58 protein-coding genes, 2 tRNA genes and 4 pseudogenes (1 of these 64 cut by a window edge) are annotated in these 57496 nt (G+C 65.6%); 36 read left to right on the top strand and 28 right to left on the bottom strand.

Features of this window, described 5'->3' with window-relative positions; genetic code table 11:
- On the bottom strand, window positions 1-113 hold the 5' end (the start) of the coding sequence (locus tag ON39_RS08075) for a ferredoxin reductase (protein ID WP_040732651.1). It extends 1003 nt beyond the left edge of the window; only the first 113 of its 1116 coding nucleotides appear in the window; its start codon is at window positions 111-113; the stop codon falls past the left edge of the window.
- 209 nt (window positions 114-322) lie between these two features.
- Here ON39_RS08075 and ON39_RS08070 point away from each other — a divergent pair, with 209 nt between their 5' ends.
- Window positions 323-943, top strand: a complete 621-nt coding sequence (locus ON39_RS08070; RefSeq protein WP_040732677.1) for a TetR family transcriptional regulator — start codon at window positions 323-325, stop codon at window positions 941-943.
- 4 nt (window positions 944-947) lie between these two features.
- Here the strand turns inward: ON39_RS08070 and ON39_RS08065 are convergent, their stop codons facing one another.
- Window positions 948-1706 (bottom strand): SDR family NAD(P)-dependent oxidoreductase, encoded by a 759-nt coding sequence (locus tag ON39_RS08065; RefSeq protein WP_040732650.1) that lies wholly within the window; start codon window positions 1704-1706, stop codon window positions 948-950.
- A 190-nt stretch (window positions 1707-1896) separates the two neighbouring features.
- Here ON39_RS08065 and ON39_RS08060 point away from each other — a divergent pair, with 190 nt between their 5' ends.
- On the top strand, window positions 1897-2868 hold the full coding sequence (locus ON39_RS08060) for a TolB family protein (RefSeq protein ID WP_083894312.1): 972 nt from the start codon (window positions 1897-1899) through the stop codon (window positions 2866-2868).
- An 83-nt stretch (window positions 2869-2951) separates the two neighbouring features.
- Here the strand turns inward: ON39_RS08060 and ON39_RS08055 are convergent, their stop codons facing one another.
- Together ON39_RS08055 and ON39_RS08050 are read right to left on the bottom strand one after the other, a co-directional pair.
- Window positions 2952-3935 (bottom strand): alpha/beta hydrolase, encoded by a 984-nt coding sequence (locus ON39_RS08055; protein WP_040732649.1) that lies wholly within the window; start codon window positions 3933-3935, stop codon window positions 2952-2954.
- Between the two features lie 143 nt (window positions 3936-4078).
- On the bottom strand, window positions 4079-5320 hold the full coding sequence (locus tag ON39_RS08050; protein WP_040732647.1) for an oxygenase MpaB family protein: 1242 nt from the start codon (window positions 5318-5320) through the stop codon (window positions 4079-4081).
- Between the two features lie 483 nt (window positions 5321-5803).
- Here ON39_RS08050 and ON39_RS08045 point away from each other — a divergent pair, with 483 nt between their 5' ends.
- Entirely contained in the window at window positions 5804-6229 is a 426-nt protein-coding gene (locus ON39_RS08045) for a pyridoxamine 5'-phosphate oxidase family protein (RefSeq protein ID WP_040732646.1), read from the top strand.
- A 49-nt stretch (window positions 6230-6278) separates the two neighbouring features.
- On the opposite strand, the gene ON39_RS08040 is transcribed toward ON39_RS08045, so the two are convergent.
- On the bottom strand, window positions 6279-8309 hold the full coding sequence (locus tag ON39_RS08040) for an NADPH-dependent 2,4-dienoyl-CoA reductase (protein WP_040732645.1): 2031 nt from the start codon (window positions 8307-8309) through the stop codon (window positions 6279-6281).
- A gap of 22 nt (window positions 8310-8331) precedes the next feature.
- Complete coding sequence (locus tag ON39_RS08035) at window positions 8332-8889, bottom strand: PadR family transcriptional regulator (RefSeq protein WP_040732644.1); 558 nt, start codon at window positions 8887-8889, stop codon at window positions 8332-8334.
- A gap of 111 nt (window positions 8890-9000) precedes the next feature.
- Between ON39_RS08035 and ON39_RS08030 the strand changes: the two genes are divergently transcribed.
- The 4 genes from ON39_RS08030 to ON39_RS08015 all read left to right on the top strand — a co-directional run bounded on the left by ON39_RS08030 (window position 9001) and on the right by ON39_RS08015 (window position 14130).
- On the top strand, window positions 9001-10371 hold the full coding sequence (locus tag ON39_RS08030) for an MFS transporter (protein WP_040732643.1): 1371 nt from the start codon (window positions 9001-9003) through the stop codon (window positions 10369-10371).
- 66 nt (window positions 10372-10437) lie between these two features.
- Window positions 10438-11241, top strand: coding sequence for a mycolate reductase (cmrA, locus tag ON39_RS08025; protein WP_040732642.1), 804 nt, complete (start codon window positions 10438-10440; stop codon window positions 11239-11241).
- A 151-nt stretch (window positions 11242-11392) separates the two neighbouring features.
- Window positions 11393-12736: a diaminopimelate decarboxylase gene (lysA, locus tag ON39_RS08020; protein ID WP_040732640.1), complete on the top strand. Its 1344-nt coding sequence runs from the start codon at window positions 11393-11395 to the stop codon at window positions 12734-12736.
- 137 nt (window positions 12737-12873) lie between these two features.
- The gene (locus ON39_RS08015) at window positions 12874-14130 is read left to right on the top strand and encodes a diaminopimelate decarboxylase family protein (RefSeq protein WP_051186396.1); all 1257 of its coding nucleotides are present in this window, start codon (window positions 12874-12876) and stop codon (window positions 14128-14130) included.
- A 60-nt stretch (window positions 14131-14190) separates the two neighbouring features.
- Here the strand turns inward: ON39_RS08015 and ON39_RS08010 are convergent, their stop codons facing one another.
- Window positions 14191-16029, bottom strand: a complete 1839-nt coding sequence (locus tag ON39_RS08010; protein WP_051186395.1) for a helicase HerA-like domain-containing protein — start codon at window positions 16027-16029, stop codon at window positions 14191-14193.
- 288 nt (window positions 16030-16317) lie between these two features.
- On the opposite strand from ON39_RS08010, the gene orn reads away from it, so the two are divergent.
- Both orn and ON39_RS08000 read left to right on the top strand, forming a co-directional pair.
- Window positions 16318-16968 carry an oligoribonuclease gene (gene orn, locus ON39_RS08005; RefSeq protein WP_040732637.1) on the top strand — a complete coding sequence of 217 codons (651 nt, stop codon included), beginning with the start codon at window positions 16318-16320 and terminating at the stop codon, window positions 16966-16968.
- Between the two features lie 55 nt (window positions 16969-17023).
- Window positions 17024-17099 (top strand) — tRNA-His (locus tag ON39_RS08000).
- Between the two features lie 386 nt (window positions 17100-17485).
- Here the strand turns inward: ON39_RS08000 and ON39_RS07995 are convergent.
- Entirely contained in the window at window positions 17486-18700 is a 1215-nt protein-coding gene (locus ON39_RS07995; protein WP_040732636.1) for a L,D-transpeptidase, read from the bottom strand.
- Window positions 18701-18994: 294 nt separating this feature from the next.
- On the opposite strand from ON39_RS07995, the gene ON39_RS07990 reads away from it, so the two are divergent.
- The 3 genes from ON39_RS07990 to ON39_RS07980 all read left to right on the top strand — a co-directional run bounded on the left by ON39_RS07990 (window position 18995) and on the right by ON39_RS07980 (window position 20645).
- Window positions 18995-19067: transfer RNA gene (locus ON39_RS07990), tRNA-Lys, on the top strand.
- Window positions 19060-19623 (top strand): hypothetical protein, encoded by a 564-nt coding sequence (locus ON39_RS07985; RefSeq protein WP_146251270.1) that lies wholly within the window; start codon window positions 19060-19062, stop codon window positions 19621-19623. Before ON39_RS07990 ends, ON39_RS07985 begins: the two co-directional genes overlap by 8 nt.
- Entirely contained in the window at window positions 19620-20645 is a 1026-nt protein-coding gene (locus ON39_RS07980) for a tyrosine-type recombinase/integrase (protein ID WP_040732633.1), read from the top strand. The genes ON39_RS07985 and ON39_RS07980 overlap by 4 nt, the downstream gene beginning before the upstream one ends.
- 684 nt (window positions 20646-21329) lie before the next feature.
- Here ON39_RS07980 and ON39_RS49625 read toward each other — a convergent pair.
- The 11 genes and pseudogenes from ON39_RS49625 to ON39_RS48545 all read right to left on the bottom strand — a co-directional run bounded on the left by ON39_RS49625 (window position 21330) and on the right by ON39_RS48545 (window position 29934).
- Complete coding sequence (locus tag ON39_RS49625) at window positions 21330-21614, bottom strand: hypothetical protein (RefSeq protein ID WP_040732632.1); 285 nt, start codon at window positions 21612-21614, stop codon at window positions 21330-21332.
- A 370-nt stretch (window positions 21615-21984) separates the two neighbouring features.
- Complete coding sequence (locus ON39_RS07970; protein WP_040732631.1) at window positions 21985-22191, bottom strand: hypothetical protein; 207 nt, start codon at window positions 22189-22191, stop codon at window positions 21985-21987.
- A gap of 125 nt (window positions 22192-22316) precedes the next feature.
- Window positions 22317-22578, bottom strand: a pseudogene (locus ON39_RS48550) (transposase); the annotation flags it as partial.
- A 498-nt stretch (window positions 22579-23076) separates the two neighbouring features.
- A complete protein-coding gene (locus ON39_RS07965; RefSeq protein WP_040732630.1) occupies window positions 23077-24690 on the bottom strand; it encodes an efflux permease Rv1217c-related protein in 1614 nt (537 codons plus the stop codon).
- A gap of 2 nt (window positions 24691-24692) precedes the next feature.
- The gene (locus ON39_RS07960; protein WP_051186394.1) at window positions 24693-25556 is read right to left on the bottom strand and encodes an ABC transporter ATP-binding protein; all 864 of its coding nucleotides are present in this window, start codon (window positions 25554-25556) and stop codon (window positions 24693-24695) included.
- A gap of 240 nt (window positions 25557-25796) precedes the next feature.
- Window positions 25797-27002 (bottom strand): cation:proton antiporter, encoded by a 1206-nt coding sequence (locus ON39_RS07955; protein ID WP_040732673.1) that lies wholly within the window; start codon window positions 27000-27002, stop codon window positions 25797-25799.
- A 272-nt stretch (window positions 27003-27274) separates the two neighbouring features.
- Window positions 27275-27766, bottom strand: coding sequence for a hypothetical protein (locus ON39_RS07950; protein WP_040732629.1), 492 nt, complete (start codon window positions 27764-27766; stop codon window positions 27275-27277).
- Window positions 27767-27924: 158 nt separating this feature from the next.
- Entirely contained in the window at window positions 27925-28707 is a 783-nt protein-coding gene (locus ON39_RS07945; protein ID WP_040732628.1) for a hypothetical protein, read from the bottom strand.
- Window positions 28708-28709: 2 nt separating this feature from the next.
- A complete protein-coding gene (locus ON39_RS07940; RefSeq protein WP_040732627.1) occupies window positions 28710-29033 on the bottom strand; it encodes a hypothetical protein in 324 nt (107 codons plus the stop codon).
- Complete coding sequence (locus ON39_RS07935; RefSeq protein ID WP_146251269.1) at window positions 29026-29355, bottom strand: hypothetical protein; 330 nt, start codon at window positions 29353-29355, stop codon at window positions 29026-29028. Before ON39_RS07935 ends, ON39_RS07940 begins: the two co-directional genes overlap by 8 nt.
- A 33-nt stretch (window positions 29356-29388) precedes the next feature.
- Window positions 29389-29934, bottom strand: a complete 546-nt coding sequence (locus ON39_RS48545; RefSeq protein ID WP_157195418.1) for a hypothetical protein — start codon at window positions 29932-29934, stop codon at window positions 29389-29391.
- Window positions 29935-30485: 551 nt separating this feature from the next.
- Between ON39_RS48545 and ON39_RS07925 the strand changes: the two genes are divergently transcribed.
- From ON39_RS07925 to ON39_RS48540, 5 genes are all read left to right on the top strand, one after another.
- Complete coding sequence (locus ON39_RS07925) at window positions 30486-31088, top strand: hypothetical protein (RefSeq protein WP_040732624.1); 603 nt, start codon at window positions 30486-30488, stop codon at window positions 31086-31088.
- Window positions 31089-31142: 54 nt separating this feature from the next.
- Window positions 31143-32750 carry a SulP family inorganic anion transporter gene (locus ON39_RS07920; RefSeq protein WP_246003081.1) on the top strand — a complete coding sequence of 536 codons (1608 nt, stop codon included), beginning with the start codon at window positions 31143-31145 and terminating at the stop codon, window positions 32748-32750.
- A gap of 276 nt (window positions 32751-33026) precedes the next feature.
- Window positions 33027-33404, top strand: a complete 378-nt coding sequence (locus tag ON39_RS07915) for a hypothetical protein (RefSeq protein WP_040732623.1) — start codon at window positions 33027-33029, stop codon at window positions 33402-33404.
- Between the two features lie 147 nt (window positions 33405-33551).
- Window positions 33552-34235: a potassium channel family protein gene (locus tag ON39_RS07910; RefSeq protein ID WP_157195417.1), complete on the top strand. Its 684-nt coding sequence runs from the start codon at window positions 33552-33554 to the stop codon at window positions 34233-34235.
- A 12-nt stretch (window positions 34236-34247) separates the two neighbouring features.
- The gene (locus ON39_RS48540; protein ID WP_157195416.1) at window positions 34248-34412 is read left to right on the top strand and encodes a hypothetical protein; all 165 of its coding nucleotides are present in this window, start codon (window positions 34248-34250) and stop codon (window positions 34410-34412) included.
- 134 nt (window positions 34413-34546) lie between these two features.
- On the opposite strand, the pseudogene ON39_RS47055 reads toward ON39_RS48540, so the two are convergent.
- Window positions 34547-34815 (bottom strand): annotated as a pseudogene (locus ON39_RS47055) (ArsR family transcriptional regulator).
- Window positions 34816-35728: 913 nt separating this feature from the next.
- On the opposite strand from ON39_RS47055, the gene ON39_RS07900 reads away from it, so the two are divergent.
- A complete protein-coding gene (locus ON39_RS07900; protein ID WP_040732618.1) occupies window positions 35729-36811 on the top strand; it encodes an IS630 family transposase in 1083 nt (360 codons plus the stop codon).
- Between the two features lie 741 nt (window positions 36812-37552).
- Here ON39_RS07900 and ON39_RS50010 read toward each other — a convergent pair.
- The 4 genes and pseudogenes from ON39_RS50010 to ON39_RS07880 form a co-directional block, all read right to left on the bottom strand.
- Window positions 37553-37874: pseudogene (locus ON39_RS50010) on the bottom strand (ATP-binding protein); the annotation flags it as partial.
- 131 nt (window positions 37875-38005) lie between these two features.
- Window positions 38006-38605, bottom strand: coding sequence for a TerD family protein (locus ON39_RS07890; RefSeq protein ID WP_246003080.1), 600 nt, complete (start codon window positions 38603-38605; stop codon window positions 38006-38008).
- Entirely contained in the window at window positions 38602-39891 is a 1290-nt protein-coding gene (locus tag ON39_RS07885; protein WP_040732615.1) for an ArsB/NhaD family transporter, read from the bottom strand. The genes ON39_RS07890 and ON39_RS07885 overlap by 4 nt, the downstream gene beginning before the upstream one ends.
- A 28-nt stretch (window positions 39892-39919) precedes the next feature.
- Entirely contained in the window at window positions 39920-40372 is a 453-nt protein-coding gene (locus ON39_RS07880; protein ID WP_040732614.1) for a CBS domain-containing protein, read from the bottom strand.
- Window positions 40373-40653: 281 nt separating this feature from the next.
- On the opposite strand from ON39_RS07880, the gene ON39_RS07875 reads away from it, so the two are divergent.
- Together ON39_RS07875 and ON39_RS07870 are read left to right on the top strand one after the other, a co-directional pair.
- A complete protein-coding gene (locus ON39_RS07875; RefSeq protein WP_040732613.1) occupies window positions 40654-41010 on the top strand; it encodes a hypothetical protein in 357 nt (118 codons plus the stop codon).
- Window positions 41011-41103: 93 nt separating this feature from the next.
- Window positions 41104-41904 (top strand): annotated as a pseudogene (locus tag ON39_RS07870) (IS481 family transposase); the annotation flags it as partial.
- 234 nt (window positions 41905-42138) lie between these two features.
- On the opposite strand, the gene ON39_RS07865 reads toward ON39_RS07870, so the two are convergent.
- Entirely contained in the window at window positions 42139-42930 is a 792-nt protein-coding gene (locus ON39_RS07865) for an efflux permease Rv1217c-related protein (RefSeq protein WP_040732612.1), read from the bottom strand.
- Window positions 42920-43819 carry an ABC transporter ATP-binding protein gene (locus tag ON39_RS07860; RefSeq protein WP_040732611.1) on the bottom strand — a complete coding sequence of 300 codons (900 nt, stop codon included), beginning with the start codon at window positions 43817-43819 and terminating at the stop codon, window positions 42920-42922. Before ON39_RS07860 ends, ON39_RS07865 begins: the two co-directional genes overlap by 11 nt.
- A gap of 140 nt (window positions 43820-43959) precedes the next feature.
- Here ON39_RS07860 and ON39_RS07855 point away from each other — a divergent pair, with 140 nt between their 5' ends.
- Together ON39_RS07855 and ON39_RS07850 are read left to right on the top strand one after the other, a co-directional pair.
- Window positions 43960-44364 carry a GbsR/MarR family transcriptional regulator gene (locus tag ON39_RS07855; protein WP_083894309.1) on the top strand — a complete coding sequence of 135 codons (405 nt, stop codon included), beginning with the start codon at window positions 43960-43962 and terminating at the stop codon, window positions 44362-44364.
- A gap of 293 nt (window positions 44365-44657) precedes the next feature.
- Window positions 44658-46202 (top strand): alanine/glycine:cation symporter family protein, encoded by a 1545-nt coding sequence (locus tag ON39_RS07850; protein ID WP_040732610.1) that lies wholly within the window; start codon window positions 44658-44660, stop codon window positions 46200-46202.
- A gap of 627 nt (window positions 46203-46829) precedes the next feature.
- On the opposite strand, the gene ON39_RS07845 is transcribed toward ON39_RS07850, so the two are convergent.
- Window positions 46830-48002: a helix-turn-helix domain-containing protein gene (locus ON39_RS07845; RefSeq protein WP_040732669.1), complete on the bottom strand. Its 1173-nt coding sequence runs from the start codon at window positions 48000-48002 to the stop codon at window positions 46830-46832.
- A 380-nt stretch (window positions 48003-48382) separates the two neighbouring features.
- Here ON39_RS07845 and ON39_RS48535 point away from each other — a divergent pair, with 380 nt between their 5' ends.
- The 12 genes from ON39_RS48535 to ON39_RS07790 all read left to right on the top strand — a co-directional run bounded on the left by ON39_RS48535 (window position 48383) and on the right by ON39_RS07790 (window position 55424).
- Complete coding sequence (locus ON39_RS48535) at window positions 48383-48568, top strand: hypothetical protein (RefSeq protein WP_110293790.1); 186 nt, start codon at window positions 48383-48385, stop codon at window positions 48566-48568.
- Between the two features lie 218 nt (window positions 48569-48786).
- The gene (locus ON39_RS07840; protein ID WP_040732609.1) at window positions 48787-49197 is read left to right on the top strand and encodes a hypothetical protein; all 411 of its coding nucleotides are present in this window, start codon (window positions 48787-48789) and stop codon (window positions 49195-49197) included.
- Between the two features lie 16 nt (window positions 49198-49213).
- Window positions 49214-49411: a hypothetical protein gene (locus tag ON39_RS07835; RefSeq protein WP_040732608.1), complete on the top strand. Its 198-nt coding sequence runs from the start codon at window positions 49214-49216 to the stop codon at window positions 49409-49411.
- Complete coding sequence (locus tag ON39_RS07830; RefSeq protein WP_040732607.1) at window positions 49408-49668, top strand: hypothetical protein; 261 nt, start codon at window positions 49408-49410, stop codon at window positions 49666-49668. Before ON39_RS07835 ends, ON39_RS07830 begins: the two co-directional genes overlap by 4 nt.
- Before the next feature lie 604 nt (window positions 49669-50272).
- A complete protein-coding gene (locus ON39_RS07820; protein WP_040732605.1) occupies window positions 50273-50512 on the top strand; it encodes a hypothetical protein in 240 nt (79 codons plus the stop codon).
- A gap of 311 nt (window positions 50513-50823) precedes the next feature.
- Window positions 50824-51039 (top strand): hypothetical protein, encoded by a 216-nt coding sequence (locus ON39_RS07815; protein WP_040732603.1) that lies wholly within the window; start codon window positions 50824-50826, stop codon window positions 51037-51039.
- 24 nt (window positions 51040-51063) lie between these two features.
- Window positions 51064-51351 (top strand): hypothetical protein, encoded by a 288-nt coding sequence (locus tag ON39_RS07810; protein WP_040732602.1) that lies wholly within the window; start codon window positions 51064-51066, stop codon window positions 51349-51351.
- Window positions 51352-51373: 22 nt separating this feature from the next.
- A complete protein-coding gene (locus tag ON39_RS45710) occupies window positions 51374-52369 on the top strand; it encodes a nucleoside hydrolase (protein WP_083894306.1) in 996 nt (331 codons plus the stop codon).
- A 181-nt stretch (window positions 52370-52550) separates the two neighbouring features.
- Window positions 52551-52814, top strand: coding sequence for a hypothetical protein (locus tag ON39_RS48530; protein WP_146251267.1), 264 nt, complete (start codon window positions 52551-52553; stop codon window positions 52812-52814).
- Window positions 52815-53191: 377 nt separating this feature from the next.
- Window positions 53192-53413 (top strand): hypothetical protein, encoded by a 222-nt coding sequence (locus ON39_RS45705; protein WP_051186392.1) that lies wholly within the window; start codon window positions 53192-53194, stop codon window positions 53411-53413.
- Window positions 53414-53769: 356 nt separating this feature from the next.
- Window positions 53770-54129: a hypothetical protein gene (locus tag ON39_RS07795; protein ID WP_040732601.1), complete on the top strand. Its 360-nt coding sequence runs from the start codon at window positions 53770-53772 to the stop codon at window positions 54127-54129.
- Between the two features lie 626 nt (window positions 54130-54755).
- Window positions 54756-55424, top strand: a complete 669-nt coding sequence (locus ON39_RS07790; protein WP_040732600.1) for a phosphoribosyltransferase — start codon at window positions 54756-54758, stop codon at window positions 55422-55424.
- A gap of 514 nt (window positions 55425-55938) precedes the next feature.
- On the opposite strand, the gene ON39_RS48525 is transcribed toward ON39_RS07790, so the two are convergent.
- Window positions 55939-56463 carry a hypothetical protein gene (locus ON39_RS48525; protein WP_146251266.1) on the bottom strand — a complete coding sequence of 175 codons (525 nt, stop codon included), beginning with the start codon at window positions 56461-56463 and terminating at the stop codon, window positions 55939-55941.
- A 352-nt stretch (window positions 56464-56815) separates the two neighbouring features.
- On the opposite strand from ON39_RS48525, the gene ON39_RS48520 reads away from it, so the two are divergent.
- Together ON39_RS48520 and ON39_RS07775 are read left to right on the top strand one after the other, a co-directional pair.
- Window positions 56816-56989 carry a hypothetical protein gene (locus ON39_RS48520; RefSeq protein ID WP_157195415.1) on the top strand — a complete coding sequence of 58 codons (174 nt, stop codon included), beginning with the start codon at window positions 56816-56818 and terminating at the stop codon, window positions 56987-56989.
- 144 nt (window positions 56990-57133) lie between these two features.
- On the top strand, window positions 57134-57496 hold a 363-nt coding region (locus ON39_RS07775), incomplete at its 3' end, for a hypothetical protein (RefSeq protein WP_373283672.1).

The raw sequence follows: 57496 nt of genomic DNA, 5'->3' as shown, positions 1-57496 counted from the left end.
ACGATCTCGGCGCGCAGCTCCCGCGCGGTGAGCGTGGGGCGCACGAGCTCCAGGTAGCGGTCCAGCGGGTGGGGCGAGGTCAGGGTCTGCACCAGGTTGATGAGATCCACCATTCGTTCTCCATGCCTCTGGGTGTCGCGGCCTCAGGCCGGGGCTGTTCGACCTGGATGAGGTCCCGCGACGCTGTGTTCTAATTTCAGTGCACGTCTGTACACTCAACTAGTGTGACCGATGACCCGGGTCCGGTGTCAACCGGCAAAACATGTGACACGAACTACATCTTGGGATTAATGGAATGGTGAACGGATGTATGCTCACCGTGATGAGCGAGCAGGCAGCAACTCGAGGCGAGCGCAAGGAGCGCACGCGACAGGCCCTACTGGACGGCACCCTGGCACTGGCGGCCGACCGAGGGTTCGCCGCGCTGAGCCTGCGTGAGATCGCCCGCTCCGCCGGCATCGTGCCGACCGCCTTCTACCGGCACTTCGCCTCGCTGGAAGACCTCGGCGCGACGCTCGTCGACGACGGCATCACCGCGCTGCGCCTCGCCCTGCGCGAGGTGCGCCGCAAGCCCGACGCGAGCCTGTCCGACACCGTGCGATTCGTGTTCGCCCAGGTCGAACCGAAACGCGAACTGTTCGGCTTCCTGACCAGGGAGCGCCACGGTGGCTCCGCGGCCCTGCGCAAGTCCATCGCGATGGAACTGCAGCTGATCGTCCGCGAGCTCGTGGCCGACCTCTCCCGCATCCCCGCCCTCGACTCCTGGTCCCCCGCCGACCTCGAGATCGCCGCCGACCTCCTGGTCGCCACCGTCACCGACGGCATCGTCGCCTACCTCTCCGCCCTCCCCCGCGAACAAGACAGCATCATCAACCGCACGGTCCAGCAAATGCGCCTGATCGCCCTCGGCATGGGCGCCTGGTGGCCCCCCAAGCAGCGCTGAGCCGTCAGCGCGCCTCGGGGTCGAGGGCCAGCGCCGAACGCCCGCCGTCCACCGGCAACACCGCACCATTGACGAAACCGGCGTCCGGAGAGAGCAGATAGGCCACCGCCGCGGCGACCTCGTCCGTCCGCGCCACCCGGCCGAGCGGATGCAGTTGCGCCATCTGCTCTTCCACGCGCGCAGCCACGGAAGGGTCGAGGCCCGAAAGGAATTCGGCATAGCGCTCGGTGGCGACGGACCCCGGTGCGACCGCGTTCACCCGAATCCCCTTCGGGCCGTACTCCACTGCCAGCGCACGTGTCAGCCCCTCGATCGCCGCCTTCGCCGTGCTGTACGGCAGCGCCCCCGGCACAGCCCGCTGCGCCTGGTGCGAAGTGACATTCACGATCGCACCGGGAACCCCGGCATCCAGAAACCGGCGCACCGCCGTCGTACATCCGACCACCGCCGGCGCCAAGTTCGCCGTGATCAACTCGACCACCCGCCCCGCCGAGTCCGCGTGCACCGACGCATCACGAAACACTGCCGCATTATTCACCCACCCCACCAACGTCCCCACCTCTTGCGCCAGATCCGCCGCCCGCTCAGCCACCTCCTCGGCCGAAGCATCCCCCACCACCGGAATCACCCGCCCCTCCGCCCACCCCAACGCCCCCGAATCCCGCTCCACCGCAATAACAAAATCCTCCCCACCCCCCAACCTCTCCACAATCCCCCGCCCAATCCCCCGCCCCCCACCAGTAACCACATAAGAACGAGCCATCCCCCGATGCTAGACAGCGGTCCCGAGGCCTGATGCCTCCTCGCCGGACCCAGCGGGACACGACTGATGGAGCCGTTGTGTGGTGAAACGGGGCTGCTCGGCGGCGAGTGGCTGGAAATGACGGGTGGTGGGCGGTCCGGTGAGCGAAATCTTTCGGGACGAGCGCGCGAATGCTGGTTACCGTGAATTCGTGATCAAAAAGACGTCTGCCGCGCTGCTTTTCGTGTCGGGAGTGCTGGTCGCCGCTACCGCGCAGGCGGGGGCCGCGCCGGCCGAGGCAAGGAGCGACGGGGCCGAGTTGTTGTATCGGGCGCCGGCGCCGGGGAGTGCGCAGAATGCGGCGTTCTCGCCGGATGGGTCGCAGGTGCTGTTCACGAACTTTTTCGGCGGGTACAACAAGGGTGGGGCGAGCTTGAATCGGATGCCGGTTGGGGGTGGGACACCGCAGGAGTTGGTGCGGGAGGGGGATCAGGCGGCGGTGAATCTGCCGGGCTCGGCTTGGAACGGGCGGACGGGGTTGATCACCTTCTCGTACGACATCACCGATCGGGACGAGATCTGGACTCTCGCGCCGGGCAGCGAACCGCGGCAGGTGACCTCGCATACCGGCACCCGCGGCTACACGGAGCCGAGTTTCTCGCCGAACGGCGACTGGATCGTCTTCCAGGAGAACGACAGTCAGACCGAGGCGAACGCCCAGGGCAGCATCTGGAAGGTGCGCACCGACGGCACGGAGCTGACCAAGCTGGTCGACGGGCCCGGCACGAATACCGATAACCGCCAACCGAACTGGTCACCGAGCGGCGACCGGATCGTGTTCCAGTCGCGCAGTGGAACATCCACCGACTGGGACCTCATCACGATCGCCCCCGACGCCACCGCCCGCAAGTCGCTGACCACCGGTCCGGACGAGGACACCGACCCGAGCTTCTCCCCGGACGGCAAGTGGGTCGTCTACTCCTCCGACCACGCCCACACCGCGCACGCACAGGTCTTCGCGACCCGATCCGACGGCACCGGCCAGCCCCTGCGAGTAACCACGTCGACCCAGTACGACGGCGCCCCGAGCTGGTCCCCCGACGGCAAGTGGATCGCCTTCGAGTCCAGTGCCGACGGCCGAGCGTCAACAGCACTGTGGCGCATACCGATCCAAGTTCCCTGACCTGCGCAGCAAGCCCTGGCGAGTCCGTAGAAGTCGCCGAGTTCCGCTGCCGCAGAGCCGAACCCCCGCGGCAGCGAAACCTTTCACCCAAGGCGGAGCGATTGGGACAGGAACGGCCACGACGTTCGAAGATCATCCTCCCAGTAACCCCACGAATGCGTGCCGACCGGACGATCATCGAACGTCACCGGAATGCTCAGCGCGCGACGCCGATTCGTCAGCTTGACCGTGCAGAAGTGGATGGCCGCCTCGATGGGCCCGCCGAAGGCGATCTGGACCGGCAGCGGAATCCGCCCCTCCTGCACCCGCCGATCGAACGGAGTGTCGTGCGGCGCGGCCGGAAGACCGCTGCCCGCGCTCAAATAGACGGCGGTGCCGCGCAACCGCTCCGCGTTGACGAGCGGATCATTGGCCCGCCACAGCGGCCCGTCGGCCGGCCCCCACATGTTCTCGACGCTTTGCCCACCGCCCCAGTTCTCCACCGTGATCCGGACGAACTCGTGCCCGATCGGGTCCGATGTCTGCGCGCAACCGCTGTAGGACGCCACACCGTTCCAGAAACCGGGCGCGGCGATGGCGAGGTTCAACACCGAGGTGCCGCTCATCGATACACCGGCCAGCGCGCGAGTTTTATTGGCCCCCAGGAACTCCTCGATGACCGGCGGCAGCTCCTCGTTGAGGAACGTCTGCCACTTGTTGTAGCCGAGCACGGCGTCCGCGCGCAGCCAGTCGGTGTAGTACGAGTTGGCGCCGCCGAACGGCGTCACCACGTTGATGTCCTTGCCGCGCAGGAAATTCACGGCATCGGTCTGTACGTCCCACCCGCTCTCGTTCGGGCCGCCCCCGGATCCGTTGAGCAGGTAGAGCGTCGGTCGCGCCGCACCCCGGTCCGCGGCGCGGATCACCTGTACCGGGATGGGCCGGTTCATCGCGGGCGAGAAGACCGTCACGGTCTGCTGCCGATCGTTCACCTCGTCCACCGACACGACGCCGGGCGCCGCGTTCACCGGCCCGGCCGTCCCCGCCAGCCCGGCGGCGGCCAGCGCACCGGCGACTACCCAATGCAACGCTCTCAACCGTGTTCTCACTGCCACGAGCCCCTCTCACTTGCGGTCGGCACGCCTGCCCGGGACACCTCCCGGGCAGGCCCTCGCAAGGAGATTCGCGTCGCCATCGTCGGCGGTTTGGTCGCACCGCCGATTGTTTTCGCTCAGCGTGGCGGCTGGCTCATGTCCCGATTCATCTGGGGCAGTTCGATGCTGATCGGCATGCGGAGTTCCGCCAGGTAGATGAGGGCGGCTTGGCGGAGGAACTCGTCGAAGAGCCAGTAGGCGTCGGGGGCGAGGGGTACGACGGGGAGCAGGCCCTCGCGCACGGCGATGAACGGCCCCCAGCTGACCCGCAGCAGCGGATCCCACACGGGCTCACGGGGAATCGCCAGTCCATCGGCGATCTTGTCGCCGAGCAGGAAGCGGGTGAACGCGCCGAGAATGGGCTTGCTGAGCACGGCGAGATCGAGGTTCACGCCGAGCCGCAGGAGCCGGTCGGCCAGCGCGACGCCCTCGGGGGTCGGCGCGAGAACGGGGTCGAGCACCTGCGCCGCTTGGGAATTCGCCTCGGCCCACGAGTTGGGAATGTACTCGTCGCGGACGCCGAGCATGTGCGCGCACACCTGCCACGAGTGCAGAAAGGCCTCGGACTCGTGCGCCGGGATGGGCACGCCCCACGCGGTGAGGTGCTTCATGACGGTCGTCGGCAGGCTGTGCCAGGTGACCATGATGTCGTTCTGGCTGATCGGGATCTCCTCGTCGGCCGAGTGCTTCCAGTGCGGCGACTGGGGCAACAGGTGCCGCACGGCGGCGTGCACCAGCCTGGTCTTGACGCACGTCACGACCATCTCACCGTCGGGCGCATAGGCGTTCGCGGTCCCGATGTCGTAGCCGAGCTTGGCGGTCTTGGAGATGCGATCCTTCAGATCCTGACCACCCTTGGAGTAGTAGACCGCCCGCGCCTCCTTCGGGATGACCGTGCTCATCATGCCGCTGGCCAAGCCGTACAGCACGCCGAGATACAGGCCCCGCTTCTTGTTGAACTCGACGGCGGTGCCCAGCTTGCCCCGGTCGGTCCACTGCGGGAGCTGCCGGGCGTACTCCATGAAATCCCTTAGCTCCGTAGGTAACCCGTCCGGTAACGGCTGACCGTTTCTGGTCCAGGTCCGCAACAGCTGGTTCACCCTGGGCACGTCGCCACGGTCGATCAGCGCGGCGACCAGCTGGTCCGCCTCGTCGTCCCACACTGTCAGCGGATCGACGCCGGACCCGCTGCCCGCCACCGAACCGCCCGGTGACCAACTCCACGGCTCCGCCCGGGCCGGCGACATCGCCGCCAGCGCGCCGAACGCGCCCAATGCTCCGCCCGCCCGCAAAACGTTGCGCCTGCTGAATCCGTCCATGTCGCTACTCCTCGCCGAGCCATGACGCCACCGGGTCGACGCGGTGCGGGGCGAGTAGCGCCTCATCGCGCCTTTCAGTGGAAGAATCATCAGTAACTTAACAAGGCCGACTGCGCGCTGTCTCGCGTTTGAGAAACTGACTTAGAATCTCTCTCATTGCCTGAATGTTAGCCCGGCGGCTGTCATTGGATAGCCAGATGATCAGCCGAATTTCCCGACACGCGAGGCATCTTCGTCCCGGTTACCGACGGACACGCCGCATCCCGATCGTCCAGTCGATGCTCGAACTCTGTGCCTTGGTACTCGATAACCAACAGTTACTTATCGAGCGAGATCCGTAGCAGCGCAACTCTCTGGCTCACGCAACGTCACAGGAGCAACTACGCCCGAGATACGCAGTGCCCCAAAGCATCCGCCTCGCCGGACAAACAACACGACGACAGCGTGCGGAATAACCTCCTAGCCGACAGCGTTCACCAACGCATGCCAAAACCGTTCTCGGAGGCCGAACGTCAGAAATTCCTCGCGGACAAGCACATCGCCGTGCTGTCGGTCGCGGCGACCGACGGGCGACCGCCCGTGGCCGTCCCGATCTGGTACGACTACACCCCCGGCGGCGACATCCTGATCAATACGGGTGCCGGGCGTCGCAAAGCCAGGCTCATCCAGGAGGCAGGCGCGGTGACCGTCACGGTCCAGCGCGAAGACCTGCCCTACCAGTACGTGATCGTCGAGGGCACCGTAATAGACGCGACCACGCCGGCGCCGCTGGACGTGCGCGAGCGAATCGCCGTCCGCTACCTCGGCCCGGAGGAGGGCCGCGCCTTCATCGACCGGATGCGCGAGGTCGACTCCATCCTGTTCACGATCCGTCCCGACCGCTGGATCAGCCAGGACTACTCGAGCTGATCCCGTCCGCGGTGTCGTCACTCGAAAGAGGACGACACCGCGGGCGAATTCAGAGCCGGGCGGCCAGCCGGGTGCCCTGATCGATGGCGCGCTTGGCGTCCAGCTCGGCGGCGAGCTCCGCACCGCCGATGAGATGCAGGCTCACGCCCGCGGCGCGCAGCTCGTCCTCGAGGTCGCGGACGGATTCCTGGCCCGCGCAGACGACCACGTTGTCGACCGGAATCAGTTGCGGCCGTTGCCTTTTCTCGCCGAAGCTGATGTGCAGGCCGTGGTCGTCGATGCGCTCGTAGTTGACGCCGCCGACGTGATCGACGCCCTTGGCCTTCAGCGCGGCCCGGTGCACCCAGCCGGTCGTCTTCCCGAGCCCCTTGCCGAACGAGGACGACTTGCGTTGCAGCAGAACGACTTCGCGCGCCGCGGGCGACGGCTTCGGCTGAGCGAGCTGACCGGGCACCTGCTCGTTATCGGCGTCGACGCCCCACTCCTCCTTCCACTCGTCCAGCTTCAGCGTGGGATGCCCCTCGACGGTGAGGAATTCGCTGACGTCGTAGCCGATGCCGCCCGCCCCGATCACCGCGACGCGCTTGCCGACCGGACGCTCCTCGCGCACCAGTTCGGCATAGGACAGCACCATCGGATGGTCGATACCCGGAATGTTCGGGATGCGCGGCTTCACGCCGGTGGCGAGCACCACCTCGTCGTAGCGGGCGTCGATGAGCTCCGCCGCGGTCACCCGCTTGTTCAAATGCACTGTGACGCCGGTGATCTCGAGCTTCCTGCGGTAGTACCGGATCGACTCGTTGAACTCTTCCTTGCCCGGAATGCGGCGGGCGATGTCGAACTGGCCGCCGATCTTGTCGTCGGCCTCGAACAGATCGACGCGATGACCGCGCTCGGCGAGGTTGACCGCCGCCGACAGCCCCGCCGGCCCCGCGCCGACGACCGCGACGCGCTTGGTACGCCGGGTAGGCAGCAGTTTCAGCTCGGTCTCGTGGCCCGCGCGGGGGTTCAGCAGGCAGGACACGGTCTTGTGCACGAACGCGTGGTCCAGGCACGCCTGGTTGCAGGCGATGCAGGTGTTGATCTCGTCGACGCGATCCTGCTTGGCCTTGTTCACCCACTCGGGGTCGGTCAGGAACGGGCGCGCGAGCGAAACCAGTTGCGCGTCACCGCGAGTGAGGATCTCCTCGGCGATCTCGGGCATGTTGATGCGGTTGGACGCGCAGACCGGGATCCGCACCTGCTTGCTGATCTTCGCGGTGAACTCCACGAACGCCGCGCGCGGCACCGAGGTCACGATGGTCGGCACCCGCGCCTCGTGCCAGCCGATGTCGGTGTTGAGGATGTCGGCCCCCGCGGCCTCCAATTCCTTTGCTAGCGCGACGATCTCGTCGAACGTCTGACCCTTCTCGACCAGCTCGGCCATGGACAGCCGGAACACGATGACGAACTCCGGCCCGACCGCGGCGCGGGTGCGGCGCACGATCTCCACCGCGAGCCTGCGCCGGTTCTCCGGCGAGCCGCCCCACTTGTCGGTGCGCTTGTTGGTGCGCGGCGCGAGGAACTGGTTGATGAAATACCCTTCACCGCCCATGATTTCGCAGCCGTCGTAGCCCGCGAACTCGGCGAGCTTCGCGCAACGCACGTAGTCGTCGATGGTCTGCTCGACGCCCTTGGCCGAGAGCGCGCGCGGCCGGAACGGGTTGATGGGCGCCTTGATCGACGACGCGGAGACGCTGCCGGGCATGTACGAGTAGCGCCCGGCGTGCAGGATCTGAATGGCGATCTTGCCGCCCTCGTTGTGCACGGCCTTGGTGATCGCCCGGTGCCGGTACGCCTCGGTCTTGTTGGTCAGCTTGGCGCCGAACGGCAGCAGCCAACCGGTGCGGTTGGGCGCGTAGCCGCCCGTGATGATCAGGCCCACGCCGCCGCGGGCCCGCTCGGCGAAGTACGCGGCCAGCCTGTTGGTGTCCCAGGCCCGATCCTCCAGGCCGGTGTGCATCGACCCCATCACCACGCGGTTGCGCAGGGTGGTGCGGCCGAGGTCGAGCGGCTCGAACAAATGGGGGAAGGAAGACATCCGGCGATCCTTTTCTGGCGATTCAGTCCGCCCGCGGGGCTGTCGCGGGCGGGTGCAGGGCGTGCAGGACTTCGTCGCACCACTCGACGAACCCCGTCTCGACGCGGACACCCGCGCGCAGAACGAGGTACTGGTGCAGGGCCGTACCGGAGAGCTCGTCCGGTGCCGGAAAATCGCGTTTCTCGATGAGGCGATACACCTCGAGCCGCTGGGCGTGCTCGTCGCGGTGCCGCGCGACCTCCGCGCGCAACGCGCCGATATCGCCGTACGCGGCCGCGCGGATCTTGACCGCGAGCTCGTTGCGCGGGGTGCCGGTGTCCGAGGGCTCGGCGATCCAGCGGGCCAGTTCGGCGCGGCCCGCCTCACTCACCGCGTAGACCTTCTTGTCCGGCCTGCCCTCCTGAGCCACCGACTCGCTGTCGAGCCAGCCGGACTCGGCCATGCGCTTGAGCACGCGATAGATCTGCTGATGCGTCGCGCTCCAGAAGTAGCCGATGGACTTGTCGAACCGGCGGGCCAGCTCATACCCCGAGCCGGCCCGCTCGGTCAGCGATACCAGCAGCGCGTGCTCGAGGGCCATGCGGAGAGAATAGCCGTGACAGCCAGTACTATGCAACTGGGTGCATACCCTGGGTTTGGTGTCGGGCGTTGAGCCGTACCGCGGGGGAAAACGGCACTAGGCTGCGCGGCAATGAGTGAGCGCAGTGAGCCCGCGAGGAACGCGGCCGAGGTGGACGCGCGAGCGACCGTGGGACAGGCCGCCGGGCGCGGACAGATCGTGGCGTGGGGATTCTGGGACTGGGGGTCGTCTGCGTTCAACGCGGTGATTCTCACCTTCGTGTTCTCGGTGTACCTGACCGACAAGGTCGGTGACGATCTGCCGGGCGGGGTCTCGTCGAGCGCGTGGCTCGGGTGGGCGCTCGGGCTCGCCGGCCTCGTGGTCGCGGTGACGGCGCCGGTCAGCGGCCAGCGGTTCGACGCGTCCGCGAAACGTAAACGCTCCCTTGCCGTGCTGACCGCGCTCTGCATCGTCTCGATGACGCTGATGTTCTTCGTGCACGACGACTACCACTACCTGTGGCTCGGGCTGGCGCTGCTCGCGTTCGGCTCGGCGTTCTTCGAACTGGCCAGCGTGCCCTACAACGCCATGCTGCGGCAGGTGTCGACGCCGGCGACCGTCGGCCGGGTGTCCGGATTCGGCTGGGCGATGGGCTATTTCGGCGGCATCTTCCTGCTGCTGATCTGCTACTTCGGGTTCATCTCCGGCAGCGGGGACAGCCGAGGGCTGCTCGGCATGCCCACCGACGACGGGCTCAATATCCGTCTGGTGGCCATCGTCGCCGCGGTCTGGTTCGCCGCGTTCGCGCTGCCGGTGCTGTTCTCGGTGCCCGAATTGCCGCGCACCGACGCCGATCCCGGCGCGGCGAGCGCGGGTTTCGTCGAGTCCTACCGAGTATTGGTGCGGGACCTGCGGGAACTGTGGGCGGCCGACCGGCGCACCGCCGGATTCCTCATCGCCAGCGCGGTTTTCCGGGACGGGCTCGCCGGCGTGTTCACCTTCGGCGCGGTGCTCGCGGTCCGGGTGTACGACATCGCCGACTCCGACGTCCTCCTGTTCGGCATCGCCGCCAATGTGGTTGCGGCACTGGGCGCGATCGTCGCGGGCCGGTTCGACGACCGCGGCGGGCCGAAGGTCGTCATCGTCGTCTCGCTCGTATCGATGATCGTCTGCGGCCTCGCCCTGCTCGTCGTCTCCGGCCCGCTGATGTTCTGGATCTTCGGGCTCCTGCTGACCGTCTTCGTCGGCCCCGCCCAGTCCGCCGCCCGCTCGTTCCTGGCCCGCCTCGCCCCGCCCGGTCGCGAAGGCCAGCTCTTCGGCCTCTACACCACCACCGGCCGGGCCGTATCCTTCCTCGCGCCAAGCTTTTTCGGCCTGTTCGTCTGGTTCTTCGACAACGACCGCGCGGGCATCGTCGGCATCGTCCTCGTGCTCGCCATCGGCTTGGCCGCTCTGCTCCCCGTCCGCTCCCCCACTCCCACCGAGGTCGCCGCCGCCGAGTAGTCGGCGCGGCGGGCCGGTCGTCCGGCGGAGTGCGGGCGGCGGGAACGGATCGCATAGGCTCCTGGCGTGAGCCTGCCCTCCCCTACTTCCGAGAATCGCGCGGTGGTCACCGGCGCCTCCTCCGGCATCGGCACCGCGCTGGCCGCCGAACTCGCCGCCCGCGGTTATTCGCTGATCCTGGTCGCGCGGCGCGGTGAGGTGCTCACCGAGCTGGCGCAGCGCTTGACGCTCGCGCACGGGATCGCCGCCGAGGTGCGGGCGGTCGACCTGTCCGATCGCACGCAACGCGGGGCGCTGGTCGAGGAGCTGTCGGCGCGCGATATCGCGATCCTGTGCAACAACGCCGGGATCGCGACGTTCGGGGCGGTCGCCGAGCTCGACCTCGGCTACGAGCGTGCCCAGATGGAGCTGAACGCCGTTGCGGTGCACGACCTTACGCTCGCCGTGCTGCCCGGCATGATCGCCCGCGGGGGCGGCGGCATCTTGATCAGCGGGTCGGCGGCGGGCAACATGCCGATCCCCAACAACGCGACCTACGCGGCCAGCAAGGCGTTCGCCAACACCTTCTCCGAGTCGCTGCGCGGCGAACTCAAGGGCTCCGGCGTCCACGTCACGCTGCTCGCGCCCGGCCCGGTGCGCACCGAGACGCCGGACCCGGCCGACGCCTCGATCGTGGACCGGCTGGTGCCCGACTTCATGTGGGTGTCCTCGGAGTACACCGCGAAGGTGTCCATCGACGCGCTGGCTCGCAACAAGATGCGTGTGGTCCCCGGCCTGATCAGCAAGGGTATGAGCGTGGCGGGGCAGTACGGCCCCCGCTCCGTCACCGCACCGATCGCGGGGGCGTTCTACAAGAAACTCGGCGGGTAGAGACGCCCGTCACGGCAGGGTCAGGGATCCGTCAAGATCGCGCGCCCGGTCGTCAAGCAGCCGTAAGCTGGACCGTTGCCCGAAGAGGAATCGGCGTAGTCCTGACAGCGGCCCCGCATACGGAATAGCGGGGACGCACACAGGAGACACCGTGACGCTGCTGGAAATCTTCCCGTCGCTGAAGTCGGGGATGCCCTCACGCCTCGACTCGGCCGTATGGCCGCGCGACACGCACTACGACGACGCGGGCCGGATCACGATCGGCGGGGTGGCCCTGGCCGACATCGCGGATCAGTACGGCACTCCGACCTACGTCCTGGACGAGCGCGAGGTGCGCGAGCGCTGCCGGGCCTACCGCAAGGCCTTCCCCGAGGCCGAGATCATCTACGCCGGAAAGGCTTTGATGATCCGCGCGGTCGCCAACTGGGTCTCCCAGGAGGGGCTCTCGGTGGACGTCTGCTCATCGGGCGAGCTCGCCATCGCGCTCGCCGCCGGGGTCGCACCGCGGCGAATCATCATGCACGGCAACGGGAAATCCTTCGATGAGCTGAGCGCCGCGATCAAGGCGGGCGTGGGCCGCATCGTGGTCGACTCGCTGGCCGAGATCACCCTGCTCTCCGCCCTGGTCACCGACTCGCAGAACGTGCTGCTGCGCTTGTCCCCCGGCATCGACGTGCACGGGCACCCCGCGGTCCGGACCGGCGTCACCGACCAGAAGTTCGGCTTCCCGCTCGGCGGCGACACGGCCGCCGAGGCGGTCGCACGGATCATGCGCCAGCCCAAGCTGAACCTGGTCGGCTTCCACTGCCACCTCGGCTCGCAGATCAGCGACCCGGACTACTACGGCGAGGCCGTGCGCCGGGTGATCGCCGAGATGGCGCGGGTCCGGCAGGACCACGGACACCTGCTCACCGAGCTGGACTTGGGCGGCGGGCACGCGGTCGCCTACCGCGCAGGCGACGCCGAGATGAACCTCGGCGAACTCGCCGCCATCATCGAGGACGCCCTCGACGCGGCCTGTGCGCGCCAGCACTTCCCGCGCCCGCACATCTCGCTGGAGCCCGGCCGGGCCATCGTGGCGCACGCCGGCGTGACGCTGTACCGGGTGCTCTCGGTCAAGCACATCGAGGGCGGGCACACCTACGTCACCGTCGACGGCGGGATGAGCGACAACCCGCGCGTCGCGCTGTACGGCGCGCGCTACAGCGTCGTCGTCGCGAACCGGCACCCCACCTGCGCGAGCATGACCGCGACGGTGGCCGGGCGCTTCTGCGAGGCGGGCGACATCCTCGCCACCGACGTGCGTTTGCCGGTCGACCTGCGGCCCGGCGAGGTGCTGGCGGTGCCGTGCACCGGCGCGTACCACCACAGCCTCGCCTCGTCCTACAACAGCGTCGGCAGGCCGCCGATCGTGGCGGTGCGGCAGGGGCAGTGCCGGGAGGTGGTGCGGCGGGAGACCATCGCGGATCTCCTGTGCCGGGACATGGGCTGCTGAGGGCATATCAGCGTTGCGTCAAGATCGGGTCCGGGGTGCTCAAGGTTGCGCTAAGCAGCCTGGTCACAGCCGGTTTCGCGGCGTTGATTCTTGGTAGGCCCGCAGGCAGAGAAAGCGGGCGGATCAGGAGAGCACCCGTGACGTTAGTGGACTTCTTCGGGCCGACGCGGTCGGGAACGGCCGCACGCCTGGATTCCGCGGTATGGCCCGCCGGCGCGCGGTACGACGCCGAGGGCAGGATCGTGCTCGGCGGCGTCGCGCTGAGCGACGTCGCCGAGGCCTTCGGCACCCCGGCGCGGGTGCTCGACGAACGGGAGGTCCGGCAGCGCTGCCGCGCGTATCGCCGGACCTTCGCCGAGGCCGAGATCGCCTACGCCGCAATGGCATTGCCAGTAGCCGCGGTGGCGAGCTGGATCACCGACGAGGGACTCTCGGTGGTCGCCCGTTCGTCCGGCGAGCTGACCGCGATGCTCGACGCCGGCGTCGACCCGAAGCGGATCATTCTGCACGCCAAGGACTTGCCGCGCGAGACGCTGGCGAACGCGGTGGCGCGGCAGGTGGGCCGGATCGTGGTCGGCTCGCCGGCGGAGATCGACCTGCTCGCCGCCGTGGCCACCCGGCCGCAGCGGGTTCTGCTGCGCGTCTCCCCCGGCATCGAACATGACTTGCCGCATGGTGTCCCGGTGGGCTTCCCACTCGGCGACGCCACCGCGACGGCCATCGCGCGGGTGCTCGGCGCGCCGATGCTCGAATTGACCGGCCTGCACTGCCATCTCGGATCCCAGATCTACAACCCCGACCACTACGGCGAAGCGATCCGCCGGATGGTCGCCGAGATGGCGCAGGCGCGGCACGATCACGATTGCCTGCTGACCGATCTCGACCTCGGCGGCGGGCACGCGATCGCCTATCGCACCGGTGACGCCGAGATGAACCTCGCCGAACTGTCCGCGATCATCGAGGACGCGCTCGACGCGGCATGCGCCCGTCAGCATTTCCCGCGGCCGAGGGTTGTGCTGGAACCGGGGCGGGGCATCGTGGCGCGGGCCGGGGTGACGCTGTATCGGGTGTTGTCGGTCAAGCACGGCGACGGCGGAAGCGTCTGCGTCGTCATCGACAGTGCCACAGGAACTTTCGCGGGCGCGGTGGTGGCGAACCGTCGGGCAGGCGGCCCACTGGTGACCGCGACCGTCGCGGGGCGCGCGGGCGATGTCATCCTCGCCACCGACGTCCGGTTACCCGCCGACCTGCGGCCCGGCGAACTGCTCGCTGTGCCGTGCTCCGGCGCGTACCAGCACGCATCGCCGCGCACGCGGGTCATCGCGGTACGCGAGGGCCACTACGCGCAACTCGTTCGCCGCGAGCCGGACCTGCTCGACCGCGACGCGAGCTGACGCGCCTGTTGATCTCCCGCACAAGCAGTCACGCGGTCGCAGGTGCGGGAAATCAGTCCGTCAGCGCTTCCGCGTTCCGAAAATGCTCCGGCTGATCTCCCGCCCGGCCGCGGTCGCCGCCGAGCGCAGAAAGCTCTTGACCGCAGGGTTTTTCATGATGCGTTCGGCGGTCGAGTCCTCGTCGCCCTTCGAACGCCCGGGCGCCGGGGCGGATTGCACCGTCTCATCCGCCGCCGCTACCTTCGCGGCCAGGATCTCGTAGGCCGATTCGCGGTCGATGGTCTGCCCGTACTTGCCGTGCAGCGAGCTGGACAGGGCGCGCGATCTGATCGCCTCGTCGCCGATGGTGTCCATGAGCGATCGCGGCGGCTGAATCCTGGTCCACGCCACCGGCGTCGGCGCGCCCCGCTCCGAAAGGACCGTCACCACAGCTTCTCCCGTGCCGAGCGAGGTGAGCGCCTTTTCGAGGTCGTAGGCGCTCGTCTTGGGATAGGTGCGCACCGTCTTCGACAGGGCCTTCTGATCGTCGGGCGTGAAGGCGCGCAGCGCGTGCTGGATCCGCGCACCCAGTTGGGACAGCACCGGATTCGGGATGTCGGTGGGCAGCTGGGTGCAGAAGAACACGCCGACGCCCTTCGAGCGGATCAGTTTGACGGTCTGCTCCACCTGATCGAGGAACGCCTTCGACGCGTCCGCGAACAGCAGGTGTGCCTCGTCGAAGATGAAGACCAACTTGGGTTTATCCACATCGCCCACCTCCGGCAGCGTCTGGAACAGGTCGGCGAGCACCCACATCAGGAAGGTCGAGAACATCACCGGCCGCGCCGCCTGCGCACCGAGCTCGAACAGCGTGATCACGCCCTGACCGCCCGCGACGCGTACCAGATCGCTCGGATCCAGCTCCGGCTCACCGAAGAACGTGTCGCCGCCGTCGGCCTCCAGGTTCACCAGCGCCCGCAGGATGACGCCCGCCGTGGCCGCGGAGACGCCGCCGATGCCCTTCAGATCCTCCTTGCCCTCCGGACTGGTCAGATGCGTGATGACGGCGCGCAGGTCCTTCAGGTCGAGGAGCGCCAGACCGTTCTTGTCCGCCCAGTGGAAGATCAAACCCAGCGTGGACTCCTGAGTCTCGTTGAGCCCCAGCATCTTACTGAGCAACACCGGACCGAACGAGGTGATCGTCGCGCGGATCGGGACGCCGACGCCGTCGGTGCCGAGCGAGACGAACTCGGTCGGGTAGCCGGCCGGCCGCCAGTCGTCGGCGCCCGTCTCGGCGGCGCGGGCGCTCAGCTTGTCGTTCGCCGCGCCCGGCTGGGACAGGCCGGACAGGTCGCCCTTGATATCGGCGAGCACCACGGGAACGCCTGCGCGCGAGAGCTGTTCGGCGATGCCCTGGAGCGTCTTCGTCTTCCCGGTGCCGGTCGCCCCCGCCACCAGGCCGTGGCGGTTCATGGTGCGCATCGGAATGCGCACGCGCGCAGCGGGATCCACCGTGCCGTCGACGACCACGGTGCCGAGTTCCAGTGCCGCACCGTCGAACGCGTACCCCGCGGCGATCTCCTCTGCGGCCGAACTCGCCGGTTCGGCGGCGGGTTGCTTTTCGCCGGCCTCCGCCGCCGCTTGTTCGGCCGCGGCTTGCGTCTTGCTGGCCTCCGCCTCCGCTTTTTCGGCCGCGGCCTGCGTCTTGCCGGCCTTCACCGCCGCTTCGTCGGCAACAGCGGCGGTCTCGCCGGCCTTGGCCGCCGCGCTCTCGACCTTCGCTCCGTCACCCGCCCCCGCCTGCTGCTCGGCGAGTTCGCGCTCCGCCTCCTCCGCCGCGGCGGCCGCCTCCGCCGCGACCCGAGCCGCCTCCTCGGCCGCCTTGCGCGCCGCCGCCGCCCGCTCCTGGGGGGTACTCATCGCCCGACCACCGTCCCCATCGAATGGCTCCGCGATCCCGCGTCCATAGCACGTCCTCCGTCTGGTCTGACCCGAACCGCTTACGCGATGTTTGCTGTCGTACCGAAAACGCCTGTGCCGATCTGGGGAAAACTGTATCGCCGAGCGCCACGCTTTCGGGAGACCGCGCACCGCCCCGATCCCCGCCGTGTTCCCGGCCCCCCGAACATGCCGGGTCGCGAACCGGGCGGGACGGCGCTGGCGCGGCGGCACAGGCGTCACAAATCAGACAGAGCTACTGTTGCTGCCGTGTCGGATAAATATGTGGTGTGGATGGATTGTGAGATGACGGGCCTGCGCCTGGACAGCGACAAGCTGATCGAGGTGGCCGCGCTGGTGACCGACAGCGATCTCAATATCCTCGGTGAGGGCGTGGACATCGTCATCCACGCCGACGACGCGGCGCTGGCCGCCATGCCGCAGGTCGTCGTCGACATGCACGCGCGCTCCGGGCTCACCGAGGAGGTGCGCCGCTCCACGGTCACCATGGCCGAGGCCGAGCAGCAGATCCTCGACTACATCCGGCAGTACGTGCCGACGCCGCGCACCGTGCCGCTGGCCGGTAACTCGATCGCCACCGACCGTGGCTTCATCGCCCGCGACATGCCCACCCTGGACGCTCATCTGCACTACCGGATGATCGACGTGAGCTCCATCAAGGAGCTCTGCCGTCGCTGGTACCCGCGGATCTACTTCGGCCAGCCGGAGAAGGGCCTCGCCCACCGCGCGCTGGCCGACATCAAGGAGTCCATCCGCGAGCTGGAGTACTACCGCCGCACCGCGTTCGTCCCCGCGCCCGGGCCGTCCACCGCAGAGATCGCCGCCGTCGCCGCGGAGATCGGCGCTGCCGCCGCACCCGCCGAATCGCCCCAGGTCAACGCCGTGCCGGAAACCGATTAGGGAGACGAAGGGGTAACACGCTAGTATCGACGGCGCCGGTGTTGCACCGGCGATGGTGACCGTAGTTCAGTTGGTAGAGCACCAGGTTGTGATCCTGGCTGTCGCGGGTTCGAGTCCCGTCGGTCACCCCAGCGGCCCGGGTCGAGGAGTAGTCCTCGGCTCGGGCTTTTTCGTGCGTCATGCGGAGTGCGACGCCGCTCAGGAATTGCACCCGCCGCAGAACTCCGCGGTCGGACTCAGGGCCCACACTCGGACTCGGGACCCGCACTCGAGGCCCGCACTCGCACTCGAGGCCCGCACTGCACTCGGGGGCGAGTCCCGCACTTGGGGGCGGAGTCCCGCACTCGGAATCAGGGCCCGCACTCGCACTCGGGACCCGCACTCGCTCTAGACCTCTAAAGCGAGTGCGGATCCCGATTGCGAGTGCGGAGTTGCGGCAGCGCCCATACCCGGGCCGGGACGTCGCGGCGAGTCTGCCTGTCCGCCAAGCCGAGTGGGCCGATTCGGATTCAGCCGCTCAGCGCGGGTCGGCGTTGCCCGCCTTCCACACCGGCCACGGAATGTTCCAGTCACCCAAACCGTCCACGCCGGAAAGCGTTCCGCCGACGGTGTTCTTGATGATGGTGATGTCGCCGCGCTTGGCGTTCTGATACACCCACTGCGCGTTCGCCGGGCTCAGGTTCAGGCAGCCGTGGCTGGTATTGCTGTAGCCCTGCTGCCCCACCGACCACGGTGCCGAGTGAAAGAAGATGCCGCTGTAGGAGATTCGGGTCGCGAAATCGATCGGCGTCTTGTAGCCGTCCGGTGAGTTCACCGGGACGCCGTACGTCGAGGAGTCCATGATGATCTTGTCGAACCGGTCGCTGACGATGTAGATGCCGTTGTCGGTCGGCGTGCTGTTCTTGCCCATCGAGGTCGGCATGGTCCGGATCACCTGACCGTTCTGCTCGACCGTCACCTGCTTGGTGTTGTCATCGGCGGTGAAGATCGTCGCGTCGCCGATCGTGAAGAACGACTGGATGTTGTCCTGGCCGAACAGTCCGTTGCCGAGATCACGGCCATACACATTCACATTCACCGTGACCTTCGTCCCAGGCGCCCAGAAATGCTCGGGCCGCCACCGGACCTCGCGGTTGTTCACCCAGTAGAACGCGCCCTCTACCGGCGGCTCAGTAGTGATCTTGATCGCATCCTGGGCCGCTTTGCGGTCCGGAATCGTCTCGTCGAACTGCACCGCCACCGGCTGACCGATGCCCACCACCTCGCCCTCGCCGGGCAGCAGATAAGGCTTGGTCTGGCTGTCCGGGGAACTCGTCGTGAAACTCAACATCGTCGAGTTCGCGCCGCCGAGCCCGATCGCGTCGGCCTTGAGCCGATAGACCTTGCCGTAGCCCAGCACCTCGGTCGTCTCCCACGACCTGCCGTCGGCCGCCAACCTGCCGTTCACCGGCTGGTTCTGTGCGTTCACCAGCGTCACGTTCGTGAACCGGCCGTCCTCCACATGGAACGCCAGCGGCACCCCCGGCGAAACCCCCATCTCGCCGTCCTTGACCGGCGACAACAGCTTCGGCTTGATCAGCTCGACCAGCGGATTACGGTCGATCGCGACCGTCGACGCGTCCGACTTCTCCGACGACGAACACCCCGATAACACCAGCGCGGCCACCGCCACCACCGCGGCAGGTGCGGTGATATGTCGTATCCACCGACGTCGACCTCGACCAACGCTCATCTCAACCCCGTTTCAAGTCCCGGCGCACCCGAAAGCCCACCGATGGCTTCGGATCCCGACCGCATACAGCTCCGCCCGCCGTGCCTGCGGAGCGGCCGAGACCACGTTCGGTCATTCTGCCAGTGCGAGCAGCTCGCACCAACGCGAAAACCGCGCCGACACAGGGGTGTCACAGGGATAGATCCCAACTGCCCGGTCCGGTGTTAACACGCCCCATCACCCCCGGTCAGGACGCGATTTCACATCTAGCGCCTCGGCCTGTTAAGGTTTGTCCCGCACCGGAACACGGAGCAAGCGCCATTAGCTCAATTGGCAGAGCAGCTGACTCTTAATCAGCGGGTTCGGGGTTCGAGTCCCTGATGGCGCACACTTTCTCTGTCCGCGAACAGAATTCACGTGCTACGTGCTCTAACACACTAGAGCACAGTCTTGATAGCCCCTCTACCAGCGGCTATCTCTTGTTTCCCCAGGTCACGCCGTCCGTGTCGGCCGCTCCCGATGTGTCGTCGTTCCCGGTGCCTGCCGGTCTGCGCGGCGGGCGGCTGGCGCCGATGCTCTCTCCCTTCGATAGTCGAATTCACACGGTTCTCGGCTCGGTACTGGTCAACCACAACGGGCGAATCGCGGAACGGTCGGTGCTCGGCGCACTGGGATGGACACCCCGCGCCCGGATCGGCATCCAGCCGGTGGTCGAGGGCGTGCTGAAGGTCACCGCAGATCCCGATGGCGCCTACGCGATCGCCGGCAACGGGCAACTCCAGATTCCCGCGGCGATCCGCCGCCGTGTCCGGCTCCGTATCGGCCACCGCGTGCTGCTGGCCGCCCATCCCGAGCACCACCGGCTGATCATCGTCGGCGAGTCCATCTTGCTGCAGGTCCTCAGCGACCTGGAAACCTTGATCGACGCGGGTGAGCAGCGGTGACGACATCACAGCCTGGCCTCACCGTCGCCGAACTCGACGCCGCCCGCACCCTGCTGGCCCGAATGGGCATCAGCCCCGCCGACCTGCTCGACATCCGCCCCACCGCACCGACATTCGCCCAATACATCCCCGTCGTACGCACCCGGGTGACAGCACCCGGCACCTTGAAAACCTACGACACCCATTGGAAGCGCCTCGAACTCGTATGGGGCACCCGCCGTATCGACGAACCCACCATCGGTGAAATCACCGACATCCGCGACGCCGCACGCCACCACGCCAAACGCGACCGCAACAGCCGCGACGGACGCGGCGCCGCCGAGGCCATGATCAGCGCGCTGCGCTTCCTCTACCGCCACGCCGAGAACGACGGACTCATCCGGCCCGCAGACAACCCCGCCCAACGAGTTGCCAAACCACGCCGGGTTCCCTCCACCCGGCGAGGACTGCCACTGACCCAGCTCGCCGAGATCACCCACGTGGCCGCCACCACCGGCAACGATCCCGAACTCGACACACTGTTACTGCGGTTGCATTCGGAAACCGCGTGCCGTCGCGGCGGTGCACTGGCACTACGACCCGAGGACCTGGACCCACAGCAATGCCTGATCTTCCTGCAGGAGAAGGGCAAGGTACCGCGCTGGCAGCCGGTGTCACCGACGCTGATCGCCGGCCTGCTCCACCACGGCCGAACCCGCGGCGCCCGCTCCGGCGAGCAGCTACTCCGCTACCGCAGCGGTAAACCGATCACCCGCCGCCGCTACGACGGACTGTGGACCCGCATCGGTTATGAATTGCCCTGGGTGGAAAAGCAGCAGATCACCACCCACTGGATCCGGCACACCACCCTGACCTGGGTGGAGCGAAACTTCGGGTTCGCCGTCGCCCGCGCCTACGCCGGACACGCCGAGGGCAAATCCGACGGCTCCACAACTACCTACGTACGCGCCAGCCTCGAGGAGGTAGCACTCGCACTGGCGACCCTGACCGGTGAACCACACCCGCTCGCAGCCGCAGCCTGAACTCCCTCGCCGCGCTGTCGCGCTCCGGCACCCTCCTTCTTCGAAAGTGCCGGAGCGTCAGAGCATTGGCCCCGAGGACGGGCCTCGTTATGGGATATTCCGAACTCGGCTATGGGATATTTCCAACCGGGTCGATTGGTGTTGTGATCGCGGGAACTTTTTGAGTACCATGGTTCTATCCCACGTGGAATTTTCCCGGCAACTGCGAGTGCGGACCCGGATGAATATTTGTCTATCGCTCTGGCTCCTGCAAATCAGGAGGTACGCAATGCATCCTCCGGTCCCACTCCCCCAGTCTTCGACCCCCGCTCCACCTAACGAGGTGAATCCCCTCCCTATCCCCGCATTGAGGGTGCTCACCCGAACCACCGAAAACTATCTGTACAGCGTCACCACGATCTGCTGCCACGGCCAACTCAGTGACCGTGCACCCGCCAAACACCTGCAGTGGCGACCTGGCCGGCGAATTCGCCTGGCAGTCAGCGGGCATGCCATCGTAGCCGTCGACGACGCGAACGGTAATGCTCATATCGGGCGGGAAGGCCATATCCGCCTCCCAGCGCCTATCCGCCATCAATGTTGCATCACCCCGGGAGACCGGCTGCTCATCGCCGTATCCCTCGAACGACAAGCGATCTTAGTCTATCCATTTTCGGTAGTCGACGACAATCTCGCCACTCTCCATCAACAGATGTCGCGTAGCGCGTCATGACAGCGGCAGCCGAAATCGAAGCGGCGCGATTGCTCCTTGAACGTCTGGGGTTCACCCCCGAACAGCTTCTCCAAGCCGCAGCGGCGACCGCGCCTACCGTCGGTCAGTACATCGCCGCCATCACGGCCTCGATGCCGCAGAGCACTCTTCGCGTCTACGGCACCTACTTGCGACGCATCGAAGACGCCTGGGGTGAGCGCGTCCTCACCGAACCCACGGCTGCCGAACTCAGGCAACTCGCCGAGCAGGCGAAACACAACGCCGTAATCCGCCGCAACTCACGCGGCGGCCGAAGCGCAGCCGAAAGCCTCATCGCAGCCGCGCGCTACCTCTACCGCCGTGCCGAAGAAGACCGCTACATCCGCCCCGACAACAACCCAGCGCGCCGAGTAGCCAAACCGCGCCGCCTGGCCAGCACCAGACGAGCGATCTCCCACAACAAACTCGCCGAAATCGTGCACGTCGCGGCTACGACCGGAAAATGTCCGCACGTCGGCCCTGACCGCTCAGCAGTACGCCGACACAGTCCAAGTGCCGTCGAAATTCGTCTGGAGTCATTTGGTGGCCAAGCAAGCAACCCCGGCCCGCTAGTGACATCCCGGACTAAAGCAGTAGTCAGTCCAGGCGCTAATTCGAGTCGGTGGTATAGGTCACCGGCCAGCACCAGACACCGGGTGAATGCTCATAACCGACACCGCGTTCGATGGTGATCGGCCGCTGCCCGGTGCGGGCAAGGGTCGACTCGACATTCAAACGGATCACCGCATCGAGTGCGGCTGGTGTCATCGCCTTCGGAAGGAAGACGTTCAGCTGCTCAGCGCGTGGTTCGGTCATAGACCCATCCTGACCCAAAAGCCCGCAGTCGCGGTCACAACTCCACCACAAAAGAGCCGGACCGACGCCACTTTGCGCGGCGGGAGAAGCAGGTCAAGTCCTGGTGCGTGGTGTCAGCCGGGTGGTCACCGAGTTATCCGGATTCTGGTCAGCCGGTGAGTTGTGCGGGGGCGGTTTCGTCTTGGTCGTCGGTGGTGGTTGATCTCGCGGGAGCGAGCCAGGACGTCGAGGCCGAGGTAGCGGCGGCCTTTGATCATCATCGTGTTGTTCGGCCAGGACCGCGCCGACCAGGCGGATGATCGAGACGAGGTCGGTGAAGATGCCAACGACGTCGGTGTGGCGGCGGATCTCCTTGTTCAGCCGGTTCCTTGGATTGTCCGACCAGATCTAACCGCCAGATTTGTTGGGTAGGGCGGTGAAGACAACGGATCCGCGCGTGCCGAATCGAGATGTGATCGGCCACTTTCGCAGCTTTTCCTCAAGGCGTCGAGCATCCGGCCGTATGGGCGGCAACCGATCCGGTGTCGACTTGTGTCAGGACTCGACGCGGGCAACCCCCCAGACCGTATCGCCAGTCACCCAGGGAGTTGCTGCTCTACCTTCTCGGTCGTCAAGACGCCGCACGGATCGAACTCACCGGGCCTGCCGACGCTGTTGCTGTTGTCCAACGAACACGGTTCGGCCTGCAGGAGACGGGTTTTCGGCTCGCCTCGATAGCGACCAATGACTTTCCAGTTGTGAGCGAATGTTTGGCTGCCACTGCAGGCGGGTTGCCGGTGAACCGCCACGGCAACGATTGTCCGTTACCGCGCGGGTCGAACGGTAACCCGCGGCTATGTCCGGAACCTGGCGGATCCGGATTGCTGTGACAGCGTGGAGGTTTCGTTATCCTTCCAGGTCGCGTCTGGCGTAGCCGTACATTCCGAGCGCGATCGCCGCGATGATGACGACCACCAGCGTGGCGCTAGCGCCCCAGTCCGGTGCGGTGTCGGGTACGGCGGCGAGGTGTGCGAATGGGGAGATCTGCTGGATCCATCTTGGTGCGCCGGTGCTCTGGGCCGTGACGTCGAGGAGGAATCCGCCGACAACGGGGATGGCGCCGATCGCGCTGACCGCGGCGGGGTACCAGCCCGAGGCCAGTACTGCGGCGCCGAGTGCGAGCAGGGCTACGGGGGCGATGTTGAGCGCACCTGCGAGGGCATCGCCCAGGGTCAGCGGGGCGCCGGTGAGTACCGCGCCTGCCCACATCGCGACGGCCGCTGTGATCAGCAGGATCAACAAACCGCCTGCGGTGATGGCGATTTCGACTCCCGCCAGTCGGTAGCGTGATAGCGGCAGGGCATGCAGGGCGGTCCAGCGGCGTGCCTTCTCATCGGCGACAGCGGTGGCGATGCGACTGGCGGCGTACCCGCCGGCCGGAAGGGCCAAGATGGCAAATATCGCAGCGGCGAACCCGGTAGCCGACCCGAGACCGCCGAATCCGGCTGTCGCGGCGAGCTCGGCGAAACGCGGGTTCTCCTTCATGAATTCAAGGATCGAGGAGATCAACGCCCCGATCAGCAGGCAGTAGGCACCGATGCCCAGTGCCCACCCGGCGGTGGGCCACACGGCACGCCGAATTGCGAAACCGGGCACTGATCCGAGCAGGCGAGTACGCGGTGCGCGTGTGCTGGACAAGGCGATCACCGCACCGCCGATGTCGCGCCGCTGGGCGAGGGCGAGCGCGCACGCTGCGGGCACGACGACGAACAACAGCAGCACGAGCACTGGTGCGACACGGTTCTCGGCGTAGGGCGCGGTGCGGGCGCCCAGGCCGAAGGGAGTAAGCCACGCCACCCACGCGAACCCGGCGACACCGTCGGCGAGCATCCGCAGCAGCAGACTCAGCCCGACTGCGGCCGAGGCCAGCCAGGTGGCTGCGGCTCGTGACGGCATCAGTTGCGCGGCAAGCAATCCCATGCCTGCGAAGGCGGCGGTGGTGCCGAATACGCAGGCCGCGTGCAGGAACGCACCGAGCGGGTCGGTACCGGTGAGGACAAGCGCGGTACCGACCGCGGCCCCGATCACCGCCGCGGCCAGCCACAGTGTGGCGGTCACTCGCGCGAGCACGTCGAGCGAGCGCAGTCTGCCGCTGAGGAGCAGCTCCCAGCGTCCTGCGTCCTCCTCACCACGAGTCAGGCGAGTAGCGGCCAGCAGCGCCCACACCCCGCATAGCACCAGCACCGGGGTTCCGGTGCGCCACACGGTGAATCCGCCAGGGTCGGACAGAGCTAGCGGAGCACCGAAAAGTACTCGGATGGCGGGGTTTTCAGCGAGGGCACGGATCGCCTCGGTGTCGATGGTGCCGGCGAAGACGGTGCGGTATTGAAACGCGACCAGCGCCGACATCCCCGCGGCGATGGCCGTCACGAACAGCACCCCACGCTGTGCTTGACGACGGGCGAGCCGAGCCGCCGCGCGCCCCGGCGCGAGGATTGATGCGGCTGTCGAGGCGCTCATCGCTACTTCTGCCCGTAGTAGGCGAGGAAGATCTCCTCGAGGCTGGGTTCGCGCGAGGACAAGGTCGTCACCTGGGCGGCGGCCAGTGCGCGCAGTGCCGGTGCCGCAGGCCCGGACAGCGTGAACCGGAGTCGGCCCTGTTCGGGCGCTTCGACACCCTCGACACCGGCCGCCTCCAGCGACGGCGCTTGGCCCTCGTAAGTGATCTCGATAATGGTGCGGTGTAACCGGCGCAGCTCCGTCATAGTCGCGGTCTGCACAAGCCGGCCGGCACGCAGGATCGCCACCCGATCACACAGCGCCTCGACCTCGCCGAGTTGATGCGAACTCAGAAATACGGTCTGCCCCCGGTCTTGAGCCTCACCGACACACCGCCGAAACTCGTGCTCCATCAACGGATCCAGCCCGCTGGTCGGCTCATCGAGAACCAGCAGTGACGCTCGGGAAGCGAACGCGGCGATCAAAGCGACCTTCTGCCTGTTGCCGGTCGAATAGGTTTTGCCAGGCTTGTCCACATCGAGGGCGAACCGCTCGATCAACTCGCCGCGGTACTCCAGATCAGTGCCCGCACCGACCTGAGCAAGCAGCTCCAAGGTCTCAGCACCTGTCAGCGACGGCCACAAGGCCACATCAGCAGGCACATACGCCAGGTGGCGGTGCGCACGCCGGACATCGGCGGCATCATCGCCGCACACCCGCGCCAGCCCGGCCGAGGGACGAATCAAACCGAGGAGAAGCCGGATAGTGGTCGATTTGCCGGCCCCGTTGGGACCGAGGAACCCGAACACCTCGCCGGCACCAACCGTGAGACTGAGATCATCGACCGCGACGGTGCGACCGAATCGTTTGGACAGATGCTCGATCATGACCGCAGGACAGGTTTCGATTGCAGGCACAGGCGAGGAGGCCGCGACAGTAGACACGGGAGCCCCTTTCAAGTCGGCGGATACGACATGCCGACCAGACTTCCCGGCGCTCCTGAAATACAGGCTACCCGGCCGCGGCAGGCAGCGCGGGCTTTCCCGAAGCGCCACAACTACACCCGATCCGTTCCAGCGAACCGCTGCCTCAGCCACGCGATGAACCAGCCCGGACCAGACCGTCCACTATTGCGCGGTCGCCTCGGGGTGTACCGGAGCATGTTTGCCGGTGGGCAGGTTGTCGGGCGGTTCCACCCGCAGCATCCGCGCCACGGGAACATCGGTCGAGGAGTGCAGCACGATCGACAACGCGATCGTCACCGCGACTAGATCGAAAACCATCTCACTGTCGGTGATTCCGGATTGCAACGCCAACAACCCGTACACCACCGAGGCAAAACCTTTCGGCCCGAACCATGCCGCGGCCGCCCGCTCGCCGCGGCTGAGCGGGGTCCGGATCAACGACACCAACATCGCTGCCGGGCGCACGAGCACGATCGCGACGATCGCGATCACCCACGCGCCCACCCCGAGGTGACCGATCCGCTCCGGGGTGATCAACGCACCGAACACCAGCAACGCTGCGAACTTCGTTGTCTCGGAGAGCAATTCCCCGAACGGCTCGTAGTGTTCGGACGCGACCCGATCCAGTGTGGCCAGGGTCGACCCGGCGGCGAAGGCCGCCAGATACGGGTTCGCGTGCGTCAGATGGCAGGCCCCGTAGAGCGTCACCGCGATGGCGAGCGGTCCCAGCGCCTGCAGGCGTGGCTCGATGGTAAGAATCTTCGACCACCGCCACGCCAACGCGACCGCAGCGGGTAGCACGATGCCCAGCACCAAACCCAGGACCAGCTCGACCGCGATGTCGGCCAGGCCGGAGTCCTTGTGCTGTGCGGTCGCCAAGAAAATCAACACGAACGGCAGGGCCAGGCCGTCGTTGAGACCGGACTCGACATTGAGCAAGCGCCGCAGCCGCAGCGGGACATCCTGACGTCCCACGATCGCCGCCGCGAACACCGGATCGGTCGGTGACAGGATCGCGCCAACCAAAAACGCTGTGGGCCAATCCAATCCGACCAGCCAGTGCGCTGGAACCGCGATCAACGCCATCGTCAACGGCATCGCCAAGCCCAACGCACGACCCGACAGCCGCCACCCCTCACGCAGCGCGGGCACATTGGCTCGCTGGCCATCGGTGAACAGCACGATATCGGCCAATGTCACCACCAGCGAGTCCGACGGCGCGACCGTGACGAAGCCGAACACCCCATCACCGATCAACGCGCCCGCGAGCAGGAACAGCAACGCCGTCGACAACACAGTCCGCGCCGCGACACCCGAGAGCGACACACTGATCAACAGCACCACACCGAAAGCGAGCACCAGCGCCACGACATCCACCCCGTCCACGACCGAACACGACCTGCCTGCCAGATCACGCTGCCGACCAGACTTCCCGGCGCACCGCTCGTAAAGATGCCGTAAAGGCGAGCACAACGCAAACCGGACTCAACTCAACCCGCGCGAGTCCACCCCAGCACCTCGAGTCCGGTATAAGGATTCAACCGACCCTCATCAGTGACGAGGCGGCTCCGAGCTCCGCGGCTGCATGCCTTGCTCGACAGCAGCCGCAATCCCGTTGCGCAGGCAGATGTTCGAGTCGGTCACATGAAGGTGTCCATGCCATCGGCGAGCGCGCGCGCCAGTGCCAGGGCGTTGGATTCGACGTCGGACTCCTGTTGCGGTGTCGGATGTTGTGCGTAGCTACGGTTCAGCCGGACGTGGAATTCCGCGTTGCCGACACGGAAGTCCACTTCAGCACTGGTATCGGTGTCCGTGGCCTCCTTCGAGGTGTACGCGTCGTCGCCGAGGCCCTTGATGATCTTGGCGGATCGGGCATGCTCATCGCGGTAGCTCGTGAAGATTCGCTTGGTGTATTCCACGGCGTCGCTGTTACCCCAGTCATCTGCCTGCCGCACCGTGATCGTGATGAATACGGTGCTGGTCCGCGGACCGGTGCCGCCAGCAGTCTGCTGACCTTGTTCGGTGGTGTACGCGCCGAAACAGGTCAGCGCCTTCGCGGACTCGTGTGCAGGCCGCTCACTCCGAAACTCGACTTTCGGGTCGTAGAGGTCGCCGGCGAAATTCGACACCACCCCCTTGCTGACACCTTGGACAGGAGCACAGTCCGCAGGTGGGCTGTCGTAAGGCGGCGCCGACTTGTCTTTGTCCGATGTCGTTGTCCCACAACCCACGACAGCCAGACAGCACGTCGCGGCCATGACGACAACCTGTGACCACACCATGGCGCGCCTCACGAGGGCGTCCCCCAACCGGGGCCCGTTGGATTCCGGGGCTGCCATCCGGAGACGGTCAATGCCGCGGGTGCAATGGCGGCAGGAACTTCGACCAGGTTGATCTTGGTGATGACGTCGTCGATTTTCCCGCCGATGTTGCTCATGTATTTGCTCAGGTCGTCGATCAGTGTTTTGGTGTCGGTCATGAACGTGGAGACGAAGTCCAACGCGGCGCTTTGGTAGCTGTCGGTGCCTGCGGCTCCGCCGGTGAGAATGACCACCAGTGCGTTGGTTTGCGCTTTCTTACGTGCCGACTCGTACTGTGCGAGGCTGGCCGCCGTCGAGTGAACGGCCGTCGTGGCGTTGGTATATGCGGTCGCACAGTAGGCGCCGAGGTCATTGAGATAGCCCGCGATCTGGGAGATAAACGTATTGTTCGACCGCGTCGAGGTGGCGAGCCGATCGACGTAGTCCACGGCGGCATCTCGGGCCGAACCGGCCCATCGTGCTTTGAGATTCTCGTTAGCAGTTGCCAACCCGATACCGTCATTGCTGCCGTCGACCGCCTTGGTCAGCTCCGACACCGAGTCCTGCCAGGCCGCCAGGACGGTGGAAACCTTGCTCGGATCGCCAAGCATCTTCTGAATCGTACTCATACGGTCACGCACCGGTCCGTCGACACCAAGGTCTTCTGCCCAGTTGACTACATAGGCTGCCTGTTCCCACGGGAACACCAATTCGGCGGGCAGGCCGTTGGGATTCCTGTCCGCCGGGATTGCGAAACCTTTCTTGTCTCCCATGATCAGTACCCCAGCTGCGCATCGATGTAGCCGAACTTGCGGTAGTAGTCGGCATCCAAGCCTTCGAAATGGTTCGCACAGGTTTTCAGGCCGTCTGCTGCGGATTGGATCGAGGCCGAACCTTCGCGCAGCTTAGTGGCGAGCCGCGCGGTGGCGAGATTGAACTTCGCGGCGTTGTCCTTGCCGAAGGACCCGAGTGCGTTCAGGTCCATCGGAGTGCCCTGAATCTTGTCCTTGGCAGCGTCCCAATGTCCGGAGGTCTGCCTGATCTCTTCGGCCTCCAGCTTCAATGCCTCGGGGACCACGTGGAAGTCCTGATCAGCCATGAATATTGCCCCCTTCATCGGACAGCACCGGCACCGGCCGGGCCGCAGGTGAGTTGATCGCCGCGCAGATCGCCCGCAGGACGTCGACCTCGTTGGACCGGATAACATCGTCGATGTTCAGACTGATCGTTTGCAAGATCCCGTTTCCGTCGACAGACAGAAACCCGTAGGAATGCCCCAAATCCGCGTCGGCGACAGGAATTTGGCGACTTAGGGCGGCGCGCTTCTCGTGATATCGCCCGGAATCGATGTCTGCCATCAACTCGCGCCAGCTCTTATTCATTTCCTGCGCAAAATGGTACAGATTGTCGAAGTCCATCACAGCTGCCCTTCCCCACATCCTCTCGGCCGATTTTCATCGATGACGAAATTCGTCGGAAAAGCCTCCGGCGAGGGCCTGCGCCGCGGCGACCCGCGCGGCGTTGACGGCCTCCACGATGGCGCAGGCGGTTGAGTTGACCCCTGCCGCGGCCGCCCACTGCGGCTGTCGCGGATCGCCGAATCCGTTCGACAACTCGATGTCGAGCACGATGCCGCTGCTCGAAACGCGTGCGGTCGCAGTCCGGTCCGAGGATGTCCCGGTGAATTGTTGCCTACGAACCTCGGCCATCACTGCCTCGATCCGGTGCTGGGCGACCGCGCGCAAGCGCTCGAACTGTTCCTGCTGCAGGTCCACGTCCTCGACCGCCCCACCCCGATCGGGTTCGACGGATGTTCCTTGGTCGGGCCGCGCACCGTATGGACGAGTGGGAGCAGGCTCGATGAAAGACCGGATCACGGCCGAAGATTGCGATGAGGGCACAGCAGGAGCGGGCAAAGCTGGGCGACGAATGTCGAGGGGTTCCTCGTCCCAGAACTCATCGGGGTCGTCGAAGTGGTTGTAGTGACCCTGAACCGCCACTATCGACTCCCCGCCCCGGTATTCGCCGCTACCGCACGTTGTTTCGCATTGCCGATGATAACCATCCCGCCCCAGTTTCGTTTGGCCGCGTCGATCTTGCGGACACGCAGACTATAGCGATGATCGGCAGTCAGTACATCCCTGCTGGTCACTCGCCCGGCTTCGGCATCGGTCGAGTCTTACGTGTGGCGTGGCAGCCGACGATCGCAACCGCTCGGCAGTCGTCGCGCGCTTTCATACGTTGGACGCGACCAGCGCCTCGTGCGCGTTCAATGGCGGTGACCTGCCCCCGGCGCCGAAACCTCCACGCCACAGGATGAGCGAATCCGGCTGTGTAACAGGGTAATCCGATTCGAGTCAGTTGAAATACCCTATCGCACAATCTTGTCCGCATTCTTCGTTGGCCGGTCGTCGGTGCCGGATCCGGCGTTTGTCCGAGACGTGCAGACCATACGACAATGGTGGCTCCACCGTCGCGTCGACCGGCAGCCGTCGTCTCCCTCGGGGAGCAGCGACCGCAATACCGCAATACCGGCGCATACGCTGCTGGGATGTACTGCGAGCAACCACCGCCGGTAGTGATCGACCCGGCACACGGCGTCAAGGCGAAGTCCGCGGCCGCGATAGCGGTCTGCGGTGGGCTGGGTGCGCTCGGTGTATCGGCCGGGTCGACCGGGCAGGTGTCCGGAGGGACCGGCGTGGCGGTGGCCGCCGGGGTTGTCGGCGGGCTGCTGTTGCTGATCGCGGTGATCGCCGCGTTGTTGTGGCGGGTGCTCACCCGCCCTCGCTCGCTGGTGATCGAGCAGGCCGGTGTGCGTTGGACCGATCCGCGCGGGAGCTCGTGGTCGATCGCGTGGCCCGAGTTGGCGGCGATCTCGGTGTCGCGCACGGTGAATCGCAATCCGAGGAAGATCGTTCCTTCGGCGATGGTGCGGCTGGACCTGTTCCCTGCCGACCCCGGCTTCCGGCAGCGTCATCCAGAGATGGAGCGACTGTGGGAATTGCACCGGGTTCGACAGGGATACCGGGTGCCCTTCGGCGACGTCCCTGACTCGCACGACCTCGTCCCCCGACTCGACGAAAGCCTGCGGATGTTCGCCGGCCCGCGCTATCAGGGCGTGTCCGATGAGGGCTTCACCGCCGGATTGTTCTGATACGCGCCCACAGTCACCGTCCGTCGGGGGCCTCGATCGGGCAGAGATCAGGTCATGTGTCGGGCGTGCTACCGACCGGTCGGACTTGCTCTTTGGGGGTTCTTTACGGCATCTTTACGTCAGGAGCGCCGGGAAGTCTGGTCGGCAGTTCGGTTCATCGCGAGCCGAACTCTGGTTGGACTGCTGGATTCGAGGTGCTCGACTCGTGTTGCAACGTATCGCCACGGAGGCGTTATCCGGATTGACCGTGGCAATCGTCGCGTTGCCGCTGGCCATCGCGTTCGGCATCACCGCGACGGGAACGCCCGAGGGTGCGCTGGTCGGGCTGTACGGCGCGATCTTCGCCGGTTCTTCGCCGCGGTCTTCGGTGGCACGCCGGGCCAAGTCACGGGCCCGACCGGGCCGATCACCGTCGTCGCTACCGGCGTCATCGCCGCACACGGCCTCGAGGGCGCGTTCCTCGCATTCGTCATGGCCGGCGGGTTCCAGATCGTGTTCGGGCTGTGCAGGCTCGGCTCCTTCATCCGGTTCATCCCGCATCCGGTGGTCTCCGGTTTCATGGGCGGCATCGCGTTGATCATCATTCTCGGCGAGTTGGATCAGGTGCAGAAAAGTTTCCTGCTGGTCGCGCTCACCATCGCGCTGATGCTCATCTCGGCACGGCTGATCAAAGCGATCCCGGCCAGCTTGATCACCCTGGTGGCCATCACCGCGATACTGCCGTTCACCGCGAACATGTTGGACAACGTCCGCCTCGGCCCGCTTCCGCTCAACACCGCGGTCGACTACATCGGCAAGATCCCCGAGGCAATCCCCACCCTCAACACCCCCGACCTGAGCGGCTCGCTACTGCTGACGCTGCTGTTGCCCGCGCTGAGCATCGCATTACTCGGATCGATCGACTCCCTGCTGACCTCAGTGGTGATGGACAACATCACCGGCACTCGTCACCGCAGCAACAAAGAACTCATCGGCCAGGGAATAGGCAATATCGCCAGCGGCCTGTTCGGCGGACTGGCCAGCGCTGGCGCCACAGTGCGCTCGGTGGTCAACAACAGAAGCGGTGGCCGCACAGCGATCTCGGCCGCGACCCACAGCGTCATCCTGCTCATCTTCGTCGCCGGGCTCGGCGCCGTCGTCCAATACATCCCGCTGGCCGTGCTGTCGGGCATCCTGATCATGACCGCCTTCGGCATGTTCGACTGGAAGACGATGAAAAAGGCCCACGTCTCCCCGAAAGGCGATGTCATGGTGCTGTTCACGACGATGATCATCACCGTCGTGGTCGACCTCACCGCAGCCGTCGCCGCCGGGGTGGTGCTGGCGCTGATCATCCACGCGGGCAAGTCACGCCAGCGCAAGGCCTCCCTCATCGCCGACGGCACCACCTACCAGATCCACGGGCCGTTGTCGTTCTTGTCCGCCGATCACGTGTTCACTACCCTGCGTGACGACAAACCCGAAGTGTCACTGTCGCTGGCAGGTGTGGGCTACATGGACATGTCCGGCGCCAACGCGTTGCTCACCTTCATCGACCATTCCGGCAAAGACGGCGTCCAACTCGATATCACCGATGTGCCAGCACATATCGAGACCAGACTCACAGCCTTGGCCAGCGACGAACAGCAGCGCAAGTGGAGTACCGCCGGTGACTCTGCCTGAATCGCCCGAATGGGCCGAGCTCTACGAGTTTTCCCGATCGTGTCGAATGGACATATCGCGCCCCCGCATGCGTCGACGACAATCGGTGCGGCATCGGTACCAGTGGTGTGCCGGGCAGTCTGGTCGGCGGCAAGGCCCGGGGAAGCGGGTCGGCCTCGATGGGAACGGCGGGCGCACCATGGCGTTGGTTTGTCGGCTGCCCGACATTCGCGGGGGCTCATGATGTTTACCCCGGGGACACAGCCTCCCTTCCAGCGCCCTGCACCCACCTCAGCCGTGGCGGTCTTCATCGAGGCGAGCACGCCGATCAAATCCCGGTATCGGCACCTGACCATGGTGGCCGATTTCGGCTATGGCTTGCGGTATTCCCTGGCGCCGGGAAGAAACCACGTGATGGTGCCGCCAGGGCACTACCGCGTTCAGCTGTACTCGCAGTACACCTGGTGGCAGGTCGGCAAAGCCCTGCTCGACATCGACACCACTCGTGGACCGGTACAGCTCTACTACACCCCGCCATACACCATCTACTCTGCGGGCGCGGCCGGGTTCTGGCCTCAGCAACGCCCCGGTCGCGGTGCACTGCTCGCCATCGTCATTGCGGCCGTGCTGATTCCGCTTCTGCTCGTCGGAGTCGGACTGCTGCTGGCGCCTTGACTACCAGCCGTGCCGTCGTTCCCCCGCCAACACACCTCGCGGACTGCCAGTCCTCGCCGGGCCGAGCTGCTACCGTGAGCGCCCGGAGTGCCGGGAAGACTGGTCGGCGAGGTGATCACACGTTGCCCAAACACCAGGAGCCCTGCGTTGACCGCACACTCGATTGTCATCGGATACGGCGGTACCGGCCGCAACGCCGCGCACGCGATCGCTGAGGCCAGCCCTGGGTCCCCATTGACCGTCATCGACACCGATCCCGCGCGCACCGCCCTGGCCCGAAACGATGGCGCGCACTCCATCCTCGGCGACGCTCGCGACCTCGACGTCCTGCGCTGCGCCGGAGCAGGTCACGCCCTCGCTGTCACCATCGCGGTCGGTGCGGACAGCGAAGCTGTGCGCATCACCTCCGCGGTACGTGGGCTCAACAACTACGCCACTATCTGCACATCCTTACGCGCGGGCGGCTGGAAAGGCGTGGCCGAACACCTGGGCGCCGACCAAGTCGTCGTGACCAGCAAACTCATCGGACGGCTGGTCGGATTGAGCATCCGTCGTCCCGGCCTGCTCACCGAGTTCCGGCGGGCCATGTGGACCTCCCCGCAATGGGTTGTCGCAGAACGCCCGGTGCGCGCCAACGAAATCGGGCACTATCCGAGCGATTGCGGATCGCTTGTGCTGGCTGTGCGCCGCGGGGACCGGCTGCGCTGGCGCGTCGACCTCGACACCTCGCTGTTGAGCGCCTCGGATCGACTGTTGGTGATCCGCGCGGCATGGCCACCGCCAGGACGAACGACCGACCCTGATCAAGCCTCGAGGCCCCCACTGGACTAGGCAGAACTAAGTATGGGCCTGTTCAGCTTCTCTGCCGTCCCCTCCCGGATCGTCTTGATCCAGAGCGGCATTTCGACGATTCTGAAAGCGCAGAAGGACAGCGATGCCGACGAACGCGGCGACAGCAATCAACGCGACAGCTCCGGTCATCGCAGACAACTCCTCGACGGCGCCTAGCGGTCTCGACGCTCTTCGTCGAGCGGGCAGTGCCGCGATAGTACTCGCCCGAACTGCCAGCCACGCTGCGAAATTCGGTTTCAGATCGGCAGAACTGTCACCACTACCCTGCTATGAGGCGCGAGGCAGTCGAATCAGGGGCAGCAGTTGGGGTCGAGGACGACGCACAGGGCGGTGAGGCATCGCGGCGGGCGCGGTGGACGGTGTTCATTTCCCGGCGTTCGGGCTCGACGAGGCCCGCGTTGCGGAGCTGGGTCAGGTGGTGGCTGACCGCCGACTCCGATACCCGAACTGGGTCGCCGATAGCCTTGAGCCGCAAGGCGACTTCGAAGGCGGCAGTGTCGTCGACCGGGCCTGCGGCTACGGTGAGTGGCTGCGCTAATTCTGGCGTGCAGTCACGCAATGTCCTCGGCGAATAGCATCCCGCAATCAGTGCAGGCCGTGTGGTGCCATGCGATTCGGTCAGCGCGTCACCGCCCGAACAGGTGCCTCCTGGTTGAGGCAACCGAGCATCGGGCGCGCTAGGACAATAGTGTTAGTTTCTTAATCCTGCTTATCCGAATTGACCCTGAGCACCTGCTGGACTACGTGCAGACCCATCAAAGCAGCTGCGCCGAACACGAGAACCAGAACGAAAGGAGACTTCGTACTACGCAGTATTTCAACGCCAGCAACAATGAGAGAAACGAGCGCGATTACGTTGAGCCAGAATGCTAATCGCCTTGCCAAGCCCATCGAAGTCACGCTCGCTCTCTGCTACAGTTCCGGTTCCGGGATTATATACTTCAGACCATACCCGTGTACACAGGGGCACGCGTCGGGCATGGAACCACGGCCCTGGTATCTATCGCGTAGCAAGTGGCTCCTGCTGGAATATCGATGACCTGACCTTCTTCGAACATTTCACACTGGTCGAATATCACTGCGGTCGCGGAGCTCGCGCCCAAGAGGACAGCTCCCGCGCCGACGCCCGTGGTCGCAGCAGGCGCACTCAAGGCTGACGCCCCCAAGGCAAGGTATCCTGCGGTGCAACCCAGAGGGGTCGCCTGAGCGACAGAGGTGGTCGAGACCGAGCCGAGCGCCGCTCCGGCGAGTACGATTGAGCTTGCGGCGACAGCCTTGCGGATGCGGTTCATTGCGAGTTCCTATCAGTTGGTTGTTACTGCGAACGGCTGCGCATGCGCGCAGCTCCGGGTGTTGGGGAGTTGCAGCTCCCCAACACCAGGCTTGTATAGACCCCGACTAGTGTCCTGCGCCTGAAATTCGTTCAATTAGTTCCGGGATGTGTTGGTGGAGCGTAGGTTCGGTGCGTGGCGATGGGGCGACCGAAGGCCGAATTGGTGCTCAGTGATGAGGAGCGGGCGGCGTTGATCCGTGGTGCGCGTGCGGCGAGTTCGTCGCAGGCGTATGCGCTACGGTGCCGGATCGTGCTTGCCTGCGCCGAGCCTTCCCCTAATACTGAAGTTGCTGCAAGGCTGGGTGTTTCGGCGCCAACGGTGGGCAAGTGGCGGTCGCGGTTCATAGCCTCCCGCCTGGCAGGGTTGGCCGACGAGCAGCGACCCGGCCGACCGTCCTCGATTCTGCTCGACCAAGTCGAAGAGGTCCTCACCGACACGTTGGCGTCGAGCCCGGTGAACGCGACGCACTGGTCGCGGGCCTCGATGGCGGCCCACAGCGGGCTGTCGAAATCGACGATCGGGCGGATTTGGCGCAAGTTCGACCTCAAACCACATATTCAGGACGGATTCAAGCTGTCGACCGACCCACTGTTCGTGGAGAAAGTCGTCGATGTTGTTGGCCTGTACCACAATCCGCCCGAGCGGGCCGTGGTGCTGTGCGTGGACGAGAAGAGTCAGATCCAGGCACTGGACCGATCCCAGCCGGTATTGCCGATGATGCCGGGCATGCCCGAAAGACGCACCCACGACTACCAACGCCACGGAACCACAACACTGTTCGCCGCATTCAACATCGCCGACGGCACCGTGATCAGCGAGCTGCGCCGACGCCACCGCGCAGCCGAGTACAAGAAGTTTCTGGTCGCCATCGACAAGGCGGTGCCGGCCGAGTTGGACGTGCATATCGTGTGCGACAACCTCTCCACCCATAAAACCCCCGCCGTCTACGAGTGGCTGGCACGGCACCCTCGCTTCCACGTGCACTTCACACCGACCGGCTCCTCCTGGCTCAACCAGGTGGAACGCTGGTTCGCATACCTCACCGACCAACTCCTGCGGCGAGGCGTGCACACCAGCGTCCAATCACTCGAACGCCAGGTAAACGCATGGATCACGACATGGAACGACAACCCGAAACCGTTCGTATGGAAGAAGACCGCCGAGGAGATTCTCAACTCCCTGGCGAAATATCTTCAACGAATTTCAGGCGCAGGACACTAGCTAGGGTTTCACGTCGTGAATGGTCACGCCCGAGTTGTGTTCTGTTCTATATGGTTAGACGCTTCATGACCGAGATCGGTTCCATCAATCACGGAGCTTTCCCAGTTCTTCCGGGCGGTACTCAGCGGCCGTTCTTGCTTGCAACGCCACACGAGAAGCTCCGGATGTTGCAGTAGCCCAGCAGGTTCCGGTATTGAAAAGGTGTTCGCCTCGCCGCGCTACGGCGACCTGCGACCACCGGGAGTCCGGTAAGCAGAAGGCCCTCAGTGTCCGTGTCCATCGTCAGTCCCGCGCTCATGTCCTGATTGAGTCCACCCGCAACGTCGTTGCAGCACAACCTGTCCGCGCTCCGCGGCTGCGTGCACAGTGACGCATAACCGCTGGCGACCGTGTCACGGCGATTCGGATGGTCTTCATCTGGCCTTTCGGGTTCGAGATTTGTTGTGTCACTGAGTTGGACGCCGCTCGTTCCGGATCGGTTCCATCAATCTCGAAAATTTTCTTCCGATCCGGAAGCCGACGGGTGAATCGGCACCGGCCGAAACAGGCCCCGCCCAGCTCAGGGCTACAGATTCAACGGCCCGAACTCATCGACACAGATCATCCGCCCATCGGCGGGCGGGCGTAAATGTCGAGCATCTGGTCATCTTCGCGGCGAAGCCCGCACGAACCCGGCGAAAAGTCCTCAATCGCCCGGTGCGCGCGTTCAGCAGCGGCCGAGGAACACGAATTCTCGTGGGCAGTGATGAAATCCAGCGTGCCCAGGTGGGTGATGGTGTCGCGTTTGAGGGAGCGTTGGTGGTCTAGTCGAACTCTTCCAACGACTTCCGGGACGGGAACCTCGCAGCACGGATGCGCCCCTCGCCGCCGTGGGCTTCGCGAGCGGCGACTTCGCGCTGCAGACAGGCGGCCAGGAATTTCTCATGGCTCCAGCCCTCGCTCCGGGCGCGCTCGGCAAGCCGGCCAACGGCGTCAGCAGGGTGGGGGCTTTGAGATCTCATGCCAGATATGCGATTTCGGATCCGATGTTGCGTGGCCCGTTGGTCGAGGGTTTGGTGGCCATCAGGCGATCCCTTCGCTGTCGAGGTCGAACAAGCGGTCGTAGGCGGATCGTCGCGGGTGGGTCGGAGTTCGCCCGAAACCAGACTCGACACCTTCGAGCGACGACCACTGAGCCGACAGTGACAGTGGGACTCAGGTATCGGACGATGTTTGTGGTGTCGTCAGGAACGGTGCCATGTGCGGGACGGCTTCGACGGGATGTTGGGCGTGGATCGTCGCACCGAGGGGCTCGAATCGCCAAAAGTTCGCGGCGCGAACGACTTTGCCCATCACCAGGCCGGTGTGTGCGCCGCCGCTGAGGTTGTAGTGAGCGATCTCGGTGCCAGAGGTGCTGTCGATCACCCGGCAGAAGGCGTTGTCGATCTGGTCGAAGCTTTGGCCTGTGTACGAGGTGACGAGGAAGAGGATGGTGTCTACCTGCGGCGGTATCCGGGTCAGGTCGACGGTGACCACTTCGTTGTCGCCTTTTCCTTCACCGGTCATGCTGTCGCCGAGGTGGCGGACCGAGCCGTCTCGGGAGCTGAGTTGCTCGTGATAGACGACATCGATGATTTGCGTACCGGCGAACAGCAACGCTGCGGCGTTCAGGTCGATATCGCGGGTGCGGCCGCCGAACCGTCGGGGCTGCACCGGATCCCAGCCCAACGCCATCCCGAGGTGCTCGAGGGCGGCGCCGGTGGTATCGCATAGGTTGATGAACATTGCTTCCTTCGTTTGCTCTGGCTGCTTCATCCGAAGGCGAAGTAGCGCAACCAGAGATAGGGCGCCGCGACGGCGATCGTGATGGCCGTGATCACCGCGCCCTTGCGAGTGAATTCCCAGAACGAGATCGGGGTGCCTGCGCGGGCGGCGATGCCGAGCATCACCACGTTCGCGCTGGCGCCAACCGCGGTCAGGTTGCCGCCGAAATCGGATCCGAGGGTCAGCGACCACCACAGCGCGTCAGCGTGCACCGGGTTGTCGATCGTGCCCGCCAAGTCGGCCACCAACGGGCTCATGGTGGCCACATAGGGGATGTTGTCGATGACGCCGGACAACACCGCCGACACCACCAGGATCAGCAGCACTGCCACCAGCGCACGGCCGCCGGTCGCATCGGCGGCCCAGCGCGCCATCGTCGCCACCACCCCGGTCTTGACCAGTGCGCCGACCATGATGAACAAGCCGGCGAAGAACAGCAGCGTCTCCCATTCGACCCCTGACAAGTAGTCGCCGGGCTCGGTTCCCGAGATCACCACCAGCACACCCGCACCGAGCAGCGCGACCACCGCCGGATCGACATGGATCAGCGAATGCGCCACGAACCCGGTGAACACCGCCGCCAGCACGACACCGCATTTGATCAGCAGCGTCCGATCCCGAATGGCCTCCCCCTCGTTCAAGGCCATCACCTCGGCAATCCGATCCGGTCGCACGTCGAACGATCCACGGAACAGCCGGGGCAACACCAGCGTGAACACCGCCAGTTCGAGCACCACGATCGGTGTCATGTGCGCCAGGAAGTCGTTGAACGACAACCCACTTCGGCTGCCGACGATGATGTTGGGCGGGTCACCGATCAACGTGGCAGCACCACCGATATTGGAAGCCAGTACCTCCGCGATCAAGAACGGCGCCGCCCGGATACCGAGGCGATCGCAGACCAGCACCGTGACCGGTGCGATCAGCAACACGGTCGTGACGTTGTCCAGCAGCGCCGACGCGACAGCGGTGATCACCGTCAGCAGGATCATCACCCGCACCGGAGAACCCTTGGCGCGCTTGGCCGCCCAGATCGCGGTGTATTCGAACACTCCCGTCTGCCGCAGCACGCCGACGATGATCATCATCCCGAACAACAGCAGCACGACATCCCAGTCGACGCCGGTGTCGTGGGAGAAGAACGCTTCACCGGAATCGAGGACACCCAGCCCCAGCACCACCGCCGCGCCGCCGAGAGCGGCCTTGGTCTTGTGGATGCGTTCGGTGGCGATCAGCGTGTACGCCACCACGAAGGTCACCAACGCGACCGCCGTCACCGGCTGGCCTCCGCCACCACAAACCCGCTCAGGTTCGAGTCAACGCCACCTGCAGCAGACGCGACGCGGTGATCACCCCGATCATCTGCTTGCCCTCGACCACTGCGACCAAAGGACAACGCGCACGAGCCATCAACGCGGCCACCTCGATGACCGTGTCGTCGGCACGGACCACCGGTAGCACCGGCTTGGCCTTCGGGTCGGGCAGCATCTCGCCAACCGTTTTGCCGCGCAAGGCATCTGCGGTCCGGTCTGCCACCGATTCCGACAGCACCCCTGCCAGCGACGGGTCGTCCTGCACATATCCGGGCACCAGGAACCGCACGACCTGCGATGCCGGCAGCACCGCACGCGGCACCCGCTCGCCGTCGGTCACCACAATGCCCGGCAACCGATACTCGGCCAGCAGTTTCGCCGCAGCGAGCGCATCGGAATCCTTGGTCACCGACGGATACTCCTCGGCGATCTGGCGTGCTTGCACACAAGCACGATACGACCTCGGCAACCAGATAAGTCACGCATTCGCCGCGACAGCCGTCATCAGTCGCGAATACCGCCGCGTAACTCGCAGATGTGCACACCCCGCACTCCCCATCGCCGGACCGCCCGCCCCGTGATCACGAGCCGGGTCGCCGACCAGACTTCCCGGCACACCACCCGTAAAGATGCCGTAAATGCTGTGTGGTGGCAAATCCGACACCGAGTACGAACACGCGCGAGCCGCCGCTGCGACAGCCTGCGCGCCGGTCGTAAGCTGACGGTGTGGGTCGGCTGCTGTTCCTGGTTCTGGTCATAGCGGTGCTGGCATTCATCGCGTGGTGGATCTCGAGGGAATGGTCCGGCGATGCCGAGCGGGTCGAAGAGGCAAAGCATGAGGTTCGCGGATACGTCGACCGGTTGGGCCGCGAACTCACCACGCTCGCTGCCCAGGACGACGCCGCGCTCGGCTTGCTTGCCGAGGCCGCGGACCGGCTGAATACCGCACGCAACCAACTGGCCTCCGCCACAACCCTCGGCCAAGTTCGGGCGGCCCGCGAAACTGCCCGCACCGGCCTGTATTTCCTCGGCAGAGCACATGAAACGACGGGGTGCGATCCCGGTCCGCCGACCCCGAACTGAGCACTTTTCCCTCGGTCGGCGCTACGGCCGTGTTGCGCGGCCATCGAGTAGGTCGGTGATAGCAGTAGTTGTGTCGGGGTAGTCGGGTCCGAGCCAGATGTAACCGAGCGGCGCATCATCAAGGTCCGGCTGCTGCGACGGTGGGGACCCGCCAGGATCGGATACCTGCTGGGGTTGAATCCCTCGACGGTGCACCAGGTTCTGCGCCGTTACAAGATGGCCCGGCTGCGGCACCTGGACCGCGCTACCGGGCAGGTGATCCGACGCTACGAACACGACAAGCCCGGTGATCTGGTCCATGTCGATATCAAGAAACTGGGCAACATCCCTGATGGCGGTGGCCACCGTGTCCTGGGGCGTCAGGCCGGGAAGAACAACCGCACCCGCACACCCGGAAAGAGGTTGGACCGCTATGGAAACAGTCATGTCGGCTCCAGCTATCTGCACAACGCTGTCGATGACCACTCCCGCCTGGCCTACAGTGAAATCCTGCCCGACGAGAAGAAGGAAACCGCCGTCGCGTTCTGGAACCGTGCACAGAACTTCTTCCACACCAACGGAATACACGTCAAACGGGTACTCACCGATAACGGAGCCTGCTACAAGTCGTTCCTCTGGCGCGACATCCTCACCCAGGCCGGGATCACCCACAAACGAACCCGGCCTTACCGGCCCCAGACCAACGGCAAGGTCGAACGCTTCAACCGCACCCTGCTCGCCGAATGGGCCTACGCCCGCCCCTACCGCACCGAGGCCGAACGCCGCGCTGCCCTGCCTGCCTGGCTGCACACCTACAATCACCACCGCGGCCACACCGCACTCGGCGGACACCCACCAGCCAGCCGCGTCACCAACCTCTCAGGGCAGTACACACATCACCGCCATCCACGGTGATGCCGACCATGTCGTCTCCGTCGAACAGAGCCGCCGCTACATCAACGCAGCCAGACGAGCCAGCAACAACACCGATCTGCGGGTGCTCGCCGGAATCGGCCACGCCGAATTCACCGATATCACCTCACTCGCCTGGGCCGCCGCCCAATATGTCATCCTCGACCACGCCACCACACTGCGCTGACCTCGGACTCCTTCCTACGCGCACGCATCACCCAACTCATGCTGTCTCGGTCAGACGTTGAGATCGCGTCGACCGAACCGGGTCACTCCGGCGATGACCAGAGCCGCCGAAATCGCCGCAAGCATTGCGGCGTCCCCCCATTGCATACCGTTGCGCAGGGGTTCGCCGCCGATGTAGTAGTGGAACGGCGACAGGTATCGCAACCAACTCACGCCGATGATTCCGGCGAGGCTGTGTGCGGCGTAGGTGAGTACCCCGAGCCCGGCGGCACCGGCGAGTACCGGACCTCGCCGCCCGGTCGCGGCACCCAGGCCGATCGCCAAGGCACCGAAGGTGATCCCTAGCAAAACCAGATTCACACACTGCGCGGCGAACTCGCCGACACTGATCGAATCGAGCTCGGCGTTGGAGCGGATAGCCAGCATGCCGAGGAACACCACCAGCCCGATCGCCACCGCCCCAGTGACAAGCGCCGCGAAACGTTGCAATGCGAGCCCGACACGGCTGACCGGGTAGGCCAGCAACAGGTCCAGGTAGCCGGCTTCCTCGTCCCCCGCGATCGCGCGGGCACCGAAGCTGACGCCGTAGACCATCGCCAGCAGCGGCAGCAGCAGCCCGAACACGCTCGAACCGAGATAGCCTGCGGCTGAGGACATATCGTTCAACCGAAGCGCCTCACGCATGGCTTCGGGATAGTTCGCCACCGAGTCGGCCATACCGCCCTCAGAGACCTGCGGGTAAAAGCTCGCATACATCAAGCCAACCACTGCGATACCGACCGCCCAGGCCACCGTCGCGCGGCGATGATCGAGGACAGTACGGGTGTAGATTTCAGGCAGCATCGAACGCTCCGGTGTAGTAGTCGTGGAACAGATCCTCCAGCGCCGGCTCGGTGACCGTCATCGCCACCACGGAATGCCCGACCACGGCCCGCAACAGGGCATCAGGGCTACCGGCCACCTTGCACCGCAAGACCGCGTCGGCGACCTCGACGGCACTCACGTTCGATATCGCGGCGAACTCCGCGGCCCGTACCGGTGCCGTGAAGACGATCTCGACATCGCGAACAGTGTTGCTGCGCAATCCCGCCACCGTGTTCAACGCCACGAGCCGACCCGCACGGATGATGGCGACCCGGTCGGCCACCGCCTCGACTTCGCTCATGATGTGACTGGACATGAACACCGTCTGCCCGTTGCCCGCCGCCTCGGTCACCATGTCCAGGAACGTTTGCTGACCGAGCGGGTCCAATCCCGAGGTGGGCTCGTCCAGAATCAGCAACTCCGGGGTGTGCATGAACGCCTGAACCAGGCCCAGCTTCTGCCGATTCCCTTTCGACAAACTCCTCACCTGCGCGGACTGGTCCAACTCGAGCCGCTCACACAGTCCATCGATACGCGCGGTGTCCACGCCGCCACGCAGGCGCGCCAAGAACCGCAGCATCACACCTACCCGCTGACGTCCCGGTACCACGACATCGCCGGCCAGGTAACCGATTCGCGCGTGCAACTCGACCGCATCAGCCCGCGGATCCAGACCGAGTACCCGCGCGGAGCCACTCGTCGGCCGGATCAGATCCAGCAGCAGACGGATGGTCGTGGACTTTCCCGCTCCATTCGGACCGAGATAGCCGAACACCTCCCCGCGGTACACCTCGAGAGAAAGCTCAGCTAGGCCTCTGGATTCGCCGTAGGACTTGCTGAGCTCATGCAGCTCAATAGCTTTCACCATGCGATGACGGTATCCAACTTTCAGAGATCTGTAAATATTCAGAACGTATGGAGCTTTGCTAGAGTTTCGGGGTGACAACCAACGAGCGCTTGCGGGCAGCTGCGGAGAAGCTGGCCCTGATCTTGTCCGACGGCGGCGGCATGCAGCGTTCCACCGCACGGGTGATGACGGCGTTGCTCTACACCGAACAGGACACGATGACCGCGGCCGATCTGTGCGAGGAACTGGCGATCAGCTCCGGCGCGGTATCCGCTGCCATCAAGCACCTGATCCCGGTGGGGCTGATCGAACGCGTACCCGCCCCAGGCAGCCGCCGCGATCACTACCGTTTCCGCGCGGGCGCGTGGGCGGCATTGATGTCCCAACAGAACACGATGCTGGCCACCATGCGCGACGCCGCCCAAGAGGGCATCGACGCCACCAGCACGGATACCGTCACCGCCCGCCGAATGCACGAGATGCAGGACTTCTACACCTACATGACCAACGAACTGGTTCCGCTCATCGACCGATGGCGTGAGCACTACGACGCCGAGCACCCGTAACGGCCCAGCACGTCATCCACGAAAATCGGGGCTGTCGGCCGCCGCGACTGTGTCATCCGCGATGGACCGGCCATCGTGCGGGTCTGCCGCTATTCGAGCACCCCATCCCACCGGCAAACCCAAACCGGCCCGTCAAGGGCTGCGCTACCCGCAGGGGTGGGATGGACTTCGGGCCTGCAACCGTCCGATCGGCATCGGCCCCACCTAACGCCGTAGTGACCGATTTGTAACAAATGACGGCTTCGATCCTGCGAGGATCTCCGTCGATGTCGATAGTTCGATAGGAGCACGCCTTGACCGAATTTCTCGCCACGATCAACGAGTACATCTGGAGCAACGCACTGATCTACCTGTGCCTAGCGGCGGGCGTGTACTTCTCGATTCGCTCCAGATTCGTTCAAGTACGCCAGTTCCCGGAGATGATCCGGCTGATGATGTCGGGCGAGAAGTCGCCGTCGGGCGTCTCGTCGTTCCAAGCCCTGACCATGTCGCTGTCCGGCCGGGTCGGCACCGGCAACATCGCAGGTGTGGCTACGGCCATCGCCTTCGGCGGGCCCGGTGCGTTGTTCTGGATGTGGGCCGTGGCCTTCCTGGGCGCCTCGACCTCCTTCGTCGAGTCGACCCTCGGTCAGATCTACAAGACCCGCGATCGCCTCACCGGCGAATACCGCGGCGGTCCCGCCTACTACTTCAGCAAAGCGATGGCACACACCCCGGCAGCGTCGGCCTTCAAGATCTACGGGTTCATCTTCGCAGCGGTCACCGTGCTGGCCTGCGGCCTGCTGCTGCCCAGCGTGCAATCGAATTCGATGGCCTCGGCCATGCACCAGGCCTGGGACATCTCGGAATGGACCGTGGCCGTCGGCACGGTCATCGTGCTGGCCTTTGTGATCATCGGCGGCGTCAAACGCATCGCCGCGTTCGCCTCGATCGTGGTGCCGTTCATGGCCATCGTCTACATCGCGGTCGCCCTCGTCATCGTCATCGCCAATGCCACAGAACTCCCCTCGGTCATCCGCTTGATCTTCGCCAGCGCGTTCGGCGCCGACGCGGCGTTCGGTGCGATCATCGGCTCAGCGGTCATGTGGGGTGTCAAACGCGGCGTCTACTCCAACGAAGCAGGCCAGGGAACCGGGCCGCACTCCGCGGCGGCGGCCGAAGTCTCCCACCCCGCCAAACAGGGATTGGTGCAGGCTTTCGCCGTCTACGTCGACACTCTTTTCATCTGCACCGCAACCGGTTTCCTCATCCTGTCCACCGGTGCCTACCGCGTGTTCGACGGCGAATCCGCGACCGGTCCAGTGCTCGCCGAAGGTGGCGCGCTACCCAAGGACGCCGCGGTCGGGCCCGCCTTCGCCCAGGTCGGCTTCGACACACTGTGGAGCGGCACCGGAGCAACATTCGTCGCCGTATCGCTGGCCTTCTTCTGCCTGACCACGATCATCGCCTACTACTACATGGCAGAAACGAACCTGCGGTTCCTGCTAGGCAAGTACGCGCCCATTCCGGTGCCACTGATCCGCGGCACGATCGGCTCGAACATCACCCTCCTGCTTCAGGCCCTGATCCTGGTCTCCGTCGCCGTGGGGGCCGTCTCGACCGCAACCGACGCCTGGACCCTCGGCGATATCGGCGTCGGCTTGATGGCCTGGCTCAACATCATCGGCATCATCGTCCTTCAGCAGCCCGCCTACAAAGCACTGCGCGACTACGAACGCCAGAAGAAGGCGGGTCTGGACCCGGTCTTCGACCCCCACGCACTCGACATTCCCGGCGCCACATTCTGGGAGACCTACCGCCGGACCACCGACAAGGATCACGTAAACACGAAGATGTAGCGTTGCGACCGCGGTCGGGTGCACCGTCGGTGTACCCGACCGCACGGGCTGAACGCCGTTGGGTAGGTAGGGGATTCGAGGATCACTCAGGCGTCGGGCAGCAGGATACGGCGGCTTCGGTCGGAATGTCCTGCGCATCGAGATGCGGCTGCCTTACCTATCCAAACTCGAACCGCGCCCGACCCGGGGCCGTCGGCAGCGCAGGGTCGGCCATTGCAGCAGCTCTATTCCTACGCAAACAATCACAGCGCAATAGCTCCGGCAAGACGTGAGTATGCATGGCCGCCAAGCTCGACTACCACGGGCCGATAGACCAGGCCCGTGCATGTTGGGCCACCCGGACTACTGAATCAAACAATAGGCCGAAGACACCCACGAACGAACAATCTTGAACCTAAGCCGGACCGAGCGCTAATCTCTACCGCATGAACACCGCAGCTATGGCTGCGGATGGACAAAGTGTGTCGAAGTCCCTGATGGCGCACAGTAGAAACCCTGGTTTACCAGGCAAGATTCAGGACCGCATCGGTCCACCAATGGCGAACTGTAGCTCCAGCTGTAGCTTACGAGCATCCGCGTGCCCCACGCGCAGGAGCCACCCCTCGTGCTCGGCACGGAGGCCGCGACCTAGACCGAGACGCCCAGCCAACGAGCGAACTCGGCCGTACTGCCCGTGCTGCGCTTCTCGCTGGCCGCGATTGCCTGAAGCGTTTCTCGCACACTCGGATGCAGCTTTGTCTGCTGCGGTGCGATCTTGCGCGCGACGTTCAATGCCTTTATCGCCTTCTCACGCTGGCCTGTCATCACGAACCCAGCCGCGATGTCTTGCCACAAATGCCCCGCTCGGGTCTTCGCGATCGAGGCGGGCAAAATGAGTTCCGAGCCCTGGCGTGCGGCCTTGCCTGGATCTCCAGCCTCAAGCTCGACACCGACTGCATGGATTTCGGTGTTCGCGGGGCCGAAAAGGGTTTCGTAAGACCTGGTTTCGAAGCCGAGGCGCGCACCGATCGCTCGCGCTTCCGTGATGTGGGCGCGCGCGACATCCAGTCGCAACCCCCGCGCAGCAGCAACCGCGCCGGCGAGGTGAGCAGCACCCAGTACGGACAGTGCATCCTCGCTGTCGCCGCGAGCTTCTTCCAGCGCCCTGTCTACAAGCGTCAGTGCCAGGTCGATGCTGTGCTGGTACACAAGCAAGCGGGTACGCATAACCTTGCCGACAGCCGATGCCAGCGGATCTCCGGAATGCGCGGCGGCCCAGTCGTAACGGTCTACCGCGGGGATGGTGAGCGACATGAACCCGAACCGTCGGCACATCCGGTCCGCCGCGTTGTAGGCGCTGCACAGCAGCTCGTACACCACAGGATCGTCGGGATCGTTGTGCAGCGCACCGTACAGTTGCCGGATCAGCATAGGCAGTTGCGCCAACGCCTTGCGGCTGTTGCCTTTCCGATCCTCATCATTGACGCGCTGCATGGTCGCCTGAAGTTCGGCGACGGGTGGCGGCTCCACGCCCTGCACATATTCGCCTTCGCACAGGATCGCACGCAGTTCCGTGATCCCCTCCAGCGTGCCGTCCTCTTCGAGCGTGTCTCGGTAGGGTGTGCCGCGTAGAACTTCTTGGTCGATCCCGAGCGCCTTCGCGGCAGCGGCAATAAACCCTGGTGACGGCCTCTTCTTGCCCTGCTCAACAGCCTGGACCATGTAGATGCTGTAGTCCATCAGCTTCGCCAGCTGCGCCTGCTTCTTACCTGCCTTGTGGCGCTCGATGGCGATACGCTCGCCGATGCCAACCGCTGCCATGGTGAAATCCCTCAGTCGGAAGTGGCCCCCTCGCCCCATCAAGCGTAGCGGCGGCCGATAGTCAATGCCATTACCACCTTGGTACTACACGGTACGACTCGGGTAGGACTCCAGGCTCGTTGCCAGTGCGAATCTGAGATTGCACCCAGTGTCCGAGCGAGCTCCGATCCTTGGAAGCCCCGACAACTGCGAGGTCGGAGCTTCGCCTCGGCGCTGGTTGCACTCCCACACTGACACGCAACACACGCACTCGAGGGGTATCGCCCAATGCCCGCCTATCAGATCCTTCTCATCGCCGTACTGGCCTTGTCGATGATCGGTTTCTACCTCCGCGCGTACCTGCGTAGAGAGCCACTGCCGCGTAGCAGGCGAAGCGGGCAGTGAGCGCCGTCGCTCCGCTCGGAGTGATCGGCCGATGGCGGTACTTCGGCCGCAACTGCGCCTCTGTCCCGCAGATCGAGAACGTCGAACACGCCAGCCTTCTGCTCGACATGCACCAGGAGCACGGCCACACCTGCATGGTCTACGTTGCCGCGCTCGGCTACGCCTCGGTGGTGATGGAATGAACCCGCCCCGTCCTGGATGACGACGACCAACCTACGGGCTGGGTCCAGCACAGCGACGGGTCGTGGTGCGCTGTCGATAAGAACGGCTTCCAGTCCGACCCGATCAGCGCCGCGGAGATGATGGTGCTGACCGGCCGCTCCGCCGACGAGCTGCCGAGCCCGTTCATCGACGTCGTCGCCACAGAGGTCACCGACCGCGAGGTCACCGAGTGAGGCCTATGGCCTTGCGGCGGGCCACTGTTGAACGCCGCTCCAAAGCGCCCCGCTACATCGGCGTCACGGCGTTCGCCGAGATCGCGAACGTGCCCGTGGCGACTTTCGGCCGCTGGTACAACAAGGGCTTGGTGTGGATACCGAGCCCCGCCGTCTGCCTGGGCGCGCAGCGGCGTCCCGGATGGAGCACCCGCACCGCTCGTGAGTGGTGGCAGGGCATGGACCGCTACGTGTGCCCGGCCGCGATCGAGTACCTCGACACCACGCAGATGTGCCAACGCCACCACCCCACGCCGGACACCCTGTGGGCGCGCATCGAGCGCGGCGCAATCCCTGAGCCCTCCATATGGCTCGACGACGTACCCGGTTGGCTCCCGCCCTTCAAACCACCCACCCCGAACGGAGTGCCCGCGTGAACCCCAGCGATGCCGCATGACCGGCATCTACCACCCCGACGGCGAAGACCACGCGATGCTGTTCGTCGGCATCAGCGACAACAACGAAGCCGCCCTGGAGTCCTACATGGCAGCCGAGGGTGTGAGTCTGCGCGAAGCCGTCCAGCGTTTGATCGACTACGGCGAGATGGCCTGGGAGCGGCTGCGTCCCGGCGGCCCGCCGACCGAAGAATGATCGAGGACGCCCCCGAGGTGCTCGTCACACCGTTGACCTCCAGCTACCCGAGGATGATCCGCGAGGAGACCGGGATGTGGACGATGCGCCTCGAAGCCCACGACGGAGCGGCCTGGATGCTCGATCGTCCCCCGCTGATCCGCGACCGCGACCGGGTGACCGTCGCCGACATCGGGCCCGGCGAGGTCTCGGTGCGAGTGGTGCGGGACGGCGGCGAGACGACGACCACGCACCGACTGTTGCCCGCCCAGACATGACGAAACGCCCCGATCCTCGTTGGAGGATCGGGGCGTGCCGCGCTGGCTGCCGGTGACCGCGTATTCGGCCCCGGCGGCAATGATGGTTACCTACGGCTGTTGCACCGCGTCGACTGCTCACTCGTCGTGGAACTCGAAGAAGCGCGCACTCGTTTCGACGCGCCTAGCGACACTCTGAAGGCACTGTGCGCGAATGTGGTTCGATACGTCCAACACGGCCGCACGATCACGCGCTGCACTCTCGGCCCGGAGCATGCCCGGCCGTTCACCGCGGTCGAAGCGCTGTGATGGGTACGGCTGAGGCCATTTCGCTGCTGGTCGGCGGGTCAGGCTCGCACGGGTTCAGCTATCCGGCCTTGGGTGGCGAGCCACTGCCTCCCCCGGATCAGTTGGTACCCGCCCTGGCAGGTCGGCTCCCGAGTGCACCAGGACTGTTGGGGTCAGTACGCGAGCTGGCCGATCTTCATGCCTCTCTCATTCCGGGACGGGTGGACCCGGGCCGGCGCGGTGACGTGGATGTGTATGCGGTGCTGGTCGAGATCGAGGCCCGTGAATCCGAGATCAATTTTCGTGGGCGCTGGTCCATCTTCGCCGCAATCCTGTTGTGCGCCAGCATATCCAGTCCCTGGGGGAAGTGTTCGGCCATGTCGCCCGGGTGTATGCGTGGACGTCGTGGTTGCTGCGCCATACCGATGACGAGCTGCACGCCCACGACGCCTGGTTCCATCTCGCCCAGGTCGTCGGCGCTTACGCCGAACTCATCGAGGACGTCACCGCTGGTCGGGTGCGGCTGCCGTTCGGCTGGTGTGAGGGGCGTGGGCTCGATCCTGAGAGCGCGAGGTGAGCCGGGTGTCGATACCTCTGCACACCACTGTGCCTGGGGTGGGGCTTCCCCACGCTGCGGACTGGGTCGGCCATTTCGCCGTGGTGCGCCCGCTTCCCTCGCCTGCCCCGCACAGTTGGGCGCGTGCCCGGCGGTTGCTCACACGCCGTTGCTCTCCGATGGGGCGGCCCGGCGCGCGGCACCGAGCTGTGAACCTGGTTCAGGTGAGTCCTGCTTGGTCTGGCTTCGCCGCCGGGCTGCTTCGCGCACACCAGCGGCACACACAAACAGAGCCCACCCCGAGTCGCGGCTCCGATGCTGAACTCGCCCAGGTGATTCGGGCCGTCAACGAGACGATCGCCGTCCTGCTCGATATGCCCGCCGATGCCGTCGCGATCGGCGAGCTGGTCTCACAGATCACCGCTTGCTGGCTGAGCTATCGAGCATGCCCTGACACCGACCGCACCATCGCCGCGTTGCTAAAGGCCCAGCGCGACTACGACATCGCGGTCCAACAATTGCCGCTACTGCATAGGAGTCTGCGATGAACACGGTCAGGACGATCGCCCCGGTTGACCATCGCGAGCCCGCTCATCGTGGCGCTCGCGATCGTCGGAATCCTGCTCACCGCGGTCGCCGGTGTGACGGCCGTCGTATTGCGAACGTTCTACCTCAGCGCGTGCATCCTGATTTGCTGCGTTATCGCCCTGCGGCTGGCCGAGTGCTGGATAGAGCTCAGTGGTTGGTATCTCCAGCGCTGGGGCCTCGCCACATTTCTACGCATCGGGCACATCACCTCCCCGGCGCGCGCGAGGAGACAGCTCTCCTCTCGGAGCATCAACGCTGTTGTCCGCCAGTAAGTCTGACTCGAAAGGTATTTCTATGTTCCCTTGTCCCTTCCGGGAGACGAACGCACCGCACGTGCTGGTGCAAACCGACATCGGCTACGACCTCGATGACGCGCTGGCCCTGTGGATCGCCGCACGCACCGTCGGCCACCTGACGGTGATCACCACCGACGAAACCCGCGACTACCAGCGCGCGCACTTGGCGCGCGAGCTGCTCGACCGGCTCGGCCGCCGCGACGTGAAGGTCCTCGCCGGTCACCGACCGCCTGGAGCCGAGCAACGCTTCCTCATGGATGGACTCGTCGGCACGACCGCGCCGGTGTGCACCGATGTCGTGGACTACGTCGTCGACGCGTGTGAAACCTCGACCCAGCCGGTGCTCTGGGTCGGGATGGGACCGGTCACCGACCTCGACAACATCTTGATCGACCGCCCCGATCTGTGCGAGCAGATCCAGCTCACGATGATGGGCGGCTGGCTCGACAGCTATCGGCGTCCCGATCGTGCCTCGCACAACGTCAGGATGGACCCGCACGCGTTCGGCCTGGTCATGCGGCTCGCGCACCGGCCACGGCTGGTGATGAGCACCCACACCAACCACGACGCACTAGCCATCACCCCCGCTTCGCCTCTCTACCAATGGCTGAACCAATGGCTGACCATGCCCGAGGCACCATTCGACTTCGAATTGATCGCCCACAACGCCACCCGATGGTTCACCCACCGCACCCGCCGCGCACCCAACGCCGTACCGAGCAGCTGGATGAGCGACCCGGTCACCCTCCTGGCCGCTCTCGACGACTCCCTCGTCGACTTCACCACCGAGACCGTGCGCATCCAACGCGACGGCCGCCTCGTCCGCGACGCCGACGGCCGCTCACTGCAGGTCTCAACCGCCATCCACTACGACGACGTCCTCACCCGGCTTTCCCACGTCCTGCCCATGACGCCCGTACCCGCCCCACCGGCGCCCCTCTCCCATTCCACCCACACTACCGAATCCGCCCCCGATGAGAAGCGAGCCCCGTGATGTCCGTAAAACGATCTACAGCAATACTTTTGGCCCATTGTGGCGTCGTCATTCTTGTCTGCGCAGCCTCCGCCTCCATACACCGCAGTAGCGCCTTCGCCGCAGCCCGCGGAGTCCTGAGCACTTACGGCGGCGACGTGGACCCCACCACCTCCACCAACTGCTGACGGTGCACACAGGCATGGCCACAGTCACTCTTCCATCCACCAAAACATCAGCTGCTCAACTCATTTGGCAGCGCCGCACCCTGTACCGGACCGCGTTCGCACTCAACGCGTTCCCCGACCCACGCCGTGGCCACATCGTGCTCTTCGGCGGCCTCAACGCCCGCACACAGATCGTGTCGATGCCCGCAACTCTGGGCGCGGACCTCCGCACAGGCCTGCTCACCCAGCACATGCAGGTCCCGATCATCTCCTCCACCGCTCAGCGTGACCTCCGATAACGATCAGCCTCCCGGCGGCAATTGCACGCAACATGGTCGCTGTCACAACCATGATCAAATGCGCCGTAATCGTTGATGCGCGGCTGCCGTCGTTGCTGCGCGGCTGCCGGACCGCTTCCGTCTCCGCCCTGCTCGGCGCGCGATCAGCTGCTCGATGAGCGTGGCCAGCGACCCCAGCAATACCTGATCTACCTCGTCGAGAAAGGCAAAGCCCCTCGCTGGCAACCGATCTCACCCACCCTGATGGCGAACCTGCTCCACCACGCCAGCCAGCGCGGCACCCAACCCGGTGAACAACTACTGCGCTACCGCAACGGCAAACCGATCACCCGACGCCGCTACGACGGCCTCTGGACCCGCATCGGTTATGAATTGCCTTGGGTGGAAAACAGCAGATCACCACCCACTGGCTACGCCACACCACCCTGAAATGGGTCGAACGCAACTTCGGCTTCGCCGTCGCCCGCGCCTACGCCGGACACACCACAGGCAAATCCGAAGGTTCGACCGTCATCTACACCCTCGCCAGCCTCGAGGAAGTCGCCTCGGCGCTGGCCACCTTGACCGGCGAGCCCCATCCACTCGCCGCAGCGGCGTGAGCGAGCGGACGAGACAACGAATATGCATGCCGTTGCCGCACCACGCGAGCCAGGAGCGGGAGACGTTCGAGGTGCTGAGCAGCACCTTCCAGCAGCGCAACATCGAACTCGCCGCCGGTCGCGGCGGACATGGTCTGCGCCATCGCCGGCACCGACCCCTCGCCACCACAGCTCCAGCCTCCCGGCAGCCACGCTCACCGCCCCCGCGATCACCGTGATGGTCACCGGCGGTGACCAACGCCTCTACCGGCCATCAGCTGGGGATATACTCAGGGAAACCATCAACTGACGTACCGTCTTCCTGAGTCCTGTAGCGCGGCTCCGGATCTCGCCCGCCCGAGACTCAGGAGATCAGCATGGACGACGCTGTGGTGTCTGTCGTGCCTACCGACTCGATCGCCGACGCAATACCGCCGCCGCCCCGGTTCGATGAGCCCGGCACGGGGCTCTCAGGAGCGGACGCGGCAGCATTCGCCTACACCAGCGACCACCTGGTGCGGCACTTGTTCGACGTCGGCCTGCAACTGCACACCCTGAAGGTGGTACTCGACCAGCCCCACACCACCGTGGACGCAGCGCGAGCGGTCAGCGACGCCGTCGGCGCAGTGCTCGACGACCTCGACCTGCTCATCCGCGATACCGGACTGGCTGTGCTCGCCCTCACCCCGAACACCAGAGACGGGCAGACCCCCCAGCGCCGCAAACGTCACCGCTGACACCTTCCCTCTGGGGCGGGCTCCGGGGCTAACCCCGGGCTAACCCACGGAGCCCACCTGCCCAGTCGATCCGGTGACGCAGACACTCGATCCCGGAACACCACGGCAACCTTGACCAGCACATGGCTCGCCACCTGAGGTTCCTCGCCGCCGCTCGCTCACCTTCGAGGACGAACCAGTGACACGGGCGGCGTGGGGGTCGCGCCAGGTGGTGCACGGTACTTCCGGTGCTGGATGAGGATCTCCTCGGCCCGAGGTGGCAAGCAAACCGCGCCGCGGGCGTGGGAGCCGGTGGCTGCGGTTGCCGCGAGACGGTGGCTGGTGAACCGGTGCCCGCCGATCCTCTCACCAGGGCCAGTGCTCCCCAAAGTGTTTCGAGCAATCGTCCAGTTTGACTACATCCCTCGAAGTGGGCTGGTCGGTGACAGCGTCGACGACTGAAGTGACCAGCCCGAACCTCACATCGGGCGACGAGACCAACTACCAGCTGGTAGGTATTCGACTCTTCGAGCAACTGTGTGGCTGCTGTGTAGTTTGCGCGTTTCACGGCGTAGAGTTCGAGTCGCTTTCTCCGGGTCCCGCAGCGCGGCTCGCACCGTGTGCGACACCCATCTCAGGAGCAGAGCATGGTTTTTCTCGATCGTTGTGACGCAGGACGGCAACTCACCCAACACCTGCGGGCCCTGTCCGGACCCGAGGTGGTGGTCTTGGGCCTACCGCGCGGCGGAATGCCGGTCGCCTACGAGGTCGCGACCGCACTCGGTGTCCCCCTCGACGTCGTAGTGATCGGCAAACTCACCGTCCCGGACCGGCCATGGCTGGTCTTCGGTGCCGTCGGCGAGGGCGCGGAGCGCGTCATCGACAACGAGATGGTCACGCGCGCAGCGGTTTCCGAGCCCGAACGACTCGCGGTGACCCGCGAGCAGCAACACCAGCTGCGTCACCGCGTCGCCCGTTACCGCCGAGATCACGCGCGGCTGCCGTTGGCCGGCGCCACCGCGATGATCGTCGACGACGCCCTCGCCACCGGCGCCAGCGCCTACGCGGCCTGCGTAAACGCCCGCATGCGGGGCGCGGACCGGGTGGTGTTCGCCGTACCTGTCGGCGGAACTCGGCCGCTGCGTGCCCTGTCCCGGGTCGCTGACCATGTCATCTGTCTGCAATCGCGGCAACTGTTCGGCTCGATCGGCCCCTGGTACGTGGACTTCACACCAGTCACCGACCTGGAGGTGTGCGTGCTGCTCGACCGGGCGGCCGAAAACCTGCCTGCCCCGAGCCGCCTGCCCCTCGCCTGAGTCCAGCACATCGTGCTGGATCCGCGCACTACACGACGAGAAGGAGGTGGGAAATGAGTTCGGTACACGGACCCGGGCCCGACGGCGCGGCCGACAACGAAGACGTCCAGCAAGACAACCCCTAAACCGATCCTAAGCTTGTTCTTCATGGTTCAGTTCCAAACCGTTTGGCTGGCTTGAGGATTCGCCGGACTAGGAAGCGGCCTTCGCCTGATCATGTGCTCCGACCAAGGAATGCACGTGAACAGAACGAAGGCCGTGGAGGATGAGTCTGCCGATTCATCGCCGCCCTGCCGCAGCTACCCCGCCCACCGGCGAACAACGTCACAGCCCTCGACCAGCTGCTGCTCACTCTCCACGAGCAGACACCTGACACCCACTGACAGCACCCACATGGCGGACCCCATGGATCGTTATTCGCGGCTGGGGCCGTGTCGATCCGGGCCGGGTGCCGAGAGGGAGTCGGCAACGTCCGACGGACTGCGCTGGTCACCGCACTCACGCTGACTCTCGGCTAGCCATGGTCGATCTCGGTTTGTTCACGCCGGCCGCTGGCTTCCGAGCGCTCCAGCGCGGCCTTGCTGCGTTCCAGACGCTCCAAACTCGCCTCCAACAGCACTCGGCTTCGATCAACTAATTCCCAAGTCTGCTGGGTGAGCAAATGGCGTGCCATCCCGATGCTGTGGTCTGGGCCATCCAGTCCTCGTTGCCGGGTATGGAGACGTTCTTCGCGCCTGCCCGCTGCTCGTTCTCGCTCACCGGCGACGTCTTCACGAGCGCCGACACTGCGTTCGCGCCGACCGGCGAGTTCATCACGCTCGTCGGCGGCGCTCTCACGCTCATCCGCGGCCCTCCGCCCCTCATCGGCTGTGGTCTCGCGTTCATCGGCGGACTGCTCGCGCACCGCGAGCGCGTTCTCTCGTGCCCGCAGCAGGGCTTCCCGGCGCACAAGCTCGGCTTCCCTCTCGGCCAAGGCCTTTTCGCGCTGCTCGAGGTCTGATCCGTCGGCGCCGGTGTGGCGCTGCTCGTCGGTCGACATAGGAAAATGATGTCCCCCGCCGAGAGCCGGCGGCAAGACCGAGCGACCCGCGGCGCGAGGAGAACACTCAGCCCGCGAACGCAGGGAGACTAGAGGGCGAGGGTCGCGAGTACTGCTGTTCGGGTCGGGCCGCTGCACGCTGCGCTCACTACAGCGCCGTGTGGACCCCGATGCCCCTCCGCGGGCGAGCAATAGCGAAGACAGTGTCGTGATCGTCCACGGCCTCCCCGGCGTCCAACTCTCCGCCACAACAGATTTCTTCCACCCCAAGGCACGGGATATTTCCCTGCTCGGCGGCGCCCGCTCCCCATTGCGGACTCCGGTCCCGGTTTTGTAGATCACCGACCAGCACGTGACCTGGGAAACATTCCTAGGCGTATCCCCGCTCGATCCGCGCAGGCCATTCCCCGCTGCGGCGCAAAGCCGACTCGACGTGCAGGCGCAGGACAGCATCCACTGCGGCGCGCGTGGCGGCTTGCGGAAGGCGGATGTCTATCAGCCGGTGCGTGAATCGGCCATTCCCTGACCGGTGCGCGGAGTGTAGCCGCGCGGCCGGTCATCGACAACTGCTCGCCTCAGGGGGACAGTGAACGTTATGCGGGCATCTGATTCCGGCGATGACGATTGGTACGAGCGCGAGGTGCGGGCAGCCGTGCACCGTGAGCGAGACGTGCGGATCCGCGAGGCGGCGGTCGCGGTGCGTGAGGCGGCCGCCGACGCCCGCGACATCGCGCTCGAGATGCGTGAGACGACTGTCGAGATGTCGGCGTCAGGCGTCAGTCGCCGCGAAGCCTCAGCCGACCGCCGCGAAGCCTCAGCCGACCGCCGCGAAGCCTCAGCCGACCGCCGCGAGGCCTTCGCCGACGCCCGCGAAGCCGAGTACACCCGAGGGCACCCGCCCACTGCCGAGGCCATGGCGCGGTTGGAGCGCGAGGCACTCGATCGTGCGCTGGCCCAACTGCAGCGCGCCGAAGACGCCGTCGCCCGAGCGCGCGCCCATCTTGTCCATACCGAGCACCTGGTCGAACAGGGC

The organism is Nocardia tenerifensis NBRC 101015, assembly GCF_000308715.1.
Classification (GTDB): domain Bacteria; phylum Actinomycetota; class Actinomycetes; order Mycobacteriales; family Mycobacteriaceae; genus Nocardia; species Nocardia tenerifensis.
This window is presented reverse-complemented; position numbering and strand designations above follow the sequence as displayed.

Coding starts and splice junctions, on each gene's coding strand:
- ON39_RS45710 (WP_083894306.1), top strand. CDS start 51,374: ATGTTCCCTTGTCCCTTCCGGGAGACGAACGCACCGCACGTGCTGGTG.
- ON39_RS07835 (WP_040732608.1), top strand. CDS start 49,214: ATGACCGGCATCTACCACCCCGACGGCGAAGACCACGCGATGCTGTTC.
- ON39_RS48525 (WP_146251266.1), bottom strand. CDS start 56,463: ATGTCGACCGACGAGCAGCGCCACACCGGCGCCGACGGATCAGACCTC.
- ON39_RS07960 (WP_051186394.1), bottom strand. CDS start 25,556: ATGATCGAGCATCTGTCCAAACGATTCGGTCGCACCGTCGCGGTCGAT.
- ON39_RS07985 (WP_146251270.1), top strand. CDS start 19,060: ATGGCGCACACTTTCTCTGTCCGCGAACAGAATTCACGTGCTACGTGC.
- ON39_RS07995 (WP_040732636.1), bottom strand. CDS start 18,700: ATGAGCGTTGGTCGAGGTCGACGTCGGTGGATACGACATATCACCGCA.
- ON39_RS08045 (WP_040732646.1), top strand. CDS start 5,804: ATGCCAAAACCGTTCTCGGAGGCCGAACGTCAGAAATTCCTCGCGGAC.
- ON39_RS08010 (WP_051186395.1), bottom strand. CDS start 16,029: ATGAGTACCCCCCAGGAGCGGGCGGCGGCGGCGCGCAAGGCGGCCGAG.
- ON39_RS07860 (WP_040732611.1), bottom strand. CDS start 43,819: ATGGTGAAAGCTATTGAGCTGCATGAGCTCAGCAAGTCCTACGGCGAA.
- ON39_RS08065 (WP_040732650.1), bottom strand. CDS start 1,706: ATGGCTCGTTCTTATGTGGTTACTGGTGGGGGGCGGGGGATTGGGCGG.
- ON39_RS07900 (WP_040732618.1), top strand. CDS start 35,729: ATGGGGCGACCGAAGGCCGAATTGGTGCTCAGTGATGAGGAGCGGGCG.
- ON39_RS07830 (WP_040732607.1), top strand. CDS start 49,408: ATGATCGAGGACGCCCCCGAGGTGCTCGTCACACCGTTGACCTCCAGC.
- ON39_RS07865 (WP_040732612.1), bottom strand. CDS start 42,930: ATGCTGCCTGAAATCTACACCCGTACTGTCCTCGATCATCGCCGCGCG.
- ON39_RS07920 (WP_246003081.1), top strand. CDS start 31,143: ATGTGTCGGGCGTGCTACCGACCGGTCGGACTTGCTCTTTGGGGGTTC.
- ON39_RS07940 (WP_040732627.1), bottom strand. CDS start 29,033: ATGGCTGATCAGGACTTCCACGTGGTCCCCGAGGCATTGAAGCTGGAG.
- ON39_RS07845 (WP_040732669.1), bottom strand. CDS start 48,002: ATGGCAGCGGTTGGCATCGGCGAGCGTATCGCCATCGAGCGCCACAAG.
- ON39_RS08050 (WP_040732647.1), bottom strand. CDS start 5,320: ATGGACGGATTCAGCAGGCGCAACGTTTTGCGGGCGGGCGGAGCATTG.
- ON39_RS08030 (WP_040732643.1), top strand. CDS start 9,001: ATGAGTGAGCGCAGTGAGCCCGCGAGGAACGCGGCCGAGGTGGACGCG.
- ON39_RS08040 (WP_040732645.1), bottom strand. CDS start 8,309: ATGTCTTCCTTCCCCCATTTGTTCGAGCCGCTCGACCTCGGCCGCACC.
- ON39_RS07795 (WP_040732601.1), top strand. CDS start 53,770: ATGGACGACGCTGTGGTGTCTGTCGTGCCTACCGACTCGATCGCCGAC.
- ON39_RS07840 (WP_040732609.1), top strand. CDS start 48,787: ATGGCCTTGCGGCGGGCCACTGTTGAACGCCGCTCCAAAGCGCCCCGC.
- ON39_RS07945 (WP_040732628.1), bottom strand. CDS start 28,707: ATGGGAGACAAGAAAGGTTTCGCAATCCCGGCGGACAGGAATCCCAAC.
- ON39_RS07970 (WP_040732631.1), bottom strand. CDS start 22,191: ATGACCGAACCACGCGCTGAGCAGCTGAACGTCTTCCTTCCGAAGGCG.
- ON39_RS07855 (WP_083894309.1), top strand. CDS start 43,960: ATGCAGCGTTCCACCGCACGGGTGATGACGGCGTTGCTCTACACCGAA.
- ON39_RS07890 (WP_246003080.1), bottom strand. CDS start 38,605: ATGAAGCAGCCAGAGCAAACGAAGGAAGCAATGTTCATCAACCTATGC.
- ON39_RS07790 (WP_040732600.1), top strand. CDS start 54,756: ATGGTTTTTCTCGATCGTTGTGACGCAGGACGGCAACTCACCCAACAC.
- ON39_RS48540 (WP_157195416.1), top strand. CDS start 34,248: ATGGGCCTGTTCAGCTTCTCTGCCGTCCCCTCCCGGATCGTCTTGATC.
- ON39_RS08035 (WP_040732644.1), bottom strand. CDS start 8,889: ATGGCCCTCGAGCACGCGCTGCTGGTATCGCTGACCGAGCGGGCCGGC.
- ON39_RS08070 (WP_040732677.1), top strand. CDS start 323: ATGAGCGAGCAGGCAGCAACTCGAGGCGAGCGCAAGGAGCGCACGCGA.
- ON39_RS07965 (WP_040732630.1), bottom strand. CDS start 24,690: ATGAGCGCCTCGACAGCCGCATCAATCCTCGCGCCGGGGCGCGCGGCG.
- ON39_RS48530 (WP_146251267.1), top strand. CDS start 52,551: ATGGCCACAGTCACTCTTCCATCCACCAAAACATCAGCTGCTCAACTC.
- ON39_RS07925 (WP_040732624.1), top strand. CDS start 30,486: ATGTACTGCGAGCAACCACCGCCGGTAGTGATCGACCCGGCACACGGC.